The sequence below is a fragment of the Streptomyces sp. 7R007 genome (assembly GCF_054850255.1).
Window position 1 is genome coordinate 112,240 of record NZ_JBTWMV010000003.1, and the last position, 56,057, is coordinate 168,296.

Genomic DNA, 56,057 nt, shown 5'->3' on the forward strand with positions numbered 1-56,057 from the left:
GCGACTGGGCGAGGGCGAGCCGCTTCACCCGCCGGTTGACCTTCCCGAGATCGACCCCGACCACCCGGGCGGCCTGCTCCATGGGCGGGGTGTCGTCGGCGACGATGATCCCCAACTCCTCGTACGACGAGTCGAAGGTGGTCATCACCTCGGCCGTAGCGATAAGGGTCTTCGACGGCACGCAGTCGGTCAGCACCGACGCCCCGCCCAGACCGTCGCAGTCGACGACGGTCACCTCCGCGCCGAGCTGCGCGGCCACCAGGGCCGCTTCGTATCCGCCGGGTCCGCCACCGATGATCACGATCCGAGTCACGTACCCCATTGTCCCGCACTCTTCAAGGTGCTACTGCACGGGCCCGCCCCAGGAACCCGGCGAGCCCCTCCTCCCCCTGCCGTACCCTCTCCCCATGTCGCTCTACGCCGCGTACGCCGGCAACCTCGACGCGCGGCTGATGACCCGCCGCGCCCCGCACTCGCCCATGCGCGCCACGGGCTGGCTCAACGGCTGGCGGCTGACCTTCGGGGGCGAGCACATGGGCTGGGAGGGCGCACTGGCGACGATCGTCGAGGACCCCTTCTCCCAGGTCTTCGTCGCGCTGTACGACATCGCGCCGATGGACGAGGACTCGATGGACCGCTGGGAGGGCGTGGGCCTGGGCGTCTACCGCCGCCTGCGCGTCCGCGTCCACACACTGGAGGGCGAGGAGCCGGCCTGGGCGTACGTCCTCAACGGCTACGAGGGCGGCCTCCCCTCGGCCCGCTACCTGGGCGAACTGGCGGACGCGGCGGAATCGGCGGGCGCGCCGCACGACTACGTGATGGAACTGCGCAAGCGCCCCTGCTGACCGCCCCCCTCCCCCTTCGTTGGAAACGACAAGACAACGATCGCCAACCCGTCAAGCCCGCCATCTACGCGCGTAGGCCGGAACCGGCTACTCTCAACCGCGTGAACGCATCTCTTCTTCCGGACGACATCCAGGGCGACCCCCACGCCGCCGCCGACGCCGCCGCCACGCGCCTGCGCGAACTGACCGGCGCCGAGACCCACGACGTCGCCCTAGTGATGGGCTCCGGCTGGGCGCCGGCCGTGGACGCCCTCGGCACTCCCGACGCGGAGTTCCAGGTCACCGAGCTGCCCGGCTTCCCCCCGCCGGCGGTGGAGGGCCACGGCGGCAAGATCCGCTCATACGCCATCGGCGACAAGCGCGCCCTGGTCTTCCTCGGCCGCACGCACTACTACGAGGGCCGCGGCGTCGCCGCCGTCGCGCACGGCGTCCGCACCGCGGTGGCGGCCGGCAGCAAGACGGTCGTCCTGACCAACGGCTGCGGCGGCCTCCGCGAGGGCATGCGCCCCGGCCAGCCGGTCCTGATCAGCGACCACATCAACCTCACGGCGACCTCCCCCATCGTCGGCGCGAACTTCGTCGACCTGACCGACCTCTACTCCCCCCGCCTGCGCGCCCTGTGCAAGGAGATCGACCCGACCCTGGAGGAGGGCGTCTACGCCCAGTTCCCGGGCCCGCACTACGAGACGCCGGCCGAGATCCGCATGGCCCGCGTGATCGGCGCGGACCTGGTGGGCATGTCCACGGTCCTGGAAGCGATCGCCGCGCGCGAGGCGGGCGCGGAGGTCCTGGGCATCTCCCTGGTCACGAACCTCGCCGCGGGCATGACCGGCGAACCCCTGAACCACGAGGAGGTCCTCCAGGCGGGCCGCGACTCGGCGGCGAGGATGGGTTCCCTGCTGGCGCAGGTACTGGGCCGCCTGTAACAGTCAGTTCCCCGCGCCCCTGGAGGGTGCAGCCGCCGTCGGCGAGAAGGGGACGGGGTGGGGGGTGTCCGCCCGCAGCGGCCGGCGTCCATCGCCCTGCACATCTGAACCCACAGCCCCGCCGGACCGAGGACGGACACCCCCCACCCCGGCCCCGACCCCGAACAAACCACAGGCGCTACACGCACCCCCACCAGACCCGCACAGGCGCCGCAGGCATTACGCGCACCCCCACCCAACCCGCACCGGCGCCGCAGGCACCGCGCACCCCCACCAATCCCGCACAGGCGCCGCAGGCATACACGACCGACACGAGAGGCTGGACCGACCGTGCAAGACGATCTCATCGCAAGGGCCAGGACCTGGCTGTCCGAGGACCCCGACCCGGACACCCGCGACGAACTCGCCAAGCTCATCGACTCCGGCGACCTGACGGAACTGGCCGCCCGCTTCAGCGGCACCCTCCAGTTCGGCACCGCCGGCCTGCGCGGCGAACTGGGCGCCGGCCCCATGCGCATGAACCGCTCGGTCGTGATCCGCGCCGCCGCCGGCCTGGCCGCGTACCTGAAGAAGAACAACCACACCGGCCTGGTCGTCATCGGCTACGACGCCCGCCACAAGTCCGCCGACTTCGCCCGCGACACCGCCTCCGTCATGACCGGCGCCGGCCTCACCGCGGCGCTCCTCCCCCGCCCCCTCCCCACCCCCGTCCTCGCCTACGCGATAAGGCACCTGGGCGCGGTGGCCGGCGTAGAGGTCACCGCCAGCCACAACCCGCCCCGCGACAACGGCTACAAGGTCTACCTGGGCGACGGCTCCCAGATCGTCCCCCCGGCCGACACGGAGATCGCAGCCGAGATCGACGCGATCCGCAGCCTGCACGACGTCCCCCGCCCCGCCTCCGGCTGGGAGACCCTCGACGACAGCGTCCTTCAGGCCTACCTGGCCCGCACGGACGCCGTCCTGTCACCCACCTCCCCCCGCACCGCGCGGACCGTCTACACGGCGATGCACGGCGTCGGCAAGGACGTCCTCCTGGCCGCCTTCGCCCGCGCCGGCTTCCCGGAACCCGTCCTCGTGGCCGAGCAGGCCGATCCGGACCCGGACTTCCCCACCGTGGCGTTCCCCAACCCGGAGGAGCCCGGCGCGATGGACCTCGCCTTCGCCAAGGCCGCCGAAGCCGACCCGGACCTGATCATCGCCAACGACCCCGACGCCGACCGCTGCGCCGTGGCCGTCAAGGACACCACCGGCTGGCGCATGCTGCGCGGCGACGAGGTGGGCGCCCTCCTCGCCGCGCACCTGGTCGCCCGCGGAGCGCGCGGCGTCCTCGCGGAGTCGATCGTCTCCTCCTCGCTCCTCGGCCGCATCGCGCGGAAGGCGGGCCTGCCGTACGCCGAGACGCTCACCGGCTTCAAGTGGATCGCCCGCGTCGAGGGCCTGCGCTACGGCTACGAGGAGGCCCTCGGCTACTGCGTGGACCCGGACGGCGTACGCGACAAGGACGGCATCACGGCAGCCCTCCTGATCACGGAACTCGCCTCCACGCTCAAGGCGGAGAACCGCACGCTGCTCGACCTCCTGGACGACCTCGCCGTGGAGCACGGCCTGCACGCCACGGACCAGCTCTCGGTGCGCGTGGAGGACATCTCCCTGATCGCGGCGGCGATGCACCGCCTGCGCGAGACCCCGCCGACCCGCCTCGCCGGCCTGCCGATCACCAGGGCGGAGGACCTCACCCAGGGCACGGACACGCTGCCCCCCACGGACGGCCTGCGCTACACGCTGGACGGCGCGCGAGTGATCGTCCGCCCCAGCGGCACGGAACCGAAGCTGAAGTGCTACCTGGAGGTGGTCGTCCCCGTGGCGACGCACGCCGACCTCCCGGCGGCGCGCGCACGGGCGACCGAACTGCTGACGAGTCTGAAACAGGACTTCTCCACGGCGGCGGGCATCTGAACGATCCCTCCGCCCTCCGGGGTGCTCCACCTGCGGGGCACCCCATCGGGTGATTTCCCCGGACCCGTTGACGCGGGCTCCGCCCCCGCCCCGGCCCTCCAGGCAACGGTGGAACGCGACCGCACCACCGAGCCAGCCCAGGAGCCGCCGCCGTGTCCACGACCGCATCCCGGCCGACACCCCAAGCGACCACAGCCCCGCCCGGCTCACTCCGCACGCCCCCACCACCCCACTCACAGCCCCACCCTCACCACCACCCCCACCTGTCTCACCTCCTGCACCCGCTCCGCCACGCAGCCCCCGCCCTCCTCGCCTACCTCGCCGTACGCCTCACCGGCCTGCTGGCCCTCACCCTCTGGGCGCACCACAGACACCACGGCGTCTGGCCCATCCTGGCGATCCAGTGGGACGCGGACTGGTACCTGGGCATCGCGGACCACGGCTACGCCCACGCCCTCGGCACCGCGCACAACGCGAACAACCTGGCGTTCTTCCCGCTCTACCCGTACCTGGTCAAGGCGATCGCCGTGCTCACCCCGGGCAGCCGCGCGTCCACCGGCCTGGCGATCGCCGTCGTCGCCTCCCTGGCCGCCGCCTGGGGCGTCTTCGCCGTCGGCGACCGCCTGCACGGCCGCGGGACGGGCATCCTCCTGACCACCCTGTGGGCGGCGCTCCCGGTGGGCCTGGTCCAGTGGATGGGCTACACCGAGTCCCTGTTCACGGCGTTCGCGGCCTGGACCCTGTACGCCGTCCTCACCGACCGCGCCCTCCTCGCGGCGGCCCTCGCGTCCCTGGCCGGCCTGACCCGCCCCACGGGCATCGCGGTGGCCGCGGCGGTGACGGCGTGGGCCCTGCTCACCCTCGCCTCCCGCCGCGGCGCCTCGACCACCCCCCGCCTGCTCACCGCCGCCGCCCTGGCCCCCCTGGGCTGGTGCGGATACGTCGGCTGGGTGGGCCTGCGCGTGGGCCGCTGGGACGGCTACTTCGCCGTACAACGGCTGTGGCGCAACGAGTGGGACGGCGGCGCGGAGACCTGGCGCCGCGTGCACGAGACGCTGGCCCACGACCCGCGCCCCCACCTGTTCCTGGTCCTGGTGACGGTGACGCTGATCGTGTCGCCGGTCCTGTACGGCCTCTCCCTCGCCGACCGCCAGCCGCTCCCCCTGCTGGTGTTCACCGGCGTCCTGCTGGCCATCGTCCTGGGCAGCGGAGGCGTCTACTTCCCCCGCGCCCGCTTCCTCCTGCCGGGTTTCCCCCTGCTCCTCCCCCTCGCCCTGCACCTCACCCGGGCCTCCCGCCGCTACCGCCTGCTGTTCCTGACGGCAGCGGTCCTGACCTCGGCGTACTGCGGCGGCCAGATGACCTTGGTCTGGCCAAGCGCCCCCTGACCCGGCACACCCACACCCGCACCGCTCAACCCGCTCCCGCCTCCCGCACCCACACCCGCACCGCTCAACCCGCTACCGCCTCCCGCAGCCGCAGCCGCACCGCTAAACGCGCACCCGCACCCGGACCCGCACCCGCACCGCTAAACACGCAACCGCACCCGCCTACTGCCCGAGTGCGCGAGCGCCCGCGTGCCCGAGTGCCCGAGTGCGCGAGCGCCCGCGTGCCCGCCCCGCTCAGCCCGTAGCCAGCAAGATCGCCAGCAGCACCGCACCCGCCACCGCCGGAGCCGCGATCTCGTAGGCCCAGCGCACGGTGATCTCGCCCTGCGCCGACTCCTCCGGCTCCCGGGTCTCCAGCAGTTCGCGCAGTTCGTCCATGGCCTTGTCGGTCTCGGCTCGGGCGGGGCCCTCCGACACGGCACCGCCCGTCAGCCCGCCGGACCCGAAGGCGCCGCCCAGACCACCGCCGAAGCCGCCGAGGCCACCCAGGCCACCGGCGCGGCCGCCCCGGACGCGCCGCCCGCTCTCCTCGGCGGTCCTGTCCGCCGCCGCGCGCGCCTCCCGGCGGGCCGCCTTCTTGCGGGCGCGCAGGGAGACGGGGATGGCCCACAGCTGGTACTTGGTGCCGGTCTTGGCGACGACCTCGTTCGAGTAGCCGGAGCGCAGGGAGGCGACCTGCCCCCAGGGCAGCACGATCACGCGGAACGGGTTGCGGATGCGCAGGCGGTCCGGACCGGCGTGGACGGCGGGGCGCAGGGTGAAGGCGACGACCAGCGGCACGACGAGGATGAGGGTGGCCAGGGCGAGCCACGGCGTGCGGTCCTGGCCGCTGATGATCGCGTCGATGCCGAGCCAGGCGATGATGGCGAGCAGGAGGACGCCACCGGCGATGCCGGAGGGCGAGCGGTAGACGCGGTCCTTTTGCTCGGGTGGGGTCGTCATGGGGGTGATTCTGCCTCACCCGCCCCCCGGCGGCCGTTCCTCCGGGGTGTACAGCCGCTACGCGCGTAGATATGCTCGTCTGGTGACCATGCCCACCACTGCACCTCACGCACTTGCCGACGTCACCGCGTCCGACGGCACGCTGCGCCGTTTCCTCCACGGGCTGCCCGGGGTCGACGCGGTCGGTCTGGAGGCGCGCGCCGCCTCTCTCGGGACCCGTTCCATCAAGACGACCGCGAAGGCGTACGCCATCGACCTCGCCATCTCGATGGTCGACCTGACGACGCTGGAAGGCGCGGACACCCCGGGCAAGGTCCGGGCGCTCGGCGCCAAGGCGGTCCGCCCCGACCCGACGGACCGGACGACCCCGTCGACCGCGGCCGTCTGCGTCTACCCCGACATGGTGCCCGCGGCGAAGGCGGCCGTCGCCGGTTCCTCCGTGAAGGTCGCCTCGGTCGCCACCGCCTTCCCGGCCGGCCGCGCCCCGCTCGCCGTGAAGCTGGCGGACGTGCGCGAGGCCGTGGCCGCGGGCGCCGACGAAATCGACATGGTCATCGACCGCGGGGCGTTCCTCGCCGGCCACTACCTGAAGGTGTACGAGGAGATCGCCGCCGTGAAGGAGGCCTGCGGGGCGTCGGCCCGGCTCAAGGTCATCTTCGAGACCGGCGAGCTGTCGACGTACGACAACATCCGGCGGGCGAGCTGGCTCGGCATGCTCGCGGGCGCCGACTTCATCAAGACGTCCACGGGCAAGGTCGCGGTCAACGCCACGCCCGCCAACACCCTGCTGATGCTGGAGGCCGTGCGCGACTTCCGCGCGCAGACCGGCGTCCAGGTCGGGGTGAAGCCGGCCGGCGGCATCCGCACCTCCAAGGACGCGATCAAGTTCCTCGTGCTGGTCAACGAGACCGTCGGCGAGGACTGGCTGGACAACCACTGGTTCCGCTTCGGCGCCTCCTCGCTCCTGAACGACCTGCTGATGCAGCGTCAGAAGCTGGCCACCGGCCGCTACTCCGGTCCCGACTACGTGACGGTGGACTGATCACCATGGCATCGGCATTCGATTACGCACCCGCCCCCGAGTCCCGCGCGATCGTCGACATCGCGCCCTCCTACGGGCTGTTCGTCGACGGCGAGTTCACCGAGGCGGCCGACGGCAAGGTCTTCAAGACCGTCAGCCCCGCCACCGAGGAGGTCCTCTCCGAGGTCGCCCAGGCCGGCGAGGCGGACGTCGAGCGGGCCGTCGCGGCGGCCCGGAAGGCGTTCGAGAAGTGGTCGGCGCTGCCCGGCTCCGAGCGCGCCAAGTACCTGTTCCGCATCGCCCGCATCATCCAGGAGCGCTCGCGCGAACTGGCCGTCCTGGAGACCCTGGACAACGGCAAGCCGATCAAGGAGACCCGCGACGCCGACCTCCCCCTGGTCGCCGCGCACTTCTTCTACTACGCGGGCTGGGCGGACAAGCTGGAGCACGCCGGGTTCGGTCCCGCACCGAAGCCGCTGGGCGTGGCCGGCCAGGTCATCCCCTGGAACTTCCCGCTGCTGATGCTGGCGTGGAAGATCGCCCCCGCGCTCGCGACGGGCAACACGGTCGTGCTGAAGCCCGCCGAGACCACCCCCCTCTCCGCGCTCTTCTTCGCGGACATCTGCCGTCAGGCGGGTCTGCCCAAGGGCGTCGTCAACATCCTTCCCGGCTACGGCGACACGGGCGCCGCGCTGGTCGCGCACCCGGACGTGGACAAGGTCGCCTTCACCGGCTCCACGGCCGTCGGCAAGGAGATCGCGAGGACGGTCGCGGGCACCCGCAAGAAGCTCACCCTGGAACTGGGCGGCAAGGGCGCCAACATCGTCTTCGACGACGCCCCGATCGACCAGGCCGTCGAGGGAATCGTCAACGGCATCTTCTTCAACCAGGGCCAGGTGTGCTGCGCGGGCAGCCGCCTGCTGGTCCAGGAGTCGATCCACGACGAGTTGCTCCAGTCCCTGAAGCGCAGGCTCTCCACGCTCCGCCTCGGCGACCCCCTGGACAAGAACACGGACATCGGCGCGATCAACTCCGAGGAGCAGCTCGCCCGGATCACGAAGCTGGTCGAGCTGGGCGAGGCGGAGGGCGCGGAGCGCTGGTCGCCGGCCTGCGAACTGCCCACGTCCGGCTACTGGTTCGCGCCGACGCTCTTCACGCACGTCACGCAGGCGCACACCGTCGCCCGCGACGAGATCTTCGGCCCGGTCCTGTCGGTCCTGACCTTCCGCACGCCGGACGAGGCGGTGGCCAAGGCGAACAACACGCCGTACGGCCTGTCGGCGGGCATCTGGACGGAGAAGGGCTCGCGGATTCTCGCCGTGGCCAACAAGCTGCGCGCGGGCGTGGTGTGGTCCAACACGTTCAACAAGTTCGACCCGGCCTCGCCGTTCGGCGGTTACAAGGAGTCGGGCTTCGGCCGCGAGGGCGGCCGCCACGGCCTGGAGGCGTACCTCGATGTCTGACCGTTTGAGTGTCCTCAAGACCTACAAGCTGTACGTCGGCGGGAAGTTCCCGCGTTCCGAGAGCGGCCGGGTGTACGAGGTGAGCGACTCCAAGGGCAACTGGCTGGCGAACGCGCCCCTTTCGTCCCGCAAGGACGCCCGGGACGCGGTGGTCGCGGCCCGCAAGGCGTTCGGCGCGTGGTCCGGCGCGACGGCGTACAACCGCGGCCAGGTCCTCTACCGGGTGGCGGAGATGCTGGAGGGCCGCAGGGCGCAGTTCGTCCACGAGGTGGCGGACGCGGAGGGCCTGTCGAAGTCCCGGGCGGCCGAGCAGGTCGAGGCGACGATCGACCGCTGGGTCTGGTACGCGGGCTGGACGGACAAGATCGCCCAGGTGGTCGGGGGCGGGAACCCGGTCGCGGGCCCCTTCTTCAACCTCTCCTCGCCGGAGCCGACGGGGGTCGTGGCGGTCCTGGCCCCGCAGGAGTCGTCGTTCCTGGGCCTGGTGTCCGTCGTGGCCCCGGTGATCGCGACCGGCAACACGGCGGTGGTGGTGGCGAGCGAGAAGTCCCCGCTCCCCGCCCTCTCCCTCGCCGAGGTCCTGGCCACCTCGGACGTCCCCGGCGGTGTCGTCAACGTCCTCTCCGGCCGTACGGCGGAGATCGCGGCGCCGCTGGCGGCCCACCAGGACGTCAACGCGATCGACCTGGCGGGCGCGGACGAGACGCTGGCCAGGGAGCTGGAGATCGCGGCGGCGGACAACCTCAAGCGCGTCCTTCGTCCACAGCCTGTGGACAACTGGCTCGCCCCTCCGGGCACCGACCGCATGACGGCCTTCCTGGAGACGAAGACGGTCTGGCACCCGACGGGCTCCCTGGGCGCCTCGGGCTCGTCGTACTGAGCCCCGCAGAACGGAGCCGCGCCTCCCCTCCGTCCGGGGGAGGCGCGGCTTCCTGTTGCGCCGTTCAGTGGCCGAGCAGGCCCGTCGCCTGGCCCAGTACCGGGATGTTGGCGATCGACGGGGCCTGGGCGACCGGACCCGTCAGCATCTGGGAGTTGAGGGACTTGAAGTCGGCGAGCTGGGTGCCGACGCCGTTGTCGAGGGGGTCGACGCCGGTGCCGGCGAGGGGGTTGGGCTTGAGGCCGGAGACCGGACCGGTGACGTAGCCGACCGTGCCGGTGAGGGCCTGCAGACCGGCCTGGGGGTCGATCTTGCCCAGGTTGGTGGGCCGGGTGCGCATCACGTCCAGGACGGGCTCGGCGTCCGCGGAGGCCGTCGCGGCACCCGCGCCGAGCGCCACCCCCGCCGTCGCGAGGGCGACCAGGGCGCGTTGGGCGGTCGGGGTCGGGGAGGACGGGTGTCGTGCCATGGTTGGTGTCACCTTCTGGTGCGCAGGGTAATCGGGTCGACACGAAGGGTAGTTGAGGTGTGACGCGCGCTCCAAAGGTGACCCGCGGGGTCGTGAGGGCGTACGGAATGCGTCAAACTGGTGTCCCGTGAGCATCCATCTCCCCTCCTCCGCCCGCGTCGTGCTGCTCTGCGGCCCCTCGGGTTCGGGCAAGTCCCTCGTCGCGGCCCGCTCCGGGCTCCCCGTGCTGCGCCTCGACGACTTCTACAAGGAGGGCGACGACCCGACGCTGCCGCTGGTGGCGGGGAGCTCCGACATCGACTGGGACCACCCGGACTCCTGGGACACGCAGGCGGCCGTCGCCGCGATCACCGAGCTGTGCCGCACGGGCCGTACGCACGTCCCCGTCTACGACATCTCCCTGTCCGCCCGCACGGGCGAGGAGGCCGTCGACATCGGCCGGACCCCGGTGTTCATCGCGGAGGGCATCTTCGCGGCCGAGATAGTCGAGCGCTGCCGGGAACTGGGCGTCCTGGCCGACGCGCTGTGCCTGAACCGGGGCCCCGTGCGCACCTTCCGCCGCCGTTTCCTGCGCGACCTGAAGGAGGGCCGCAAGTCGGTGCCGTTCCTGCTGCGCCGCGGCTGGCGCCTGATGCGCCAGGAACGCACGATCATCGCCCGCCAGACCGCGCTGGGCGCCCACGCCTGCGACCGCGACGAGGCCCTGAGCCGCCTGACCGCGGCGGCGGTGGGCCGCCGGCCGGCCCGGCCGCGGACGGCGCCGTCACCGTCGTAGAACCGGAAGACGACATGAAAGCGGGACTGGACGGACCCCCCGGCCCTCCAGTCCCGCTCCCCCCGTTCCCCCGTGCTTTTCCTCCCCCAGCGGCCCCCCGTCGATCTCCCCCGTCGGCCCCCGTGGATCCCCCCAGACCCCCGTCGGCCCCCCGGTTACCGCTCCCCCGTGTCCCCCCGGCCCTCAGGCGACAAGCTCCCCGAAGGCGTCCTCCTCGTCACGGCCGAAGCTGAGGACCTCGTCCTCGCGCAGGCGGCGCAGGGAGCGCCAGATGCTCGACTTCACCGTGCCGACACTGATGTCGAGGATCTCCGCGATCTCCGGGTCGGTGCGGCCCTCGTAGTAGCGCAGGACCAGCATCGTGCGCTGGAGTTCGGGCAGCCGGGCGAGCGCCTGCCACAGGACGGCGCGCAGTTCGGTGCCGCGCATCGCGTCCGTGTCGCCGGGCGTCTCCGGCAGCTCCTCGGTCGGGTACTCGTTCAGCTTGCGGCGGCGCCACGCGCTGATGTGCAGGTTCGTCATGGTGCGGCGCAGGTAGCCCCCGACCGCGGCCTTGTCGCTGATCCGGTCCCACGCCCTGTATGTCGAGAACAGCGCGCTCTGCAGCAGGTCCTCGGCCTCGAAGCGGTCACCGGTCAGGTGGTAGGCGGTTGCGTACAGGGAGGCGCGGCGCTCCTGGACGTAGGCGGTGAACTCCGCCTCCGACAGCGACCGACGCTCCCCCGTGTCCTCCCTGTACGCGCTTCCCCCGTGCGTTTCCCCCGTGCAGGTGTCAACCACCGACATGTACATCGGGTGCTGACGCCCGGTGCCGCGAGCGCACCCCCGCCCGCTCACGGCACCGGACTTCTCGGAACCCCGGCCCCCGTTCACGTCGTGCAGGCGCGTGATCACTGCGCTATTGCTGGTGCTGTGCAGCGTGTTCATCTCGCGCCCCCCGTCGTGGACTTCCGGTGTTCGGCTTGCTCAGGCGGTGGATCTCTGCGGTGCTTCCTTGCCTGTGCCGAAAAGCTTGCCCTGGCACCTTCATGGCCGTGTCCGCCGACTGTCACAGACCTGTCACAGGGGTCGGTCCCAGGGAAGACACAGCGCGGTCACAGTCGGCGGCGGTACGGGCGGGTAGCCGTACAGGTGTCGAAACCGCCCCCGGCATGGGCCAGAATGGCCCCCGTGCCTTCCCTGTTGCTGATCGAGGACGACGACGCCATCCGTACGGCCCTGGAGCTGAGTCTCACGCGCCAGGGACACCGGGTTGCCACCGCTGCCACCGGTGAGGACGGTCTGAAGCTCCTGCGTGAGCAGCGGCCGGACCTGATCGTGCTGGACGTGATGCTGCCCGGCATCGACGGTTTCGAGGTGTGCCGGCGCATCCGGCGCACGGACCAGTTGCCGATCATTCTGCTGACCGCGCGCAGCGATGACATCGATGTGGTGGTCGGGCTGGAGTCGGGGGCCGACGACTATGTCGTCAAGCCCGTGCAGGGGCGGGTGCTCGACGCCCGGATCCGGGCCGTGCTGCGGCGCGGGGAGCGGGAGGCGAACGACTCGGCGACGTTCGGCTCGCTCGTCATCGACCGTTCGGCGATGACGGTGACGAAGAACGGCGAGGACCTGCAGCTGACGCCGACCGAGCTGCGGCTGCTGCTGGAGCTGAGCCGGCGGCCCGGACAGGCGCTGTCCCGGCAGCAGTTGCTGCGCCTGGTGTGGGAGCACGACTACCTCGGCGACTCGCGGCTGGTGGACGCCTGTGTGCAGCGGCTGCGCGCCAAGGTCGAGGACGTGCCGTCGTCCCCGACGCTGATCCGTACCGTGCGCGGCGTCGGTTACCGGCTGGACGCGCCTCAGTGACACCAGCGCAAGGGGGATTCCGCGGCTGGTTCGCGGCGCGTAAGGGAGTGTGGTCACGGCTGCGGTTCACCAGTCTGCGGCTGCGGCTCGTCGTCGTGTTCGGGCTGGTGGCGCTGACCGCCGCCGTGTCCGCGTCCGGCATCGCGTACTGGCTCAACCGCGAGGCCGTGCTCACCCGCGCGCAGGACGCGGTGCTGCGCGACTTCCAGCAGGAGATGCAGAACCGCGCGGGCGCCCTGCCCGAGCACCCCACCCAGGACGAACTCCAGCGCACCGCCGGGCAGATGGCCGGCAGCAGCCAGCGCTTCAGCGTGCTGCTGGTCGCCCAGGACTCCGCAGGCAAGACGGTGTACGGCAGTTCCGGCGCCCTCGACGGCTTCTCGCTCCAGGACGTGCCCGCCTCGCTGCGCGCCGCGGTGACCAAGCGGCAGACGGTCGACTCCGGCAACAAGTACCCGTACCACCTGTACTGGCAGCGGGTCGTCGAGCACGGCACGCCGTATCTGGTGGCCGGGACGAAGGTGATCGGCGGCGGGGCCACCGGGTACATGCTCAAGTCGCTGGAGCCGGAGGCCAAGGACCTCAACTCCCTCGCCTGGTCGCTCGGGATCGCCACCGGGCTGGCGCTGATCGGCTCCGCGCTGCTCGCGCAGGCCGCCGCGACGACCGTGCTCAAGCCCGTGCACCGGCTGGGAGTGGCGGCCCGGCGGCTCGGCGAGGGCAAGCTGGACACCCGGCTGCGGGTGTCCGGCACGGACGAACTGGCGGATCTGTCGCGGACGTTCAACAACGCGGCGGAGGCGCTGGAGAAACGGGTCGCCGACATGGCGGCCCGGGACGAGGCCTCCCGGCGCTTCGTGGCCGACATGAGCCACGAACTGCGCACGCCGCTGACGGCCATCACCGCCGTCACGGAGGTGCTGGAGGAGGAGCTGGAGGCCGAGTCGGGCTCCATGGACCCGATGATCGAGCCCGCCGTACGGCTCGTGGTGAGCGAGACGCGGCGGCTCAACGACCTGGTCGAGAACCTCATGGAGGTCACCCGCTTCGACGCGGGCACCGCCCGGCTGGTCCTGGACGACGTCGACATCGCCGACCAGATCACCGCCTGCATCGACGCCCGCGCCTGGCTGGACGCGGTGGAGCTGGACGCCGAGCGCGGCATCCACGCCCGGCTCGACCCGCGCCGCCTGGACGTCATCCTCGCCAACCTCATCGGCAACGCCCTCAAGCACGGCGGCTCCCCGGTGCGGGTGGCGGTGCGGGTGGCGGCCGACGAGATCGTCATCAGGGTGCGCGACCACGGGCCCGGCATCCCCGAGGACGTCCTGCCGCACGTCTTCGACCGGTTCTACAAGGCCAGCGCCTCCCGCCCGCGCTCCGAGGGCAGCGGCCTGGGCCTGTCGATCGCCCTGGAGAACGCCCACATCCACGGCGGCGAGATCACCGCCGCCAACTCGCCCGAGGGCGGCGCGGTGTTCACGCTGCGGCTGCCCCGGGACGCGTCGTCGCTGACGGAGGAGAGCGGCGAGGGCGGCGAGGCCAAGAAGGGGGACGGCTCATGACCGTGCGACGGCTGCTGGCGGTGCCCGTGCTGGCCGCAGTGCTGACCGGGTGCGGCATCCGGGCCACGCAGGTGCCGACGGACTTCGGCGCGGCGCCCTCGCGGGTGCAGTGCTCGCTGGCCGAGCCGGACGTGTCGACGCAGGCCACGCGCGGACTGCCGGTGCAGGTGTTCCTGCTGTGCGGTTCCTCGCTGGTCGCCGTGGACCGCACGGTACGGGTGCCGGACGGCACGGCGGACTCGCAGCGGCGGGTCCAGGTGGCACAGGGGCTGCTGGACGAGCTGGCGGCGGCGCCGTCGTCCGCCGAGAAGGACGCCGGGTACCAGACGGACGTCCGCGGCGGCATGACCGTGGGCGGCCCGCGCACCGGCGACCCGGACGACGCCCTGCGGCTGAGCACCCCGCCCGGCGACCTCACCGCCTCCGCCCTCGCCCAGATCGTGTGCACGTTCTCCGACTCGGCCGCCGCCGAGGGGGACGGTTCGGTCGTGCTGGGCGGCCCGGGCAGCGAGCCGCTGCGCCGCTACGAGTGCACGGACGAGGTCCGCGCCAGCCCGGGCACACAGCAGCCGCCTTCCGGTGGGGTGACGGGCGGCTGACGTCCGGCGAGTGAACCGCGACCGAAGAACGGGTGTGTCGCAGGCCTCACGAAGGTACGCGCGCGGGAGCCGGAACCGATCCTGCCGGAGGCCGCGTCTAGGGGGGCGTGCAGCGTCAAGGCTCCATCGGCGGCAGCGCCGCGATCCGCATCCGTGTGACAGGGAGTGTCCTCCTTGTCGCACACCTCGCGTTCGTCGCCTGGCTCACGCTGCGCCCACTGGACGTGCCCTGGGTGGCGCCCGCCAATCTGCGCCCCCTGGCCGGCCTCCGGGCCGACCTGGCCCTGGGCCCGGTGGAGGCGGCCCGCCGCATCGCCGAGGGACTGGCCCTGCTGGCACCCCTCGGCGTCCTGCTCCCGGCGGCCCACGGACGGCTCTGGGCCTCCCCGCTCGGCTCCCTGGTCCGTACGGTCGCCGCGGGTGCCCTGGTCTCGCTCGGCATCGTGCTGCTGCAGACCGGGGTGCCCGGGCGGGTCGCAGACGTCGACTCGCTGCTGCTCAACACGGTGGGCGTGACCGTCGCCCACCTGGCCGTCGTGCCCGCGCTGCGGGTCCGGCTCCGTCGCAGGTCCGAGCGGGACCACGGCGCGACCGTACGCCAGGAGGAGGCGGCTCAGGGTCGGACCCCGACGATTCCCAGGGTCGGGATGGCTCCATAGAGTGACGCTTTGCCCGCTTCGGGTACGTAGCGTTGAAGGCAGATGGGACGGTCACTCGGACCGCCTCGGCCGACGCTCACGAAGGAGCCGCACATGTCCGCCCTCGTCCGCCCCACCCACGGCCGCATGATCGGTGGAGTGTGCGCCGGTCTGGCCCAGCGCTTCGGCACCTCCGCGACGACGATGCGCGTGATCTTCCTGCTGTCCTGTCTGCTGCCGGGCCCGCAGTTCCTGCTCTACATAGCGCTGTGGATCCTGCTGCCCTCCGAGGACAAGGCCCGCACCGCCTGGTGACCCGCCCTTCCGGGACACGCCGGCGGGGCGCACCCCGTGTCCTTGGGTGCGCCCCGCCGGCGTGTGCGGGCGTGGGTCAGCCGAGCGGCAGGCCGTTGACGGGCAGGCCGTGCGTGGGCAGACCGGTCTGGCCGACGGGGAGGCCGCCGAGCAGCCCGGCGACGGGACCGGTCGGACCGTCGGCCAGCACCTGCGACGCGACCGGCTGCACGGTGGCCAGCCCGGATTCGAGGGCGTCCTTGCTGTGGGCCGCCGTCTCACCGGCGCCCGGCACCGCGTGGGAGAGGTTCTCCGCCGGGAGCGCCTTGGTGGCGTTGTTCAGCGCGCCGGTGGCGTTCGGGAGGCCCGAGGCCGCGGTCGCGGCACCCGCGCCCGCGGCGGCGATGGCGGCACCGAGGGCGGCGACACCGAGGGTCTTGGCAGCAGACTGCTTCATGAAATGCGTCCTCGAAATGGGATGACGGGGATGTGAGCGGTCCACGACCGTAAACACGCGATGGCGCCCGCCGCAAACATCGAAATGCGGACGGATGGTGAACACCCGCCCGCATTCCCTGCACCCCGGTATCCCCCGTTCAGCCGCCAGAACCCACGGAACCGCTGGTCGAGGCGGTCTGCTGGAACAGCCACTCGGATTTCAGCTCGGCATATCCGGGCTTGATGACGTCATTGATCATCGCCAATCGTTCATCGAAAGGAATGAACGCTGATTTCATCGCATTGACGGAGAACCACTGCATGTCGTCGAGCGAATAACCGAACGCGTCGACAAGGTGCTCGAATTCGCGGCTCATGCTGGTGCCGGACATCAGCCGGTTGTCGGTGTTCACGGTCGCCCGGAAGTGCAGGCGCCGCAGCAGCCCGATCGGGTGTTCGGCGTACGAGGACGCCGCCCCGGTCTGCAGGTTGGAGCTGGGACACAGCTCCAGCGGGACGCGCTTGTCGCGCACGTAGGAGGCGAGCCGCCCGAGCTTCACCGAGCCGTCGGCCTGCACCTGGATGTCGTCGATGATGCGCACCCCGTGCCCGAGCCGGTCGGCGCCGCACCACTGCAGGGCCTGCCAGATGGAGGGCAGCCCGAAGGCCTCGCCGGCGTGGATGGTGAAGTGGTTGTTCTCGCGCTTGAGGTACTCGAAGGCGTCGAGGTGCCGGGTGGGCGGGTAACCGGCCTCCGCGCCCGCGATGTCGAAGCCCACCACGCCCAGGTCCCGGTAGCGGTTGGCGAGTTCGGCGATCTCCAGGGCGCGGGCGGCGTGCCGCATCGCGGTCAGCAGGGCGCCGACGCGGATGCGGTGACCGTTCGCCCGGGCGAGCCGCTCCCCTTCCCGGAAGCCCTCGTTGACGGCCTCGACGACCTCTTCGAGGCGCAGTCCGCCTTCGAGGTGCTGCTCGGGGGCGTAGCGCACCTCGGCGTACACCACCCCGTCGGCGGCGAGGTCCTCGGCGCACTCGCGGGCGACCCGGACGAGCGCGTCGCGGGTCTGCATCACGCCGACGGTGTGGGAGAAGGTCTCCAGGTACCGCTCCAGGGACCCGGAGTCGGCGGCCTCCCGGAACCAGACGCCGAGCCGGTCGGGGTCGGTCTCCGGCAGGCGTGCGTAGCCCGTGTCCCGGGCGAGTTCGACGATCGTCCCCGGGCGCAGTCCGCCGTCGAGGTGGTCGTGCAGCAGAACCTTCGGCGCCCGGCGGATCTGGTCCGGCGTCGGGGTGTTCGCGGTGCTCTGGCTGGTCATGTCCGCACTCTAACTCCTACGCGCGTAGACGGCGCGGTGTACATCCCCGTCGATACGTAACGGTGACCGCAAGGACGGGTCGCGTACACCGGTCCTTCTGACACTGTTCTGTCATGGCACACCAAGCGACGCCGGTTCGACGGGCCCGGCTGGGAAAGGCACTCGGCCCGGAGCCGACGGCGGTGAGCGGCGCGGTGCTGCTGCTTCCCGGCGGTGACGAGGAGTCCGGCCGCAGACCCTCTCCCATGCTCGCGACCGCATCCGTACGGGCCCTGGGCCGCCGACTGGCCCGCGCGGGACGGGAGGAGGGGCTCGCCACGCACGTCGTCCACTACCGCTACCGCGGCTGGAACGGCAGCGAGGCCCACCTCGCCCACGACGCGTCCTGGGCCGTCGAGGAGGTCGTACGCCGCTACGGAGACGTCCCCGTCTGCCTCGTCGGCGTCGACATGGGCGCACGGGCCGCGCTGCGGGCCGCCGGTCACGAGGCCGTCAACTCCGTGCTGGCGCTCGCGCCTTGGCTGCCGGAGGACGACGTGGCGGCCTCGCCCGAACCGGTGAGGCAGCTCGCGGGGCGCCGGGTGCTGGTTGTGCACGGCACCAACGACGACGTCTGCGACCCCGAGTTGTCCTTCCGGCTGGCGGCCCGGGCGAAGAAGGCGAACCGGGAGGTGTGCCGGTTCGAAGTGCACTCGGACGGACACGGGTTGCACCAGTACCGCGGTGAAGTGCAGGCGCTGGCCGAGGACTTCGTGATGGGCTGCCTCTACGGGAAGGCGTTCTCGCGCCCGGTGCAGGACGCGTTCGCCGCGCCGCCGCCACTGGGGTTGCGGATGCCGCTCGCGGCGGGGTTCGGCAAGTCGCTGCGGCGGTAGGCCCGTAGGACCTCAGGGCAGCAGGTTGCCCCGCCTCGACAGCAGGAACTTCTTGAACGCGGCCACCGGGGGTGTGTCCGGGTGGCCGTCGAGCCAGGCCACGCCGATCTCGCGTACGGCTCTCGGGGCCGTGACCGTCAGTTCCGCAACGCCCGGGCGGGCGAAGGCCGGTGGGGGCAGCAGGGCCACTCCCAGGCCGGCGGCCACCAGGCCCCGCAGGGTCTCCGCCTCCTCCCCCTCGAAGGCGATGCGCGGCCTGAAGCCGGCCTCCTGGCACAGGTCGTCGGTGATGCGGCGCAGGCCGTAGCCGGGCTCCAGGGTCACGAAGGTCTCGTCCGCCGCCTCCGCCAGCCGGATGCGCCTGCGGCGGGCGAGGGGGTGGTCGGCGGGCACGACCAGGCGGAGCTTCTGCTCGTCGAGGCGGCGGGCGACGAGGTCCGGGGCGTCGGGGACCGGGGAGGTCAGGCACAGGTCCAGCTCGCCCGCCCGCAGCTTCTCCAGCATCGCCTCGCCGTAGTTCTGCACCAGGCTGAAGCGGACCCGGGGGTGGTCGGCGCGGAAGGCGTGGAGGAGGCCGGGGACCGTCTCGGCGCCCATGGTGTGCAGGAAGCCGAAGGCGACCTTGCCGGTGGCGGGGTCGGCGTCGGCGCGGACCTCGTCGGCGGCGCGTTCGATCTCGGCGAGGGCGCGCTCGACGGAGGCGAGGAAGGTGCGGCCGGCGGGGGTGAGGGAGACCGTGCGGCCGCGGCGGGCGAACAGGTCGACGCCGAGGTCCTGTTCCAGGCGGACCATGGCGCGGGAGAGGGTCGACTGAGGGACCTGCATCTCCTGGGCGGCACGGGTGACGTGCTCGGTGCGGGCGACGCCGGCGAAGTAGGCCAGGCGCGGCGCCAGCGACATCACCATGTCTTCTGTGTCACTGGACGGTGACAGGCGCGCCCGTGAGCTGTGCTGATGCTCCATGGGAACGATTATGGCGGTTTCATGCATTGGACGGATGAACGGGAGGGTCCGTAGGTTCGAGGCATGTCTCCCGCCAGTACCGGGGCGCCCGCGCAGGGCGCCGCAACGACCGTCCCCGTGTCCCCCGTGTCCCCCGTGTCCTCCGCGCCCTCGACGTCCTCCACCGACTCCCGCATGGCCCCGGGCGGCCCCGGTTACCGCCGGATGAGCTTCGCCCTCTTCCTCGCGGGCGTGGCGACCTTCGCGCTGCTGTACTCGACGCAGGCCCTGCTGCCGCTGATCTCCGGCGAGTTCGGGGTGGCGGCGAGCGAGGCGAGCTGGACGGTGGCGGCGGCGACGGGCGGACTGGCGCTGTTCGTGCTGCCGATGAGCGCGCTGTCGGAGCGGTTCGGACGCCGTACGGTGATGACGGCCTCGCTGGCGGTCGCGGTGAGCGTGGGCATGCTGGTCCCGTTCGCGCCGTCGCTGGGCGCGCTGGTGGCGCTGCGGGCGGTGCAGGGCGCGGCGCTGGCCGGGCTGCCGGCGTCCGCGACGGCGTACCTCGCCGAGGAGGTGCGGCCCAAGGCCCTGGTGACGGCGATCGGGCTGTTCGTGGCGGGCAACAGTGTCGGCGGGATGAGCGGCCGGGTCATCACCGGGTGGGTCGCGCAGGAGTGGGGCTGGCGGGTGGCCGTCGGGGTGATCGGCGTGATCGCGGTGGCGTGCGCGGTGGCCTTCCGGGCGCTGCTGCCCGCGCCGCGGCACTTCGTCGCGGGGTCGCTGCGGCCGCGGGTGCTGGCGCGGACGGTGCGGGAGCACCTCTCCTCGCCGCTGCTGCGGCGGCTGTACGCGATCGGCGCGCTGTTCATGACCGTCTTCGGCGGCGTGTACACGGTGATCGGCTACCGCCTGACGGAGGCGCCCTTCTCGCTCCCGCAGGGCATCATCGGCTCGATCTTCCTGGTCTACCTGGTCGGCACGGTCTCGGCGTCGACGGCGGGCCGGCTGGTGGGCCGCCTCGGCCGCCGGGGCGCCCTGTACGCGGCGGGCGCGACGACCGCGGCGGGCCTGCTGCTCTCCCTCGCCGGCTCCCTCGTCCTGGTCCTGCTGGGCCTGGTCCTCATCACCGCGGGCTTCTTCGCGGGCCACGCGGTGGCCTCGTCGGCGGTCAGCAAGACGGCGACGACAGGCCGGGCCCAGGCGTCGGCCCTCTACCAGTCGGCCTACTACATCGGCTCCAGCACCGGCAGCACGGTGGGCGCCACGGCCTTCCACACCGCCGGCTGGGCGGGCACGGTGGGCGTCGGCCTGCTGGCGGTCCTGGGCGTCGCCGCCATCACCCTGCTGGGAACCCGGGCGGCCCGGGCGACTTCCCGCAGCGGCGAACTCAGCCCGTCGGGAGGCTGAGGACGCGGCCCGTTCCCAGTCCGGCACGACCCCCCCCCGTTGACCTGCGCCTTTGTCTGCTCGGCACGCCATTGTCAGTGGGCTGCGGTAGCTTCCGAAGTGCTGGGCGCAAAGGCGCGCGACAGGAATGCCACAGGGGTGGGTGGACATGACCGACGGCACGGCGACGACGACAGACCTCGACGTCAGGCTGGAAAAGCACCGGACCGAACTGACCGGATACTGCTACCGCATGCTCGGTTCCTCCTTCGAGGCCGAGGACGCGGTGCAGGACACCCTGGTCCGCGCCTGGCGCAGCTACGACAGGTTCGAGGGCCGCTCCAGCCTCCGCTCCTGGCTCTACCGCATCGCGACCAACGTCTGCCTGGACATGCTGACGGCCGGCAACAAGCGCGCCCGCCCCATGGACCTCACCGAGTCCACCCCCCTGGCCCAGGCCGCCCTGGCCCCCCGGCCTGACAACACCTGGCTGGAGCCGATGCCGGACGCCCGCGTGCTGCCCACGACCGACGACCCGGCGGAGGCGGCGGTCGCGAAGGAGTCGGTGCGGCTGGCGTTCATGGCCGCCCTCCAGGACCTGCCGCCCAAGCAGCGCGCGGTGCTGATCCTGCGCGAGGTGCTGGCCTGGAAGGCGAGCGAGGTCGCCGAACTGCTCGACACCTCGGTCGCGTCGGTCAACAGCGCCCTGCAGCGCGCCCGCGCGACCCTCGCCGAGCGCGGCGACGACAGAAGCGCCCGGGCCGCCGTCTCCGACCCGCTGGACGAGGAGCAGCAGAAGCTGCTGGAGCGCTACGTCGCGGCCTTCGAGGGCTACGACATGACGGCGCTGACGGCCCTGCTGCACGAGGACGCGATCATGACGATGCCGCCGTTCGACCTGTGGCTGACCGGCCCGGCGGACATCACCGGCTTCATGACGACCCTGGGCGCCTCCTGCGCGGGCTCCCGCCTGCTGCCGGTCCAGGCCAACGGCCTGCCGGGCTTCGCGCACTACAAGCCGGACCCGGAGAAGGGCGGCTTCACGGCGTGGGCCGTGCAGGTGCTGGAGGTGTCAGAGGGCCGGATCACCGGGTTCCACTGCTTCCTCGACACCCAGCGCTGGTTCCCGCTCTTCGGCCTGCCCTCGCGTCTGGAGGACGTCGAAACGGAGCCCGACCAGGTCGAGGAGGGCGTGTAGGGCCGGGTCGGGGTCGCGCAGCCTGATCCGGCCGCCGGCCCGCCGCGCGGCGAGCTGGAGCCGGGCGAGCAGGTCGACGACCGCGAGCCCCGGCGGCCCGAGCCCGGCGGCGTCGACCACGACGGCCCCGGCGCCCGTGGACTCGAGGAGCGTGCGTACGTCCTCGCACAGCCCGGTCACCTCGTCGCGGGTGACGGGGCCGGGCAGCACGAGTACGGCGGGTGTCGTGGCGTCCACGAGCGGTAGACCCCCCGGAGGCGCGGAACTCATCGGGGCCCGCCGAGGATCACATTGACCTGCGACGCGTCCTGCCCAGAGGGTTGGATGTATGCCCCACGGATCAGCCCCGCCCTGGCTACCCGACGGCCTCCCGCACCCCGAGGAGCCGCCGTGCAGGGGGTGCTGACCGGTTTCGCGGTGATCGCGGTGGTGATCGGCGTCGCCCTGCTCTTCACCACCCTCGCCCGGGCCGACCTCTCGGTGGTCTTCTCCAGCCGGCTGCTGGTGACGGCGATGAGCACGGCAGCGCCGGCGGGCGTCATCCTGCTGTCGACGGTGCTGTCGGTGCCGGTGCTGGTGGTGGTCGCCGCGTTGCTGGGGTGACTCAGGTCTCGGGGAACTCGCTGGTGTCGATGACGAGGTCGAAGGGCGCGGGAATCGTGAGGAGTTCGCCGAACTTGGCGACGGCGAGCGGGCGGTGGACGTCTGCGTGCGGCTCTCCGTAGAGCGTCGCGGTGGGGCCCTCGGGTGCCCAGCGGTCGACCAGAAGGTAGAGCGGGATGCCCGCGGAGGCGTAGGCGGCCGGCTTGCTCACACGGTCGTGGCGGGCGTTCTTCCTGGAGGTGACCTCCACGACGTGAAGATCTCCCAGTCCTCGGGGATCACGGAGTACAGAGGCGCTGGATGCGGGCCGCGATCACGTTGTGACGGGGTGCGGGAGCAGGTGACACGGTGATGATCCCCTCGATGATCTCCACCTTCCCGCCCTCGGGCCAGTCCGTCTCCTCCCAGAACCGGACGAGGTCGTCCCAGCCCTGCCCGGGGTCGTGGCCCCCGGTGGGTGCGCTCATGGACGGTCTCCTTCGGGGTTGCGTCACCGATCCCAGCATGCCGAACGGGACCGGTGGGGGGTCCACCGATCCCGTTCACCCGAAAGGGAAACTCCCCTGGTCAGGCGATACGTTCCAGCACCACCGGGGACGCCGTGAACCCGGTGCCCGGGGCCGCGATGTCGTAGGAGCCCTCGACGGACTCCAGGGCGTACTCGAAGCGCTCCGGGGTGTCCGTGTGCAGGGTCAGCAGCGGCTGGCCCTCGGTCACCGTGTCGCCGGGCTTGGCGTGCATCTCGACGCCCGCGCCCGCCTGCACCGGGTCCTCCTTGCGGGCACGCCCCGCGCCGAGGCGCCAGGCGGCGACGCCGATGTCGTAGGCGTCGAGGCGGGTCAGGACGCCCGACGCCGGCGCCTTCACCACGTGCCGCTCACGGGCGACCGGCAGTGCCGCGTCCGGGTCGCCGCCCTGCGCCGCGATCATCCGGCGCCAGACGTCCATCGCGGAGCCGTCGGCCAGGGCCTTCGCCGGGTCGGCGTCCCGTACGCCCGCCGCGTCCAGCATCTCGCGGGCGAGCGCGACGGTCAGCTCGACCACGTCGGCGGGCCCGCCGCCCGCCAGGACCTCCACGGACTCGCGGACCTCCAGCGCGTTGCCCGCCGTGAGGCCGAGCGGGGTGGACATGTCGGTCAGCAGGGCGACCGTCTTCACGCCGTGGTCGGTGCCGAGGCCCACCATCGTCGAGGCCAGCTCCCGCGCGTCCTCGATCGTCTTCATGAAGGCACCCGAGCCCACCTTCACGTCCAGGACCAGGGAGCCCGTGCCCTCGGCGATCTTCTTGGACATGATGGAGGAGGCGATCAGCGGGATCGCCTCGACCGTCCCGGTGACGTCCCGCAGGGCGTAGAGCTTCTTGTCGGCCGGTGCCAGGCCGTCGCCCGCCGCGCAGATCACCGCGCCCGTCCCCTCCAGCACGGAGAGCATCTCCTCGTTGGACAGCAGGGCGCGCCAGCCGGGGATCGACTCCAGCTTGTCCAGGGTGCCGCCGGTGTGGCCGAGGCCGCGGCCCGAGAGCTGGGGGACGGCCGCACCGCAGGCCGCGACCAGGGGCGCCAGCGGGAGCGTGATCTTGTCGCCGACGCCGCCCGTGGAGTGCTTGTCGGCGGTCGGGCGGGACAGCGACGAGAAGTCCATGCGCTCGCCGGAGGCGATCATCGCGGCGGTCCAGCGGGCGATCTCGCGGCGGTTCATGCCGTTGAGGAGGATGGCCATGGCGAGCGCGGACATCTGCTCGTCGGCGACCTCCCCGCGGGTGTACGCGTCGATGACCCAGTCGATCTGCTCGTCGGTGAGTTCGCCGCGGTCCCGCTTGGTGCGGATGACGGAGATGGCATCCGCCAACAGGACAGTCATGACGTGCGGTCCTTCCGTGGTTCAGGAAGTGTGCGGCCCCTCTGCGCGACTCACGTCAGAGGGGCCGTACGGGAGTTACTTGGTGAGATGGTCCGGGCCGAAGGCCTGGGGCAGCATCTGCGCGAGGCGGAGGATGCCCGCCGGGGTCTCCAGGAGCAGGTCGGGGCCCCCGAACTCGTACAGCAGCTGGCGGCAGCGGCCGCACGGGACGAGGATCTCGCCCCGGCCGTCGACGCAGGTGAAGTGCGTCAGCCGGCCGCCGCCGGTCCGCTGCAACTCGGAGACCAGCCCGCACTCGGCGCACAGGCCGAGGCCGTAGCTGGCGTTCTCCACGTTGCAGCCGGAGACCGTGCGGCCGTCGTCGACCAGGGCGGCGACGCCGACCGGGTAGCCCGAGTAGGGGGCGTACGCGTGCGTCATGGCCTCGCGGGCCAGCTCGCGCAGCGCCTCCCAGTCGGCGTCGGCGGGCGTGGTCACTTGCCCTGGCCCTTCCGGTACGGCATGCCGTCCGCCTTCGGCATCCTGAGGGACTGCGCCGACAGCGACAGCACCAGCAGGGTGACGATGTACGGGGTCGCCGTCACGACCTGCTTGGGGACGTCGTCGGTGGTGGCGTACCAGACGAACATCAGGGCCGAGACCGCGAGCGTGATCACGGCCGGGACGACCTTCTTGCGCCAGGCCAGGTAGGCCGCGCCGAACACCAGCAGGATGGCCAGGAGCAGGATCAGCGCGTGCACGTTGGTGGTGCCGCCGCGCAGGTTGAGGCTGTCGGTGTAGCCGAACAGGCCCGCGCCGAGGGCGAGTCCGCCCGGCATCCAGTTGCCGAAGATCATCGCCGCGAGGCCGATGTAGCCGCGGCCGGCGGTCTGGCCGTCGAGGTAGACGTTGGAGGCCACGATGGACAGGAACGCGCCGCCGAGGCCGGCGAAACCGCCGCTGATGATCACGGCGAGGTACTTGTACTTGTAGACGTTGACGCCCAGCGACTCGGCCGCCACCGGGTTCTCGCCGCAGGAGCGCAGCCGCAGACCGAAGGCGGTGCGCCACAGGACGTACCAGGTGACCGGTACGAGGGCCACGGCGACGACCGTCAGCGGGGACAGGTCGGAGAAGAGGCCGCCGACCAGGCCGGCGATGTCCGAGATCAGGAACCAGTGCTTCTGGTTCAGGGTGTCCAGCCAGCTCGACAGGCCCGGGATGTCGAAGGTGCCCAGCGAGTCGATCGGCGGGGACTGCTTGGAGGAGCCCTGCGGGGCGTTCTCGAAGGTGAACTTCGACAGGTAGCGGGTGGCGCCCAGGGCGAGGATGTTGATGGCCACACCGGAGACGATGTGGTTGACGTTGAAGGTGACGGTGGCGATGGCGTGCAGCAGGGCGCCGAGCGCGCCGCCGACGATGCCGAAGACGACACCGGTCCACGGGCCCCACTGGTAGCCGGCCCAGGCGCCGAACCAGGTGCCGAGGATCATCATGCCTTCGAGGCCGATGTTGACCACGCCCGCGCGCTCGGACCACAGGCCGCCGAGGCCGGCCAGGCCGATCGGGACGGCGAGGCGCAGCGCGGTGGACATCTGGCCGGTGTCGGTGATGCCGTCCGCGCCGGTGATCAGGCGGACGACCGAGGTCAGGACCAGCACGCCCGCGATGACCAGCAGGAGCACCGGGAGCGTCATGCGGCGGCCGCCCTTGCCGGGCTGCTTGGCCTGCGGCTTGGCGAGGGTCTCGGTGGACATCAGGCCGCCACCTCCTTCTTCTGGGTGTTCTGGGCGGCGGCCGCGGCGAGCTCCGCGCCGACGCGCTTCTGCTGGCGGCGCAGGCCCCACTGGCGTACGGCCTCGTAGGAGATGACGACCGCGAAGACGATCAGGCCCTGCATGATCGTCGCGATCTCCTTCTCGTACGCCACCGGGGTGGCGTAGTCGAGGGCCGGGGAGGCCTTGTCGAGGAAGGCGATCAGGAGGGCGGCGACCGCGATGCCGAACGGGTTGTTGCGGCCGAGCAGGGCGATGGTGATGCCGGTGAAGCCGAGGCCGGTCGGGAAGGTCAGGCCGTAGGTGTGGGCGTCGCCGAGCAGCAGGGGCAGCCCGGACAGGCCCGCGACGCCACCGGAGATCAGCATGGCGGTCAGCACCATCTTCTTGGCGTCGACGCCGGAGGCCGCGGCGGCGGTCTCGGAGGCGCCGGTGGCGCGCAGGTCGAAGCCGAAGCGGGTGCGGTTGAGGACGACCCAGTAGGCGATGCCGAGGGCGACGGCGAGGAAGACCAGGCCGTAGATCTCGCCGACGTCGGCGCCGAGGTTGATGCCCGGCACCCAGCCGGACTTCTTCATCACGCCGGTGGTCATGTTGTTGCCGACCTGGACGCCCCACACGTTCGAGAGGGTCAGGTAGCCGATGACACTGGTGGCGATGGCGTTCAGCATGATCGTGGCGACGACCTCGCTGACCCCTCGGGTGACCTTCAGCACGCCCGCGATGCCGGCCCAGAAGGCGCCGGTGAGCACGCCGACCAGGAGCAGCAGGGGGATCTGCAGGAAGGACGGCAGGGCGATGTTGGCGCCGACGACGGCGGTGATCATCGCGGCGAGGCGGTACTGGCCGTCGACGCCGATGTTGAACAGGTTCATCCGGAAGCCGATGGCGACGGCCAGCGCGGCGATGTAGTACATCGACGCCTGGTTGATGATCAGCACCTGGACGTCGGAGTAGGAGGCCTGCTCCAGCATGAGCCGGTAGGGCTCGAAGGGGCTCTTGCCGGAGGCGATCAGCACGACCGAGGTCAGCAGGATCGCCGCGACGAGGGCGATGACCGGTCCGGCCACCGCGAGGAGCACGCGCTCCCTGTCGAACTTCTTCATCGGGCCTCGTCCTCCGGACCGGCGTTCGCTTCGTCTTCTGGGGCGGTCTCCACGTGTTCCAGGTGACCGGACGCGGCCCCCGTCATGGCGGAGCCGAGCTCCTCCGGGGTGATGGTGGCCGGGTCGGCGTCGGCGACCAGCCTGCCGTTGTAGATCACGCGGAGGGTGTCCGACAGGCCGATGAGCTCGTCCAGGTCGGCGGAGATCAGCAGCACGGCGAGGCCCTCGCGGCGGGCCTCGCGGATGCGGTCCCAGATCTGGGCCTGCGCGCCGACGTCCACACCGCGGGTGGGGTGGGCGGCGATCAGGAACTTGGGGTTGTGGCTCATCTCCCGGCCGACGATCAGCTTCTGCTGGTTGCCGCCGGAGAGGGAGGCGGCGGTGACGTCGATGCCGGGGGTGCGGACGTCGTACTCCTCGACGATCCGGCGGGTGTCGTCCTGGGCGCCCTTGGGGTCCAGCCAGAAGCCCTTGGCGTTGGGCCTCTCGGTGACGTGCCCGAGGATGCGGTTCTCCCACAGGGGCGCCTCCAGGAGCAGGCCCTGGCGGTGGCGGTCCTCGGGGATGTAGCCGACGCCGGCCTCGCGGCGCCTGCGGGTGGGCCAGGGGGTGATGTCCTCGCCGAGGAAGGCGATCGTGCCGGAGTCGGCGTTCTTGGTGCCGATCAGGGCGTCGATCAGTTCGGTCTGGCCGTTGCCCTCGACGCCCGCGATGCCCATGACCTCGCCGGCGTGGATGGTGAAGCCGACGTCGTCGAGGACCTTCTTGACCTCGCCGCCGGCCGCCGCGATGCCGCCGGTGACGCCGCCGGCCGCGGGCTCGCCCTCGGTGCCGAGGGAGGCGCCGCCGCTGGCGTAGACGGTGAGGTTGCGGACTTCGAGGACGGTCTGGTCGGTGACGGTGGACTCGGCGGTCTCCGGGGTGGGCAGTTCGCTGCCGACCATCATCTCGGCGAGCTGGCGCGAGGTGGTCTGGGAGGGGATCGCCGTGCCGACGGTGGTGCCGCGGCGGATGACGGTGATGTCGTCGGCGACGGAGAGTACTTCGCCGAGCTTGTGCGAGATGAAGATGACCGACAGGCCCTCGGACTTCAGTTCGCGCAGGTTGTCGAAGAGGGCGTCGACCTCCTGCGGGACGAGGACGGCGGTGGGCTCGTCGAGGATGAGGGTGTTGGCGCCGCGGAAGAGGACCTTGAGGATCTCCACGCGCTGGCGGTCGGCGACGCCGAGGTCCTCCACGAGGGCGTCGGGGCGCACGCCGAGGCCGTAGCGGTCGGAGATCTCGCGGATCTTCCTGCGGGCGCCGGCGCCGATGCCGTGCAGCTTCTCGCTGCCCAGCACCACGTTCTCCAGCACGGTCAGGTTGTCGGCCAGCATGAAGTGCTGGTGGACCATGCCGATGCCGCGGGCGATGGCGTCGGCCGGGGACGAGAAGCTGACCTGCTCGCCGTCGACCTCGATGGTGCCCTCGTCCGGCTTCTGCATGCCGTAGAGGATCTTCATCAGGGTGGACTTGCCGGCGCCGTTCTCGCCGACGAGGGCGTGGACGGTGCCCTTGCGGACGGTCAGGTGGATGTCGTGGTTGGCGACGACACCGGGAAACCGCTTGGTGATCCCCGCCAGCTCGACCGCGATCGTCGACTGAGCGGTGAGCGGAGGGCTGCTGGTCGCGTCGATGGCGCACTCTCCTCGGGGAAAGGGGCCACTCTACGCGCGTAGCGCCCCTGCTTTAAATAGTGCCCGGACCTGACCGGTTCTTTTCGCACAGCCGGTCCGTTCCGAGCATTCTGCCGCGCTCCGGGGCACGGGGAGGTCATCCTCCCCGTGCCCCGTTCCGTGGCCGTAACGCTGCCATTACAGCGCTCTGTTGGCCAAGGCCCCTTGTTCGGTCCGTGACCGAAGGGTCAGGAGGTCTTCACCTTGATGGTGCCGTTCTTGATGCCCTCCTCGGCCTTCTTCACCGCGTCCTGGATCGCGGTGTTGTTGGCGAAGGCGGGGTTGGAGTTCGACAGGCTCACGCCGCCGTTGGCGAGGGAGCCGCGGACCACGCCGGTCTCGGGCTTGCCGTCGTGCACGGACTTGGCGAGGTTGAACACCGCGCCCTCGACGTTCTTCATGGCCGAGGTGAGGATGTAGTTCTTGTACTTCGCCAGCGCGTCCTGCTTGTACTGGTCGGAGTCGACGCCGATCGCCCAGATCTTGTGGGTGGCGGCGGCCTTGATGACGCCCTGGCCGGACAGACCGGCGGCGGCGTAGACGACGTCGGCGCCCGCGTCGATCTGGCCGTTGGCCGCGTCCTCGCCCTTGTCGGGGCTGGAGAAGCCGCCCTCCTGGGCCGTCTGGGTCAGGTACTGCGACTCGACCTTGACGCCCTTCTTGGTGTCCGCGACGCCCTGCTTGTAGCCGGCCTCGAACTTGTGGATCAGCGGGACGTCCACGCCGCCGATGAAGCCGACGGTGTTGGTCTTGGTGGCCTTGGCGGCGGCGACACCGGCGAGGTAGGAGGCCTGCTCCTCGTGGAAGACGAGGTTGGCGACGTTCTTGGCGGTGAAGGAGTTGTCGTCGACGATGCCGAAGGTGATCTTCGGGTACTTGGCGGCGACCTCCTTGACCGCGGGCGCGTAGGCGAAACCGACGCCGATCACCGGGTTGTAGCCGGCCTTGGCCAGGTTCTCCAGGCGCTGCACCTTGTCCGCGTCCGACTCGTTGTCCTGCGGCTCGACCGCCGTGGACTTGTAGCCGAACTCCTTGTCGGCCTTCTCCAGGCCGGCCGTGGCGGCGTCGTTGAAGGACTGGTCGCCCTTGCCGCCGACGTCGTAGGCGAGGGCCAGGCCCTTGTCACCGCCGCCCGAGGAAGAGGAGCTGGAGGACTTTCCGCAAGCGGAAACGGTGACGGCAAGGGCCGCGGTTGCGACGCCTGCAACCGCGATTCGGGACACCCGGCGCATGGAACGAGACTCCTTTGTGCAAGCGCCCATCCAGGCGCTGGTTCCGCCGCAGCGTAACGCGCGTAGACCAGACGGAAAACCCCTTCTGTCCGGTCCGTTACCGAGCTGTGGCCACAGATGCGGCCCAGGTTACGGACAGCGGTACGCCCCTTGCGGGAGGCAAGGGGCGTACGGGCTCAATGGCCCCCTAAGGGCCTATTGCCGGGTCCCGTCGGGAGCCGGTCGGCGGATCACTTGGTGGCGACGGTGACCTTGCCGTCGATGATGTCCTGCTTGGCCTTCTCGACCGCGTCCACGACCTTGGTCATGGCCTTGTACTTCGGGTTGGAGTCCGCGAAGCCGACGCCGCCGGTCTTCAGCGTGCCCTCCACGACACCGCTCTCCGGCTTGCCCTCGTACACCGACTTCACCAGGTCGTACACCGCGCCGCCGACGTTCTTCAGCGCCGAGCCGAGGATGTAGTCCTTGTACTTGGCCAGCGCGTCCTGCTTGTACTGGTCGGAGTCGACGCCGATCGCCCACACCTTGGCCTCGGCGGCGGCCTGGATGACGCCCTGGCCGGAGAGGCCGGCCGCGTGGTAGATCACGTCGGCGCCCGCGTCGATCTGGCCGTTGGCGGCGTCCTTGCCCTTGTCGGGGCTGGAGAAGCCGCCCTCCTGGGCCGTCTGGGTCAGGTACTGCGACTCGATCTTGATCTTCGGGTTGACCGACTTGGCGCCCTGGTCGAAGCCGGCCTCGAAGGTGTGGATGAGCGGGATGTCGACGCCGCCGATGAACCCGATGTGGTTCTTCTTGGTCGCCGAGGCCGCGGCCACGCCCGCGAGGTAGGAGGACTGCTCGGCGGCGAAGACCATGTCGACCACGTTGGCGGCCTTGATGGTCGAGTCGTCGATCATGCCGAAGGTGACCTTCGGGTACTTCGCGGCGACCGCCTTGACGGCCGGCGCGTAGGAGTAGCCGACGCCGATAATCGGGTTGTAGCCCGCCTTGGCGAGGGTCTCCAGCCGCTGGATCTTGTCGGCGTCGGACTCGTTGTCGCTGGGCTCGACGTCCCGGCCGCCGATCTTGAACTCGTCCTCGGCCTTCTTGAAGCCCGCGTACGCGGCGTCGTTGAAGGACTGGTCGCCCTTGCCGCCGATGTCGTACGCGAGGCCTATGCCCTTGCCGGAGTACTTGCCGTCCTTGGACGTGCTCCCGGCGGAATCACTGCTGGACTTGCCGCACCCGGCGGCAGCGAGCGCGATGACCGCCACGGTCACCGCGGCTTGGGAGAACCTGGTCCTCCGAGAGAAATGACGCACAGCAAGCACCCTTTCGTCCCCACAGCACCTTCGTCGGCCCGCTTCCCCAATGTGCCGCCGCCGGTGGCGATTTCGGCGCACAGTAACGCGCGTAGAAGTGGAGGGGAACGGGGTTTCTCACGGCCGTTATCGAACCGTGCCGACACCGGGTTACGGCGGGGTGCCGCCGGTTACGCCCGGGTGACACAAGCGGACGAAGGGGCGCCAAACGGGGCGCCCCTTCGTCCGTGGGTCCCGGCTGTGCGGACGGTCAGGAGGCGGCGTCCAGCAGGGCCGCCGCCGTGAACAGCTCCACACCGACCGTGATCGCCGACTCGTCGGCGTCGAAGTCGCCCTGGTGCAGGTCGCGCACGGTCCGCTCGCCCGGGGTGCGCACGCCGAGGCGGGCCATCGCGCCGGGCACCCGCTCCAGGTACCAGGAGAAGTCCTCGCCGCCCAGGCTCTGCTCGGTGCCCTCCACGGAGTCCGGGCCGCGCCGGGTGACCATGGCGTCGCGCAGCAGGCCGGTGACGTCCGCGTCGTTGACGACCGGCGGGACCCCGCGGACGTAGTTGATCTCGGACTTGGCGCGGTGCAGGTTGGCGATCTCGTCGATGGCGGCGACGACGACGTCCGGCGCCTGGCGCCAGGTGTCGAGGTCCAGGCAGCGCACGGTGCCGGAGAGCTCGGCGTGCTGCGGGATGACGTTCGGGGCGTGGCCCGACTCGATCCGGCCCCAGGTGACGGCGAGGCCGCTGCGGCTGTCGACGCGGCGGGCGACCACCGCGGGCACGTCGGTGACGACGCGGGCGGCGGCGGTGACCAGGTCGGTGGTCAGGTGCGGGCGGGCGGTGTGGCCGCCGGGGCCGTCCAGGGCGACCTCCAGGCGGTCGCATGCGGAGGTGATGGCGCCCGTGCGCAGCCCGATCCGGCCGGCGTCCACCCGCGGGTCGCAGTGCACGGCGACGATGCGGCCCACGCCGTCCAGCGCCCCGCACTCGATGGCGTCGGCGGCGCCGCCGGGCAGCACCTCCTCGGCGGGCTGGAAGATCAGCCGCACCGGCCGCGGCAGCCGGCCCTGGCGGTCCAGGTCGGCCAGGACCAGGCCGGCGCCGAGGACGACGGTGGTGTGCACGTCGTGGCCGCAGGCGTGGGCGCGGTCCGGCACGGTCGACCGGTAGGCGCAGTCGCTCTTGGTGTCCGGGATGGGCAGCGCGTCGATGTCGGCGCGCAGGGCGAGCATGGGGCGGCCGCCGTCCCAGTCGCCGATGTCACACACGAGCCCGGTGCCGGTGGCGAGGACGCGCGGCTTCAGGCCGGCCTTCTCCAGGCGCGCCTTGATCGCCGCGGTGGTGCGGAACTCCTGGTTGCCGAGCTCCGGGTGCATGTGCAGGTCGCGCCGGAAGGCGACGAGCTCGGCACGCAGCGCCTCCGGCAGCGTGCCGGGGAGCACGGCTTCCCCGGGGAGGTCGACCTCGGACTCTGGTGACATCAGTTGCTTCACCCTCTTAAGCGTAGGACGCCGGGGTGGCCAACTGACCCGCGATCAACAAAAGTTCAGCCCGTCAGGGGAAGAAAATCTGGCCGCTCGACGCATGGGTGCGGTTCCGGATGGGTAGAACCCACCCTTTATCTACGGATACCACGTACGGCTTCCGCCCGGCGGTTCTGTTCACCTTTCGGAACCGGATCCCGGAATCATCACCGCCGCGCGACGGTTCCGCCACACACCGCACACGTCCGCGCGTCGCGGGCACCCTGCCCCTATGGACGCGTGCGGCTGCGGCGAGGAGCAGATCCCCTGGGACCTGACGCGATTCGGCTTTCTGGGCACGGCGGGCCTGGCCCTGGGCCTGCTGGTGGCGATGACCCTGGCGGGCTGGCTGCTGGTGGCGGCGGTGTCGCTGGTCCGGCGCCTGCGGCATCCGCCGGGGGTGGAGGAGGAGGGCGCGCCCGGCTCCCTCGGGGGGTTCACCTGGCGTACGGAGGATCCGCCCTGACATCCCGCGAACTCCTGGTGAACCCTCGGACGGGGGCCGCGGGCCGGGTCTAGGGTGCGGGTTCGTGACGACCGACACCCCGGATTTCATAGCGACCACCCGGACCTCGTACGACAGGATCGCCGACGCCTACGCCGAGGAGCACCCCGACAGCCTGGCCCACAGCCCCCTGGAGGCGGCCCTGCTGACCGCCTTCGCCGACCTCGTGAAGGCGACCGGCTCGCCGGCCCCGGTCGCCGACCTCGGCAGCGGCCCCGGCTACGTCACCGCCCGCCTCGACGCCCTCGGCCTGCCGGTGTTCGGCGTCGACCTCTCGCCGCGGATGGTGGAGCTGGCCCGCCGGGCCCATCCCGGGCTGCGGTTCCACGTGGGCACGATGACGTCCCTGGACCTGCCGGCGGAGGCGCTCTCCGGCCTCGTCGCCCTGTACTCGGTCATCCACGTCCCCGACGAGGACCTGCCGGCCGCCTTCGCGGAGTTCCACCGCGTCCTGGCCCCCGGCGGCCACGTCCTGATCGGCTTCCAGACCGGCGACGACGACCGCCTGCACCTGGCCGAGCGCTACGGCCGGGAGATCGACCTCGACTACTACCTGCGCACGCCCGACACGGTGGCCGACCACCTCACCAAGGCGGGCCTCCAGCTGACGGCCCGCGTCCTGCGCGAACCCCTGCCCCCGGAGACCCGCCAACGGGCGTTCCTGCTGGCCCGCAAGCCCGTCTGAGCGCTCGGCTGGCAGCGCGGCGTGCAACCCGCGGGGCCGTGTGAGCTGGTCGCGCGAGATCGCCGGCTTCCCGGCGCGCTCGTGCTGCCTGCCGCACCGCGGCGGCGACGCGCGGTCCGCCCCGGCCGGGCGCGGACCATGACCGAGGCCGAGTGGCTGCCGGCCCTCGGCGGACGCGGTGACGTCGCCCTCCCTCACGCGTCCCGGGTCGTGCCGACGCGGAGGACTCCCGCCGGCACGGCCGTCCAGCCCGGCCCCGCCTTGGGCGGCCGGACGGTGACACGCGGCTTCACGGCTCGCCCACCCAGGACGGCGAGCACGGCGGGTCGCTGCGTCGGACATCGCCTGAGACCGGCGCGGTGACGGTCGTTCTCCGCTTGTTCCCCGCGCCCCTTACGGGATGCGGCTCCACCCGAAGCCGGTCGGTCACACCGCGGTGACCGCCGACAGTCGGTGGACGTCGCGGGCCGTGTCCGTGACTCCGGAGAGGAAGCCCCGGGCGCGGGGGGAGGCGTGGTCGGTGAGCCATTCGGGGTCGATGTCGCAGACCGCGACGCGGACCTCGGTGCCGGCCAGGGCGAGGGGGAGGGTGTGGACGACCGTGGAGGGGAAGCTGAGGATGGTGCGGCCGACCGGGCCGCGGCGGGCGATGAGTTCGAGGGGGAGGTCGGGGCGGACGATCTCCAGGCCCGTCTCCACGGCCAGCAGGTGGAGTTTCTCCGTGCTCTCGCGGCGGTGGGTGAAGTACCGCGTGGCGCCGTGGGCCTTGGCGAGGGTGCGGACGGCCTCCAGGTAGCGGTCGGCGTCCACCACGCCGGTCTCCACCAGGGAGGTGCCCACCATGTCCGCGCCCTTGGTGATGCGGGGCGGGCCGAAGCGGGCGCGGGTCCAGGCGAAGGAGTTGGCCGAGACGGTGACGCCGTCCGGCTTCTCGTCCATCGGCATGGAGGTGAAGATCTCCACCCGGCGTGTGTCGCTGGGGGTCAGCCGGCGCCGGGCGGAGGAGGAGACCGGCGCGAAGAGCAGGTCCCGGGGGCCCGGGCGGCCGCCCTTGCGGTGCCAGCGCACCAGGCGCTCGCCCCGGGCGAGCTGGGCGACGAACTCCATCGTGGCCGTGCCGTCGTCGACGACGACCAGGTCACGGGCGCGGGTGATGGTCAGCAGGAGCTGGACGTAGCGGGAGAACGGGTCGCCCAGGACGATGCGGTCGGCGCGGCGCAGCAGGCCGGACAGACCGCCGATGGTCTGGAAGGGGGCCGAGGCGCCGCCCCGGGCCTCCTCCCAGCGGACCTCGTGGCCCTCCTCGCGGGCGAGTTCGGCCATGCGGCGCAGCTGGCCGCGGGTCATCGGATCGGTCGGGGACAGCACGACGAGGGTGAGCTCCGCGCCGGGCGCGTGGGCGTGCGCCCACTCCAGGACGTTCAGGAGCTGTACCGGGCTCTCGACGAACGCGAGAGTGGGGTTGCCGGCGGTTCCGGCGCGGCGGCTCATCGACGTAGGACCGTCCCCTTGTCAGTCGGGTGTCAGACGGTGACCGGCTCGCCCGCGGCGGCGGCGATCTCCGCCTCGGCGACGACGCCCGTGACGCGGCGCAGCTTCTTCATCGGGCCGAGCTCGGAGTCGTAGACCTTCTTGACGCCGTCGCCGAGGGACGCCTCGATCACGCGGATGTCGCGGACCAGGCGCTCCAGGCCCTGCGGCTCGACCGAGGCGGCCTGGTCCGAGCCCCACATGGCGCGGTCGAGGGTGATGTGGCGCTCGACGAAGACGGCGCCGAGGGCGACGGCGGCGAGCGTGGTCTGCAGGCCGGTCTCGTGGCCGGAGTAGCCGATCGGGACGTTCGGGTACTCCTTCTCCAGCGTGTTGATCACGCGGAGGTTGAGCTCCTCGGCCTTGGCCGGGTAGGTCGAGGTGGCGTGGCACATCAGGATGTTGTCGCTGCCCAGGACCTCGACCGCGTGGCGGATCTGCTTCGGCGTCGACATGCCGGTGGAGAGGATGACCGTGCGGCCCGTGGCGCGCAGGGCGCGCAGCAGCTCGTCGTCGGTGAGGGAGGCGGAGGCGACCTTGTGGGCGGGCAGGTCGAACTTCTCCAGGAAGGCGACGGCCTCGGTGTCCCACGGGGACGCGAACCAGTCGATGCCCTTCTCCTTGCAGTACTCGTCGATCTGGCGGTACTCGTCCTCGCCGAACTCCACCCGGTGGCGGTAGTCGATGTAGGTCATCCGGCCCCAGGGGGTGTCGCGCTCGATGTCCCACTGGTCGCGCGGGGTGCAGATCTCGGGGGTGCGCTTCTGGAACTTGACGGCGTCGCAGCCGGCTTCGGCGGCCACGTCGATCAGCTTGAAGGCGTTCTCCAGCTCGCCGTTGTGGTTGATGCCGATCTCGCCGCAGATGTAGACGGGCTTGCCGGGGCCGACCTCGCGGGAACCGAACTGACGCAGACGGGAGTTGGTGCTCATGGCAGGGAACTGTCCTTACTTGTCGAGGGAGTCGAGAGAGGGGCCGAGGATCCAGCTGGCGATCTCTCGGATCGCGCCGTCGCCACCGGGGACGGTGGTGACCGCACGGGCGGCGCCGCGTACCACGTCGTGGGCGCTCGCGACCGCCACGGGCCAGCCCACGAGGGCGAAGCACGGGAGGTCGTTGACGTCGTTGCCGACGTAGAGCACGCGCTCGGGCGCGATGCCCTGCTCCTCGCACCACTGCTTCAGTGCGAGGTCCTTCCGGTCGATGCCGTGCAGGACCGGGACCTTGAGCTTCCGGGCCCGGGCGGCGACGACCGGGTTCTGCTCCGTGGAGAGGATGAGCATCTTCAGGCCGCTCCTGCGCAGGGCGGCGATGCCGAGCCCGTCCCCGCGGTGCACGGAGACGAACTCCTTTCCATCGGCGTCGATCAGCACCCGGTCGTCGGTCTGGGTGCCGTCGAAGTCCAGTACGACCGCGTCGATGTCGTCGGCGGTCGGCAGCGAACCGGGGCGGTCCGCGTCGAACAGGGGCGCCAGGGCGCGGGCCCGGGCGAGGTCGTGCGGGTCGTCGATCTCCAGCACGCGGGCGGCGTCGGTGCGCACCAGCTCGGTGCGGCCGAAGAAGCGGTGCTGGTGCTTGCGGAAGCCGGCCGCGTGCATCGCGTAGGCGGCGCCGGTCTCCAGCAGGTCCTGGGGGCGGTCCTGGCGGCGCGGGCGGTAGGACTTGTCGTGGTTGACGCCGTAGCCGCCGCCGGTGGCCGCGTCGGCCTCCGCGACGGTGCCGGCGGCGACCTCGTCCTCGGCGTCGCGCCAGATGAACCCGTGGAACGGGGCGACGGTCACCGCGGTGTCCGCGCCGTTCTCCACGACCGCGCCGGCCACCCCGTCGATGTCCTCGCGGACGATGAACGGGCTGGTGCACTGCACGAGCAGCACCACGTCGACGGCCGCCCCGTGCAGCGCCTCGTGCGCGTCCATGGCGTGCAGGACGGCCGCCTCCGAGGTCGCCGTGTCCCCGGCGATGGCGGCGGGCCGCAGCACGACCTCGGCGCCGGCCTCGCGGGCGGTGGCGGCGATGGCCTGGTCGTCGGTGGAGACCACGACGTCCGTCACCAGACGGGACGCGAGGCACTCGCGCACCGCCCGTGCCACCAGCGGCACGCCGCCGACGGGGGCGAGGTTCTTCGCGGGCACGCCCTTGGAGCCGCCGCGGGCGGGGATCACGGCGAGCACGCGGCGCACGGTGGCCCCGGCGTCGGCCGGCGAGTCGGACATGGGGAGCACTCCTTGGGCGGGGTCGGCTGAGGTCTGATGGGCGGCGGAGCCGCCCTTCGGGGGCGCGGGGCTGTGGTGATCAGCGGCTCCGCCGCGGGGCGCGACCGGCCGAGACGGCGCCGCACCCGCACGACGACCGGAGCTGACGCTCACAACTCCCCCATCCGCCGGATGACGGGCGCCACCCGCTGCACCCCGTGCCGGTAGGCACCCCGCGCCGCGCGGCGCACGATCTGCCGGACCGGGCCGGGTTCCTTGTCATGGGCGGGAGCCCCGGGCAGCGGACTGCCGTCGGGTCCCAGGTGGTGGCGGGCGAGGATGCCGGGCAGGTAGCCGGGTGCGGTCGCGGGCGTGTAGTAGGGGACGAGAGGCGCCAAGGCGCCCGGCTGTGCGAGGAGTTTGGCGATGCGTTCCCGCGCCGCGTCGAAGGCGCCCGCGTACGTGCCGTCCACGGCGACGCCCTGGCGGGCCACCCACTCCTCGTCCGGCACCGGCCGGTGCCCGGCGTCGAGCTGGTCCCAGGAGGCCAGGCACCCGGAGCCGACGAAGTGGTGGTTGCCGAGCGTCTCGCGCACGCCCAGGTCGGTCAGGATGACGGTCGGGATACGACGGTGCAGGGATTCCAGCGCGGCCGTCGAACTGATGGTGACCAGCAGGTCGGTGCGGTCGAGGACCTCGCCCATGTTCCCGTACACCAGGCGGAAGTTGGCCGGCGCGTCAAGCCGCTGGACCAGCTTCTGGTAGGGCAGCTCCTCGATGTGCGTGGTGTGTTCGCCCGGCTTGGAGCGCAGCTTCAGCAGCACCTCGCGCTCGGGGTGCAGCCGTGCGTGCCGGATCAGCCGGTCGAGCAGGTAGACGCGGTCCTTGCGGGTGTCCGGGACGGACGGCTGGACGGCGAACACGACGGTGTACGGGTCGTGTTCACCCTCGTAGGCCGCGCCGCCGAGGAACGGCAGCGCCACCTCCGTCACCGACGAGGCGTCGGCGCCCACCCCTTCGTAGACCGCCCGGAAACGCTCGGCGTCCTGACGGGAGTTGGCCAGGACGAGGTCCGCGCCGTGCCGCAGCAGCAGACCGTCGGCGAGCTTCTCGTAGACGACGCCGACATAGCCGGTGACGACGACGGGACGCCGCTCGCGGCCCTCCCACACGCGCTTGAGGCCGTGCAGCATGGCCTGCACGCCGCCACCGACGAGCGCGAGCACGACGACGTCGTACGACTCCTCGGCCATGGCGCGCAGGAACTCGACCGCCGTGACCTCCGTGAGCGAGTCGGCGGTGACCCCGACCTCGGCCAGCTGGCGCGCGGTCGGGGTGGCCCGGCCGCGCAGCAGGAAACCGCTCAGCCGGAGGCCGACTTGCGCGCCCTCGCGCGGTGCGGCTTCCATGGACGCGCCCGGGGCGATCCGAGCCGCGGTCAACGCACCCCATTTCCAGCGGGTGTCGGAGTCCGCGAGTACCGCGATTCGCGTGGGCTTCGTTGAACTTGGTGGCACGTCCGAGACGCTAGGAAGCGATTCCGAGGCTTGGCCCAACCACACCTGTCCAAAAAGTTAACAACAGCCCGCCGAGAGCCGAACTGGCTCGCCAAATCCCCGGAAGCACATGGGATGCACCGTTCCGACACATGGAGTTCACCCCCCGTACGGTCACCGGAAAGCCTCGCCGCCGGGCCGCCTCCTAGGCTCTCGCCCGTGCCAAAGCTCTCCGTGATCGTGCCGTTCTACAACGTCCAGCAGTACGCCCCCGACACCCTCAGAAGCCTGCGTCTGAACGCCCGCCCGGATTTCGAGTTCGTGCTGGTGGACGACCATTCCAAGGACGAAACCCCGGCCATTCTCGAACGGGCGGCCGAGGAGCTCTCCGAGGTCGCGCAGGTGCGTCACATCCGTCATGAGCGGAACGGGGGGCTCGCCACCGCGCGCAACACCGGCCTGGACGCGGCGCGGGGCGAGTACCTGACGTTCCTGGACGGCGACGACTGGCTGGCGCCCGGCTACCTCGCCCGACTGGTGGGGGCGATCGAGGACTTGGGCTGCGACTTCGTCCGCACCGACCATGTGCAGGCCAGCGCCCGCGCCCGGACCGTGCACCGGGTGCCGCACGGGCGCCGCTGGGAGGTGCTCGACCCGCGCGCGGCGATCCTGCCCGCCGACCGCACGACGTCCGTGGACTACGCCTACGCCTGGGCCGGCGCCTACAGCCGCCGGCTGCTGGACAAGGGGCTGCTGCACTTCACCGACGGGCTGCGCACCGCCGAGGACCGGCCGTGGATCTGGAAGCTGCACCGTGAGGCGCAGTCCTTCGCCGTGGTGAGCCTGCTCGGCGTGTTCTACCGGCGCGGGGTGGCCGGCTCGCTGACCCAGATCGGCGACGCCCGCCAGCTCGACTTCATCCGCGCCTTCGACCAGGTGATCGAGGAGACGGCGACCGACCCGGACGCCGGCCGGCTGCTGCCCAAGGCCGTCCGCACGTACTGCGCGATCATCGCCCACCACCTGTCCGACGAGTCCAAGTGGGAGCCGTCGGTCGCCAGGCAGCTGCGCACGATGAGCGCGGCCGCCATACAGCGCATGCCGCAGGACGCGCTGGGTGACGTGCTGGAGACCATGGACATGCACCGCTCCTCCAAGCTGCGGCGGCTGCGGCGCCGGATCACCACTGCGAAGGCGGCCGCCTGATGCCCCGTACCACCCGCATCTACTGCGTCTCGACGCTGTACGGCGCCGCCACCCTGGCCGCCGCGCTGGACTCCGAGTGCTTCACCGACGCCGACCGCGAGCTGCTGCTGGTGTTCAACAACTCGGCGAACCCGGAGACCACGCCGGCCGTCGACGAGATGCCCGGGTTCGAGCCGCTGCGCGGCCACTTCGACGGCGTGCTGTCGTGGAACGAGGCCATCAGCCCCTTCCACCCGGGTGCCTGGGTGCCGCGCCCGGACGACGTCCCGCTCTTCGAGCGCTATCTGCGGCTGCTGTGGGACCTGGGCGACGACCGGGTGGAGCTGGTCATGGAGTCGATCCAGGTCGCGCCCGCGCTGACCGTGGCCCAGCTGTTCACCGACGCGCCCATCGATGTGTACGCCGACGGTCTGATGAGCTACGGCCCCACCCGCAACAAGCTCGACCCGCTGATCGGCACGCGCGTGCGCCGGCTGCTGCACCTGGACCTGGTGCCGGGGCTGACGCCGATGCTGCTGACGGAGTTCGAGGTGCCGGCGCAACTGGTGCCGACGGCCGCGTTCCTGAAGACGATGGGCGAACTGACCGCCACGGTCGCCGACCTGCCGGCGCTGCCGGAGAACGCGGCACTGCTGCTCGGCCAGTACCTGTCGGCGCTCGGCATCCTCTCCCCCGCGGAGGAGGAGGACCTGCACGTGCGGATGATGCGCGGGGCGGTCGAGCGCGGCCACCGCGCGATCGTCTTCAAGCCGCACCCCACCGCACCGGCCCGCTACAGCCGCGCCCTGGAGACCGAGGCCGGGAAGCTGGGCGTCGACCTCACCGTCCTCGACGTCCCCGTCCTCGCCGAGGCGCTGTTCGAGAAGTCGCCGCCCGCGCTGGTCGTCGGCTGCTTCTCCACCGCCCTGTTCACGGCCTCCGCGTTCTACGGCCTGCCGGTGGCCCGGCTGGGCACCGAGCCGCTGCTGGAGCGTCTGACGCCCTACCAGAACAGCAACCGGGTCCCGGCGGTCCTCGCCGACGCGCTGCTGCCGGATCTGGAGGGCAGGAAGGGCGAGGAGGTCGTCGCGACGGAGACGCTCAACGGCCTGGTGACCGCGGTGAGCTTCACCATGCAGCCGCAGATGCACCCCGGCCGGCGCGAGGACGCCGAACGCTACCTCGCGCGGCACTTCGGTCCGCGCACCCAGCGCTACTTCAAGCGCAAGCGGCTCACCTCGCTGGGTCTGCCGGGCGGCATCCCGGAGCGACTGGCCTTCCTGCCCAAGAGCGCCACCGCGCGCCGGGTGGTGCGCAGGGCGCGGGCGCTGAAGAAGGCCGTGAGGAAGTAAGAGGGTTCCCACGGCCGCCGGGTTGCCCGGGTTTGAGCAAACGCCGAGTAAATCGGAGACCAAGCCCGTTGAAATGCAGGATGAGGACTACATCACTCCTGTGATTCAACGGTGAAGCGGCTTCCGGGTCCCTAGGATCTCGATCCCAAGGATCCCGGAAGCCGCACTTCTTTCTCCGTCTTCTCCGTCTCCGTGAGGCACTCAATGACGAACCTCGGCCGGCTCTACCCCCTGCTCGACGACGTCCGGCTGCCGGACGACCTGCCCTACACCCAGTGCAGCACCTGGGAGCTGCAGTTCCTGTACCTCGTGGGGCGCCACCACCTCACCGGGCGGGAGAGGATCGTCGAACTGGGCTCGGGCGGCGGCGGATCGACGTACGCGCTCGCCATGGGCCTGAAGGAGAACCCGGAGTTCGACGAGAGGACCGGGCGGCTGCACGCCTACGACTTCTTCCGCGTCGGCAAGGGCACCTTCGCCTCGGAGAAGTTCTTCGCCTCCGGGCACAAGCCCGCGGACGACGACTCCTTCCTCGACGACTTCCGCGGCCGGCTCGCACCCTTCCTGCCGTTCCTGGAGATCCACGCCGGCGACCTGTGGCAGACCTCCGACCCGGACGACAAGAGCCCCGTCGAGTTCCTGCACATCGACATAGCCAAGACCGCCCGGGTGTTCCGGTGCGTGGCCGAACGCTTCCTGACCCGGATGCAGCCCGGCACGGTCGTCCTGCACCAGGACTTCGCCGGCCCCCGGCTGCCGTGGCTGCACCACAGCACGGGCGCCCTGCTGCCGTACATCGAGATCGCGGGCCCGCCGATCCGCTCCACGCTCGCCTTCGAGGTGACGAAGCCGATTCCGGAGGACGTCCTCACCCGCATCGCCGAGGACGCCTACACCGTCGACGAGAAGCTGGAGCTGATCTCCGCCGTCCAGCAGCGCGTCGACCGCGACCACACCGACGGCATCCCCTTCAGGTCCGTGCTGGAGCTGGCCAAGGCGTACGTCGCCCACTACGCCGGCGAGCACCGGCGGGCGTGGTCCATCGCCAGGCCGCTGCGCCGCGACGCCTACCTCGGCCGCACCCGCGCCGACCACTTCGAGCAGCTGCGCAGGGCCTACGAGGCGGACGCGCCGCGGATCTCGCCGGTGACACGGCTGAAGAAGCTGCTGGTTGGCAAGAGGTAAGAGCGCTTTCACAGCCGGTAAGAGAAAAAAGTGCCAAGAGAAACGCGGAGGACCACCTTCCGACGCGGTCCGTTGGGCTGCGGTTAACAGAAGCTCCATAGCTTCGCGCAGCATGACCCAACAGGACATACGTCCGCCCGCCCACGCCCCGGCTCCCCTGGCCCTCGCGTCGGTGGAGCCGGAACCGACCGGGCGGGCGCTGATCTCGTACGTCCTCCCCGTCTACAACGAACAGGACGGCATCACCGCCTTCCACACCGAACTGACCGCGGCCCTGGACGCGCGGCCCGAGTTCGACGTCGAGCTGGTCTACGTCAACGACGGCTCCACGGACGGGTCGCTGGCCCTGCTGAAGGAGCTCGCGGCCGGCGATCCCCGGGTCCGGGTCGTGGACTTCGCCCGCAACTTCGGGCACCAGATCGCCATCACCGCGGGCCTGGACGTGGCCCGCGGTGACGCGGTGATCGTGATGGACACCGACCTCCAGGACCCGCCGAAGGTCAGCCTGGAGCTGGTGGACGCCTGGCGGGAGGGCGCCGAGATCGTGCACGCGCGCCGGCGCACCCGGCAGGACACCGCGTTCAAGAAGGCCACGGCGCACCTGTACTACCGCCTCCTGCGCTCCTCCACCGAGGTCGACATCCCCCTGGACACCGGGGACTTCCGGCTGCTGGACCGCAAGGTCGCCGACGAGCTGCGCCGCTACCGGGAGCGCAGCCGGTTCGTGCGCGGGATCGTCGCCTCGATGGGCTACCGGCAGACCGAGGTGGCCTTCGACCGGGACGAGCGGTTCGCGGGGGAGACGAAGTACCCGCTGCGCAAGATGGCCCGGCTCGCCATCGACGGCATGACCAGCTTCTCCACCGCCCCCCTGAAGATGATCACCCGGCTGGGCTTCGCGGTCCTCACCCTGTCGCTGGTGGGCATCCTCTACGCGCTCGCCATGAAGTTCTTCCGGCCCGAGATCACCGTCTCCGGCTGGACGATGCTGATGTGCGTCGTGCTGTTCCTGGGCGGCACGCAGATGCTGTCGCTGGGGGTCATCGGCGCCTACATAGGGCGCATCTACAGCGAGGCGCAGGGGCGTCCGCTGTACCTGGTGCGCGAGGTGATCGGCGGGGACGATGACGGCCGTTGAGACCACCGCCGAGACCAGCGCGCCGCCGCGGACCCTGCGCCAGCTCGTCCGCTACACCCTGATCGGCGGCAGCGGCGTCGCGATCGACATGGTCGTCTTCCTGCTGCTGCACAACGTCGCCGGGATGGACGAGCAGGTCGCCAACTGGATCAGCACCACCCTGGGCATCGCCAACAACTTCGTGCTGAACGCCCTGTTCACCTTCGAGCGGCGGGACCGGATCGTCGTCCGCTTCCTGCGCTTCTACGCCGTCGGGCTGACCGGCATCGGCCTGACGGACCTGCTCTTCCTCGCCTTCACCGACGGACTCGGGATCGACGCCAACCTCGTCAAGGCGGGTTCACTGCCGCTGGTCCTGGCGCTCCAGTTCGTGCTCAACAGAAAGTGGAGCTTCGCATGAACCTCGGCATCATCGGCGCGGGCGCGACCGGGCTGACCGCCGCCTGGGACGCCGTACGCGCCGGACACCAGGTCACCGTCCTGGAGGCCGCCGACGAACTCGGCGGCCTCGCCGCCTCGTTGGAGGTGGGCGGCGTCCCGCTGGAGCGCTACTACCACCACATCTTCCGCAGCGACCGGGACATGATCGCCCTCGTCGAGGAGCTCGGTCTCGGCGAGGCGCTGCGCTTCCACAAGCCGACCACCGGCATCTACCGCGGCGGGCGGCTCATCGACTTCACCACCCCGCTGCAGATGCTGCGCTTCCCGGAGTTCTCCCCGCTGGACGCCGTGCGCTTCGCCGGTTCCTCGGCGCTGCTGAAGGCGGTCGGCAACGGCGAGCGGTTCAACGACCGCACGGCGCTGGCCTGGCTGCGGCGCTGGGCCGGCACGAAGGCGACGGCGGCGGTCTGGGAGCCGCTGCTGCGCGGCAAGTTCGGCGACCGCGCCGAGCAGGTGTCGATGGCGTGGCTGTGGGCCCGCATCCACTGCCGGACCTTCGAACTGGGCTATGTGGACGGCGGGTTCGAGCGGGTCTACGCGGCGCTGCGCGACGGCGTCGAGGAGCGCGGCGGCAAGGTGGAGTTCGGCAAGGCGGTGGAGTCGATACGGCAGGACGGTGAGCTCGCCTCGGTGCGCTGCGCGGACGGCTCGTCGTACACGTTCGACCACCTGATCGTCACCACCCCGCAGCCCGCCTTCGCGAAGGCGGCGGGTCTGCCGTCCGACGACGTGGTGTGGCGCAACCAGTACCTGGGCGCCACCTGCTTCGTCCTCGAACTCGACCGCAGCGTGATCCCGTACTACTGGCTCAACATCAACGAGCCCGGCTTCCCCTTCCTCGCGGTCGTGGAGCACACCAGGATGATCGACCCGTCCGTCTACGGCGGCCGGCACATCCTCTACGTCGGCAACTACGTCGAGCGCGAGGACTGGCGCTTCACGACCGACCCGGGCGAGCTGCTGTCGCGCTTCGTGCCGTATCTGCGGCGGATCAACCCGGACTTCGACGCCTCCTGGATCAAGGAGTGGCACTTCTCGAAGGCCGGGTTCGCGCAGCCGGTGGTCACCCCGGAGTACCGGGCGCTGATCCCCGGCCACGAGACGCCGCTGAGCCGGGTCACGCTGGCGACCATGGCGCAGATCTACCCGCAGGACCGGGGCCAGAGCTACTCGGTGGCCCTGGCCCGCAAGGTCACCCGCTCGCTCGGCCTGACTTCCTGACGCACAGCACGGTCCTGGCACCGGAGGTCGCGGGCGGGCAGTCGTAGACCGCCCTGATCCGCCGCCACAGCTCCGGGTCGACCTTCCCGGGCCGGAACCAGGGCCGCTCCAGCACCGCGTACGGGGCCGGGTCGTGGTCGACGCAGTCGGCGTTCTCCTTGAACGACGTCAGGTCGGCCACGTCCGGCAGGTAGCGGGTGCGCTGGAGGAACGTGGCGATGGGGTAGCGGCACCGGGCCGGGTGGTCGACGTAGTACGTCATGTCGCCGAAGGCGAGGTAGAGCACCGGCGCGTTCGCCGGCAGCTGTGCCCGGATGCGGTCGGCCTCCTGCCGCGTCAGCCGCAGCCCCTCCAGGTACTGGGCGCTGGTCTCGGTGACCTTGCCGTACTGCACCAGGTGCGGGGAGCCCGGCCAGATGGCGGCGGCCAGCAGGACCACGCCCGCCACGGCGACGGGAACCGCGGACCGGCGCCCGGGCTCCGTGCGGGCGAGGGCGACGTCCGCGGCGGCCGCGAGCAGCGCGACCAGGCCCGCCGTCCACACCTCCCAGGGCCGTTGCAGGCCCCTGGGCAGCTGGGCGTAGAGCACGGGCAGGACGCCGTAGAGCAGCGAGACGGCGCCGAAGCACCACGGCGGCGACCTGCGCGCGCCGCCCACCGCGAGCCCCCAGACGGCGGCGGCGAGGACGGGCATCTGGGCGGCGTGGTAGAGGAACCAGTTGCCCTGCACGACCACGACGGCCTGGGCGGCGACGAAGGCGGTCAGCGCGACCAGGAGCAGTTCGGCCCGGCGCAGCCGCCCCGGCACCCGGGCCAGGACGAGCAGCAGCGCGCCCGGCAGCAGGAGCAGCACGGGGGTGGCGACGGCGCGGTCGGCCAGGAAGTCGACGGTGCGGTCGAGGATGACGTGCGGGTGGACGCCGGTGCGGCTGAGCGCCGACTGGTTGATCTGCGGCATGTCCTTCAGCCACTGCCGCTCGTGCGAGCCGGCGGCGAAGGTGAGCAGCAGCAGGGCCGCCGACGCCGCCCCCGCGACGACGGCGACCCGGACGGCACGGCCCCGGTCGGCGACGTACACGAGCAGGATGCCGATGGCGGCGGTGGCGGCGGTGGAGTACTTCATCATCACCGCGAGCCCGAACGGGAGCGCGGCCAGCAGGGCCGCCCGCCAGGGCCGTTCGGGGCGGAGCGCGGCGGCGACGCCGAACACGGCGAAGACGACGGCGCTCCACTCGGGCTGGAGGAAGTCGTTGCGCGGGGCGAGGGTGAGGGCGAGGCCGGTGGCGCCCGCGGTGAGGGCCGCCTCGCGCGGGGTGACGTGGCGCAGCAGGGCGGCGTGGAGGGCGTAGGCGGCGGCCGAGGCGAGCAGGGCGCCGCAGGCTCCGATGAGGGCCTCGCGGGTGAGGGTGCCGCCGGCGAAGGAGGTGATCCGGTCGAGGATCGCGATGAACCACCGGTAGCACAGCGGCCGGTGGGTGAAGACCTCCGACGGCGAGTAGCCGGCCGCGCGGCCGGTGCGCAGGGCGGCGAGGACGTAGTGCAGGTCCCCGGTCAGCCGCCGGGTGGCCACGGTGTACACCACGGCCACCGCGGACGGCAGGGCGACCGCCGCCCACCACAGGGGTGAGCGGCGGCCGGTGGTGCGCGGCCGGACGTCGACGTCGCCGGCCAGGGTGGTCGCCATGCTCAGCCGCCCAGGATGACCCGCAGGTCGGCGGCGTTGGCCTCGGTGACCTTCCACAGCTCCTGCTGGCGGCCGTGCACGTCGGCCACGGTCTTGGCGTGGTCGGCGAGCAGGTCCCGGGAGCGCTCGACGAGCCGCGCCGCGAGGTGGCGGTCGTGGACGGAGACGCCCCACTCGGGGCGCTCGATGTCACGCAGGAAGTACGCCATCTTCGGGTGCGAGATCAGGCTGATGATGGGCGTGCCGCAGCCGAACGGGATCATGCCCGCGTGGCCGCGCATGCCGATGACCAGCTTGGTGCGGGCGTAGAGGTCCAGGATCTCCTTGTTCTCGAAGTCGTACATCGGGATGACGGGCATCGAGATGCCGTGCTCCCGGCGCAGGTCGAAGGCGATCTTCTCGTCGTCGAGCGAGTGCGCCACGCACTGGACTTCCGCCAGCTGCCCCAGGTCCCGTACCGCCTGGGCCATCTGGGCCAGGAAGTAGCCGTAGTCGTGGCCGAAGCGCAGGCCCGCGCGGTCGTAGGCGGCGTTGATCAGGATGGTGTCGTCCCGCTTGACCGGGTCCTGCCAGTCCGGCACGAGCTGGCGGGTGACCGTCGTCGGGCAGGGCTGGAAGCGGATCTTGTCGTGCAGGTGGGCCGGGAGCATGGCCCGCACCTTCTCGATCGAGCCGTGGTTGCGCAGGCCGAAGAAGGCGGACTGCTCGACCAGCAGCCGCAGCGACTCGCGGAAGCGGCTCGCCCGGTAGGACTGGCCGTCGAAGGCGTTGAAGCCGACGGCGTAGACGGCGATCGGCACGTCGATGCGGCGCATCGTCTCGTCCGGGACGTTCCACTGCCAGGCGCTGTTGCCGTTGGGCATGGTGTCCGGGATGAACAGGCCGCCGCCGCCGATGACCAGGCCGCGGCGGGCGTTGACCCGCTCCAGGGCGGCCTCGTCGAAGAGGCGGTGGGCGTGGACGGAGTGCCAGCGGCGGGAGGAGGTGTCCGGGCCGAAGGCCGAGCGGACCGACTCCGGCAGCAGCTTGTCGCCGGCGTTGCCCTGCCGGTCCATGTAGAACGCGACGTGCGCCAGCTGGTCCTCGGGGGCGCCGAGTTCCTGGGCCGGCACGGAGGAGGCGCGCTGCACCCACAGGCGGCTGGAGCGGTGCGTGGGGTCGACGGCGAGGCCGGCCGTGGCGTACTTCAGCGCCTGGGCGTTGTCGCCGTGCACCCAGGCCATCTGGGCGAGGCGGGCGTAGGCGGTCGCGGCCCGGTTGGGGGCGGCGGTGGCCATCAGCAGCTGCGCCTTGGCCTCCTCGTAGCGGGAGACGCTCATCAGGGCGTGGCCGAGCACCTCGTGCGGCCAGGCCTCGTCGAGCGGGATGCGCACGCTGGAGAGGATGTCGACGGCGTCCTGGTAGTCGCCGTTCGCGATGTGCGCGGCGGCGACCTTGCGGGCCACCTCCACGTCGCCGGTGCGGGCGACGTGCGGGGTGCCGTAGTGGACGAGCAGGTCGTGGTGGAGGCCGCCGGAGGACTCCATGTAGGCCGCGTGGAACTCGGCGTCGGTCAGCTCGAACTCGCGCCACTTCTCCTCGGCCTGGCTGTAGCCGGCCTCGCCGCCCTGCCACGGCTTGTGGCGGCCGGTGAAGTGCAGGATCGCGGTGTCCTCGGGGACCGGCAGGTCGCCGGACAGCCGCCGCTTGACGAAGTTGTAGCGCGGGTCGAGGCGCACGAAGTCGCCGTCCAGGACGGCGTTGAGGATGCCCTGGTCGTGCTTGTCGAGCTCGTAGTCGCCGGAGCGGCCGCACGCGTCGAGCCGGGCGCAGAACTCGTCGCTGAGGTACTCGCGCTGGATGACCAGCAGGCCGGAGTTGAGCTTGTGCTGCCCGTAGAAGAACTGCGGGACGGCCGCGAGCCCCTCGCGCAGCTGGAGCAGTTCGCTCAGGTCGCCCAGGACCACCATGTCGGTGTCGAGGGTGATGATCGTGTCGTACTCGCGGATCCGGAAGACGTCCAGGATGAAGTACGCCTTGCGCACCAGGTAGTTGTCCTGGTCGCCCTTCTTGTACGAGTCGTAGTGGTCGGCGTCGACCCGCTTGAAGACGACCCGCGGGTGCAGGTCGCGGATCCGGGCGAGGGAGCCGGGGCGCAGGTCGTCGTAGAGGACGACGAAGTCCTCGCACACGCCCGGGTTGGACAGGGCGAGGCTGCGCAGCAGGACGAGGAAGCCGGGCAGGTAGTTCTCGTCGACGAAGGACGCGAAGGCGATTCGGCGCTTGCCGGTGAGCGCGGACGCGTCGGTCGCCGGGGCCCGCGTCGCGGACAGGGTGGTCGTGGTCATCGCAGGGATATCCTCATGTCGGTCACGCTCTGGGCCCGCTGCATGACCCAATCCTTCTCGCTGGTGTATTCGTGCACGGACGTGATGGCCAGTTTCATCGCCTCCTGCACGCGGTAGGCGCCGGACTCGTAGAAGTCGAAGCCGATCAGGTCGAGCTTCGGGCTCACGTCGAGGAAGTCCAGCAGCCACAGCATGTTGAAGCCGGTGGTGGGGATGCCCGACCAGGTCTCGGTGGAGACCTTGCCGATGTTGCGCATGGGCCAGCGCAGCGACTCGTCACCGAGGTAGGTCTGCGCGCCGGGCACCAGCCGGTTGCGCAGGGAGTACTTCCAGTCGCCGGAGATGCCGCCGAAGACCAGGCGGGTGGTGACCTGCTTCTCCCAGTTGAAGCCGTGCTTGTGGATGGTGGCGTGGATGTCCGTCCGGCTGCCGGTGTGCCTCGGGTCGATCCTGTACGAGTTGAAGCGCACCACCAGGTCGTACGAGTCGATCTCGGCGCCCATGGAACTGGCGCCCACCCGGCCGGAGTTGGCGATCAGGCAGATCGACTTGCCGGCGATCTGGTTGCGGAACTCGCCCAGGCTGATCCACTGCACGCCGCCGATGGTCGGGTCGGCGACCGGACCGCGCATCCGGGCGCGGCGCTGCTCGGCGTAGAGGGCGAGGGCCTCGGTGAGGGCGGGCAGGTCGACGCCGGGGACGGCGGTGCGCAGGTCCAGGTACTGGCTGAGCAGGTCCTGCCGGTCGCCCACGGGGGCGTCCTCGGCGGCCAGCGAGAGCAGCGCTCCCACCAGGCGGGGCTCGGCCTCGGTCCAGTCGCCGACGGCGTGCGCGGCCAGGCCCTCGGCCCACACGTCGGTGGCGGGGCGCCGGGTGAACTCCTCGGCGCGCGGGTTCTGCCGCCGCAGCAGGGCGAGCAGCTCGCGCTCCTTGTCGCCGGCCAGGCGCAGGCCCGCGATGCGGTTCCTGACGCCGAAGCCGTCGTCGTTGGTGAGTTCCAGGTACTTCTCGTACGCCTCGAGCGCCTCGGTCTCGTCGCCCAGGGCCTCCAGGAGGCGGGCGCGCAGCCGCCAGCCGGCGCGGGAGTTCTTGCGCTGGGCCAGGACGGTGTCGCTGATGACCAGGGCGAGGTTGAGCTCGTCGTCGTAACCGGCCTCCAGGGCCTTGTTGGCGACGGCGAGGAGGGCGTCCAGCAGCTCGTTGCCGATGCCGGAGGCGGGGGTCGCGGCGCCCTTGACGGCGCGCTTGAGCAGCGCGGTGGGGCCGCCGGCCGAGGCGGGCGCGGGGGCGGCCACCGAGGTGGTGCCCCACACGACGAGCAGCTTGCGCAGCTGTTCGGCGAGTTCGACGCGGCGGCGGTCGATGCTGCCGACGAGTTTGCCGCTGTGCACGGCACAGGCGCGCAAGCAGTCGTCCAGCTCCCCTCCACGTGCGCGTGCCCGTCTGTTCTGGACCCTCGTCATGGCACTCCTGGGTATGTGCAAAGTAACTGCTGTGAAACTGCGTCGTTCGCCGGCTTTACCGCGGCGTGGGGGGATGCTGGGAAAAATTAGGAAGCGAAAACGACGTCCAGGTGAACCGATGGGAACCGAAGAGAGAATCGTTGGCTGGTCAATCAAGGCTTCACCACGATTCGGACTATTGGCACCGACGCATCCATAGACCCCCTTCGCGCCGTCTCGGGGCCCTGGACAGGCTGCGTCTCGCCGCGGCATCAGTTCCCCACGCTGCACTCGCCTTTCGCCTACGGACGTCTCGGTATTCAGGTCTCGCCGTGCGACGCACTAGTGAATCTGACGGTGCTTCAGCAGCCGCTGGGCGTGGACCGGGTGCTCGGGGTGTGCTGGACGCTGTGGGCGGAGGTGCGCTTCTACGCGCTGTTCGCGCTGCCGACGGTGGCGCCCGGGGCGAGCCGCCGGCGGGTGCTGCTGTTCTGCGGCGGCTGGACGGTTGCGATCGCGCGGGGTCCGCGCGACCCGCTGCCGGACGCCGTGCCGATGCCCGAGTACGCGCCGTTCTTCGTCGGCGGGGTCGGGCTGTACCTCGTCCACCGCGACCGGCGGGACGCGCACGGGTGGGGCGTGGTCGCCATGAGCCGGCTGATCGGGCAGCACCACGCGGTCGCCGGGCTGTGGCGGGCGCCGGGCGCCGACGCCTTCTCCTACCGGTCGGCGTTCGGGATCGTGCCGGTGGTGACGCTGGGCTTCGGGGCGGTCGGGGCGCCGACGCCGGCGCCGGCCTGGCTGATCCACCGGTATGCGGAGGTGCCGTTCGGGCCACGGCCGAGGCGGGCGCCGGCGTCACCCTGAGCGGCCCTCAGGCCGAGCGGCCGTATCTGGCCTCGATGCCCGCCACGACCAGCGCCAGCCCCTCCTCGAACTGCCGGTCGTAGTCCTCGAAGATCTCCGCGCCGGCGGCGGCCGACAGCGGGAAGTCGGCCAGCAGCCGCGCGCGTTCGCCGACGTCGTAGCCCTCGCGGCGCTCGCCGGGCAGGGGCCGTACGCCCTGTTCCTCGGTGACGAAGCCGATGGTGTACGCGTACAGGGTCGAGGTCGCCCTGACCGCCTGGGCGAGGGTGAAGCCGGCGGCCGTGAACAGGCGCAGGTTGTCCTCCATCTGGTGGGCGTGGTCGGTGCCGGTGAAGCGTGAGCCGCTGTAGACCTTGGCGCCGTCGCGGTAGCCGAGCAGGGCGGCGCGCAGTCCGCGGCCGAACTTCAGCAGCCGGTCCTGCCAGGTGTCGTCCGGGTCGAGGGCGGTCCCGGCGACCATGCGGCGGTACATCTGCGTGGCCATCTCGTCCAGCAGGGCCTGCTTGTCCTTGAAGTGCCAGTACAGGGCCGGTGCCTTGACGTCCAGCTCCCTGGCGATGGCGCGCAGGGTCAGGCCCTCCAGGCCGACCTCGTTCAGCAGCTTCAGGGCGGTGTCGGCGACCCGTTCCCGGTCCAGGGGCTCGCGCTTTCCCGTCCCCGCGGTCCGCCCCGTCTGCGCGCTCTTTCCCGTACTCACGCTCTTTTCCGTGCTCACGCTGCACAGCTTGACACCTTAACGGCGTTAAGGGCACTCTCGGAGCGAGGGAACTTAACGACGTTAAGGGGAGTGGATCATGGACGCGGACGTGGTGGTCGTGGGCGCCGGCCCGACCGGACTGGCGCTCGGCATCGACCTCGCCCGGCGCGGGGTGGACGCGGTGGTGGTGGAGCGGGGCGAGCGGCTGGCCCGGGGCTCGCGCGGCAAGGGGATCCAGCCGCGCACCCAGGAGGTCTTCGACGACCTCGGGGTGATCGACGCGCTGTGGGCGGCCGGCGGGGAGTACCCGGTCGGAATGATCTGGCAGGACGGGCAGCAGGTCGGCGAGCACCAGATGATGGACCCGGACGAGGACGCCGACGAGGACTCGCCGTATCTGCTGCCGCTGATGGTGCCGCAGTGGCGCACGCAGGAGATCCTGTACGCGCGTCTGCGGGAGCTGGGCGGAGAGGTGGCCTTCGGCCGGGAACTCGTCGGCCTCGACCAGGACGCGGACGGCGTCACCGCGCACTTCGCGAGCGGCTCGCCCGTGCGCGCCCGGTACGCGGTGGCCGCGGACGGCGGGCGCTCGGCGGTGCGGCAGGCGCTCGGGGTGGGGATGACCGGCGAGACGGTCGACCCGAACCCGGTCCTGGTGGCGGACGTGCGGATCGGCGGCCTGGGCCGCGAGTACTGGCACATCTTCCCGCCGCACGGTCAGGGCGGGGGCTTCCTCGCGATCTGCCCGCTCGCCGGGACGGACGAGTTCCAGCTGGTGGCGCAGTTCCCGGAGGGCACGGACGTGGACGTCAGCCTGGCGGGTGTGCGCCGGGTGGTCGGGGAGCGCACGCACCTCGACCCCGCCGCCGTGACGGACCTGTCCTGGTCCTCCGGCTTCCGTCCCCGCGCCGCCCTAGCCGACCGCTTCCGCGCCGGGCGGGTCTTCCTCGCCGGGGACGCGGCGCACGTCCACTCCCCCGCCGGCGGACAGGGCCTGAACACCAGCGTCCAGGACGCCTACAACCTGGGCTGGAAGCTGGGGGCGGTGCTGCGGGGCGGGGCGCAGGAGTCGCTGCTGGACACCTACGAGGAGGAACGGCGGCCGGTCGCGGACCAGGTGCTCGGCCTGTCGACGGCCATCCACCGCGACGAGGCCCGGCGCGGGAAGGCGACGCGGCAGCTGGGGCTGGGCTACCCGGAGTCGTCGCTCACGGCCGAGACCCGGGCGGAGGCGACGGGCCTGCGGGCCGGCGACCGCGCGCCGGACGCGAAGGCGGGGGACGTCCGCCTCTTCGACGCGTTCCGCGGCCCGCACTGGACGCTGCTCGGCGCGCGCGCCGACATCCCGGGCGTGCGGTCGCTGCCGGCCGTCCCCGACTCCTACGGCCCCGGCGTCTTCCTGGTCCGCCCCGACGGCTACGTCGGCTGGGCGGGTGACTCGGCGGCGGGACTCGACGCGTACGTCACCCGCCTCGGCCTGCGCTGAGCCAGGGGCCCGGCAGCCCCGCGGCCTACGCGCTCGCCAGCGACAGCTTCACCGCGAACCCGAGGAACAGCGCCCCCGCCGCCGAGGTCGCCGTCGCCGCCAGCCGCTTGCGGCGCCGGAAGGCCTCGGCGAGCTTGGTGCCGCCGAATATCAGCGCGCTGAGGTAGAGGAAGCTGGCGAGCTGGGCGAAGGCGCCGAGCACGACGAAGGACAGCGCGGGACAGGCGTATCCGGGGTCGACGAACTGCACGAAGAAGGCGACGAAGAACAGGATCGCCTTGGGGTTGAAGAGGCTGACGACGAGCGCCCGCCGGTAGGGCCGCTCGTCGGCGGCGACGGGCTCGTCGGCCCGCGCCTCCCGCTCCCGCCGCGACCGCCACATCCCCCACGCGGCCCGCATCATGCCGACCGCGAGGTACGTCAAGTACCCGGCCCCCGCGTACTTCACGATCCCGAACAGCACGGCGTTGGCCCGCAGCAGCGAGGCCACCCCGGCCGCCGACAGGGTCATCAGCACGGCGTCCCCGCACCACACCCCGGCCGCGGCGGTGTACCCGGCCCGCACACCCCTGCGGGCGGCGACGGACAGCACGTACAGCGAGTTGGGCCCGGGCAGCAGGATGATCAGGACGAGCCCTGCCAGATAGGTGGGGAGATCGACGACACCGAACATGTCGGGGAGTGTCGCACGCGCCTACGACATCTCAGAAGGCGTCGCTGGGCACGTAGGTCCCCCAGACCTCCCGCAGCGCGTTGCACACCTCGCCCACCGTCGCGCGGGCCTTGAGGGCGTCCTTCATCGGGTACAGGACGTTGTCCTCGCCCTCCGCCGCCTTCTTCAGGGCCGCCAGGGCGGAGTCGACCGCCTGCTGGTCGCGTTCCGCGCGCAGCCTCGCGAGGCGTTCCGCCTGCTGGGCCTCGATGGCCGGGTCGACGCGCAGGGGCTCGTACGGCTCCTCCTCGTCGAGCTGGAAGCGGTTGACGCCGACCACGACCCGGTCGCCGGCGTCCGTCTCCTGGGCGATGCGGTAGGCGTTGCGCTCGATCTCGTTCTTCTGGAAGCCGTGCTCGATGGCGGAGACCGCGCCCCCGAGGTCCTCGACCTTCTGCATCAGCTCCAAAGAGGCCGCCTCCACCTCGTCCGTCATCTTCTCGATGACGTAGGAGCCGGCGAAGGGGTCGACCGTCGCCGTCACGTCCGTCTCGTAGGCCAGCACCTGCTGGGTGCGCAGCGCCAGCCGGGCCGACTTGTCGGTCGGCAGCGCGATCGCCTCGTCGAAGGAGTTGGTGTGCAGGGACTGGGTGCCGCCGAGGACCGCCGCGAGGCCCTGCACGGCGACCCGCACCAGGTTGACCTCCGGCTGCTGGGCCGTGAGCTGGACACCCGCCGTCTGCGTGTGGAAGCGCAGCATCATCGACTTGGGGTTCTTCGCCCCGAACTCCTCGCGCATGACCCGCGCCCAGATGCGCCGCGCCGCGCGGAACTTGGCGACCTCCTCGAGGATCGTCGTACGGGCCACGAAGAAGAAGGACAGGCGCGGGGCGAAGTCGTCGACGTCCATGCCGGCCGCGACCGCCGTGCGCACGTACTCGATGCCGTCGGCCAGCGTGAACGCGATCTCCTGCGCGGGCGAGGCGCCCGCCTCCGCCATGTGGTAGCCGGAGATCGAGATGGTGTTCCACTTCGGGATCTCGGCCCTGCAGTACTTGAAGATGTCGGCGATCAGGCGCAGGGAGGGCTTGGGCGGGAAGATGTACGTGCCGCGGGCGATG

General features: G+C 71.6%; 50 protein-coding genes and 4 pseudogenes (2 of these 54 only partly in view). 27 read left to right on the forward strand and 27 right to left on the reverse strand.

The window, feature by feature from the left end; translation table 11 throughout:
* Positions 1-322, reverse strand: the 5' portion of a protein-coding gene (locus ACYF6T_RS05560) for an NAD(P)H-quinone dehydrogenase (RefSeq protein WP_461693880.1). 1,127 nt of this gene lie to the left of the window's left edge; 322 of the gene's 1,449 nt are visible here — the first part of the coding sequence; the start codon lies at positions 320-322; the stop codon falls past the left edge of the window.
* 85 nt (positions 323-407) lie between these two features.
* Here ACYF6T_RS05560 and ACYF6T_RS05565 point away from each other — a divergent pair, with 85 nt between their 5' ends.
* The 4 genes from ACYF6T_RS05565 (at position 408) to ACYF6T_RS05580 (ending at position 5,118) form a co-directional block, all read left to right on the forward strand.
* Complete coding sequence (locus ACYF6T_RS05565; protein ID WP_461693882.1) at positions 408-845, forward strand: gamma-glutamylcyclotransferase; 438 nt, start codon at positions 408-410, stop codon at positions 843-845.
* Between the two features lie 101 nt (positions 846-946).
* Positions 947-1,771, forward strand: a complete 825-nt coding sequence (locus ACYF6T_RS05570; protein ID WP_461693883.1) for a purine-nucleoside phosphorylase — start codon at positions 947-949, stop codon at positions 1,769-1,771.
* Positions 1,772-2,101: 330 nt separating this feature from the next.
* Positions 2,102-3,730 carry a phospho-sugar mutase gene (locus ACYF6T_RS05575; RefSeq protein WP_461693884.1) on the forward strand — a complete coding sequence of 543 codons (1,629 nt, stop codon included), beginning with the start codon at positions 2,102-2,104 and terminating at the stop codon, positions 3,728-3,730.
* A 152-nt stretch (positions 3,731-3,882) separates the two neighbouring features.
* On the forward strand, positions 3,883-5,118 hold the full coding sequence (locus ACYF6T_RS05580; protein ID WP_461693885.1) for a hypothetical protein: 1,236 nt from the start codon (positions 3,883-3,885) through the stop codon (positions 5,116-5,118).
* Between the two features lie 234 nt (positions 5,119-5,352).
* Here the strand turns inward: ACYF6T_RS05580 and ACYF6T_RS05585 are convergent, their stop codons facing one another.
* The gene (locus ACYF6T_RS05585) at positions 5,353-6,060 is read right to left on the reverse strand and encodes a PH domain-containing protein (protein WP_461693886.1); all 708 of its coding nucleotides are present in this window, start codon (positions 6,058-6,060) and stop codon (positions 5,353-5,355) included.
* An 88-nt stretch (positions 6,061-6,148) separates the two neighbouring features.
* Between ACYF6T_RS05585 and deoC the strand changes: the two genes are divergently transcribed.
* From deoC to ACYF6T_RS05600, 3 genes are read left to right on the forward strand one after another with little or no spacing between them, the layout of a single operon-like run.
* Positions 6,149-7,102, forward strand: a complete 954-nt coding sequence (deoC, locus tag ACYF6T_RS05590) for a deoxyribose-phosphate aldolase (protein ID WP_461693888.1) — start codon at positions 6,149-6,151, stop codon at positions 7,100-7,102.
* Between the two features lie 5 nt (positions 7,103-7,107).
* The gene (locus ACYF6T_RS05595; RefSeq protein ID WP_461693890.1) at positions 7,108-8,544 is read left to right on the forward strand and encodes an aldehyde dehydrogenase family protein; all 1,437 of its coding nucleotides are present in this window, start codon (positions 7,108-7,110) and stop codon (positions 8,542-8,544) included.
* On the forward strand, positions 8,537-9,424 hold the full coding sequence (locus ACYF6T_RS05600) for an aldehyde dehydrogenase family protein (RefSeq protein ID WP_461693891.1): 888 nt from the start codon (positions 8,537-8,539) through the stop codon (positions 9,422-9,424). The genes ACYF6T_RS05595 and ACYF6T_RS05600 overlap by 8 nt, the downstream gene beginning before the upstream one ends.
* Before the next feature lie 64 nt (positions 9,425-9,488).
* Here ACYF6T_RS05600 and ACYF6T_RS05605 read toward each other — a convergent pair whose 3' ends face one another.
* Positions 9,489-9,893 carry a hypothetical protein gene (locus ACYF6T_RS05605; protein WP_461693892.1) on the reverse strand — a complete coding sequence of 135 codons (405 nt, stop codon included), beginning with the start codon at positions 9,891-9,893 and terminating at the stop codon, positions 9,489-9,491.
* A gap of 127 nt (positions 9,894-10,020) precedes the next feature.
* Here ACYF6T_RS05605 and ACYF6T_RS05610 point away from each other — a divergent pair, with 127 nt between their 5' ends.
* Positions 10,021-10,668 (forward strand): uridine kinase family protein, encoded by a 648-nt coding sequence (locus tag ACYF6T_RS05610; RefSeq protein WP_461693893.1) that lies wholly within the window; start codon positions 10,021-10,023, stop codon positions 10,666-10,668.
* A 183-nt stretch (positions 10,669-10,851) separates the two neighbouring features.
* On the opposite strand, the gene ACYF6T_RS05615 is transcribed toward ACYF6T_RS05610, so the two are convergent.
* Positions 10,852-11,595 carry a SigE family RNA polymerase sigma factor gene (locus tag ACYF6T_RS05615; protein WP_461693895.1) on the reverse strand — a complete coding sequence of 248 codons (744 nt, stop codon included), beginning with the start codon at positions 11,593-11,595 and terminating at the stop codon, positions 10,852-10,854.
* A 243-nt stretch (positions 11,596-11,838) separates the two neighbouring features.
* On the opposite strand from ACYF6T_RS05615, the gene afsQ1 reads away from it, so the two are divergent.
* The 5 genes from afsQ1 to ACYF6T_RS05640 all read left to right on the forward strand — a co-directional run bounded on the left by afsQ1 (position 11,839) and on the right by ACYF6T_RS05640 (position 15,633).
* Entirely contained in the window at positions 11,839-12,516 is a 678-nt protein-coding gene (afsQ1, locus tag ACYF6T_RS05620; protein ID WP_461693896.1) for a two-component system response regulator AfsQ1, read from the forward strand.
* Positions 12,513-14,081 carry an ATP-binding protein gene (locus ACYF6T_RS05625; protein WP_461693898.1) on the forward strand — a complete coding sequence of 523 codons (1,569 nt, stop codon included), beginning with the start codon at positions 12,513-12,515 and terminating at the stop codon, positions 14,079-14,081. Before afsQ1 ends, ACYF6T_RS05625 begins: the two co-directional genes overlap by 4 nt.
* On the forward strand, positions 14,078-14,680 hold the full coding sequence (locus ACYF6T_RS05630; RefSeq protein ID WP_461693900.1) for a hypothetical protein: 603 nt from the start codon (positions 14,078-14,080) through the stop codon (positions 14,678-14,680). Before ACYF6T_RS05625 ends, ACYF6T_RS05630 begins: the two co-directional genes overlap by 4 nt.
* 107 nt (positions 14,681-14,787) lie before the next feature.
* Positions 14,788-15,339, forward strand: a complete 552-nt coding sequence (locus ACYF6T_RS05635; RefSeq protein ID WP_461693902.1) for a VanZ family protein — start codon at positions 14,788-14,790, stop codon at positions 15,337-15,339.
* A gap of 93 nt (positions 15,340-15,432) precedes the next feature.
* Entirely contained in the window at positions 15,433-15,633 is a 201-nt protein-coding gene (locus ACYF6T_RS05640; RefSeq protein ID WP_461693904.1) for a PspC domain-containing protein, read from the forward strand.
* 76 nt (positions 15,634-15,709) lie between these two features.
* Here the strand turns inward: ACYF6T_RS05640 and ACYF6T_RS05645 are convergent, their stop codons facing one another.
* Positions 15,710-16,069, reverse strand: a complete 360-nt coding sequence (locus tag ACYF6T_RS05645) for an ATP-binding protein (protein ID WP_461693905.1) — start codon at positions 16,067-16,069, stop codon at positions 15,710-15,712.
* Between the two features lie 139 nt (positions 16,070-16,208).
* On the reverse strand, positions 16,209-17,366 hold the full coding sequence (locus tag ACYF6T_RS05650; RefSeq protein WP_461693906.1) for an adenosine deaminase: 1,158 nt from the start codon (positions 17,364-17,366) through the stop codon (positions 16,209-16,211).
* 113 nt (positions 17,367-17,479) lie between these two features.
* Here ACYF6T_RS05650 and ACYF6T_RS05655 point away from each other — a divergent pair, with 113 nt between their 5' ends.
* The gene (locus tag ACYF6T_RS05655; RefSeq protein ID WP_461693907.1) at positions 17,480-18,241 is read left to right on the forward strand and encodes an alpha/beta hydrolase; all 762 of its coding nucleotides are present in this window, start codon (positions 17,480-17,482) and stop codon (positions 18,239-18,241) included.
* A gap of 12 nt (positions 18,242-18,253) precedes the next feature.
* Here ACYF6T_RS05655 and ACYF6T_RS05660 read toward each other — a convergent pair whose 3' ends face one another.
* Positions 18,254-19,204 carry a LysR family transcriptional regulator gene (locus ACYF6T_RS05660; RefSeq protein WP_461693909.1) on the reverse strand — a complete coding sequence of 317 codons (951 nt, stop codon included), beginning with the start codon at positions 19,202-19,204 and terminating at the stop codon, positions 18,254-18,256.
* 63 nt (positions 19,205-19,267) lie between these two features.
* On the opposite strand from ACYF6T_RS05660, the gene ACYF6T_RS05665 reads away from it, so the two are divergent.
* Together ACYF6T_RS05665 and ACYF6T_RS05670 are read left to right on the forward strand one after the other, a co-directional pair.
* Complete coding sequence (locus tag ACYF6T_RS05665) at positions 19,268-20,590, forward strand: MFS transporter (protein WP_461693911.1); 1,323 nt, start codon at positions 19,268-19,270, stop codon at positions 20,588-20,590.
* A 148-nt stretch (positions 20,591-20,738) separates the two neighbouring features.
* Positions 20,739-21,767: a sigma-70 family RNA polymerase sigma factor gene (locus tag ACYF6T_RS05670; protein WP_461693912.1), complete on the forward strand. Its 1,029-nt coding sequence runs from the start codon at positions 20,739-20,741 to the stop codon at positions 21,765-21,767.
* A gap of 30 nt (positions 21,768-21,797) precedes the next feature.
* Here the strand turns inward: ACYF6T_RS05670 and ACYF6T_RS05675 are convergent.
* Positions 21,798-22,037: pseudogene (locus tag ACYF6T_RS05675) on the reverse strand (STAS domain-containing protein); the annotation flags it as partial.
* Positions 22,038-22,157: 120 nt separating this feature from the next.
* On the opposite strand from ACYF6T_RS05675, the pseudogene ACYF6T_RS05680 reads away from it, so the two are divergent.
* Positions 22,158-22,313 (forward strand): annotated as a pseudogene (locus tag ACYF6T_RS05680) (AEC family transporter); the annotation flags it as partial.
* Positions 22,314-22,371: 58 nt separating this feature from the next.
* On the opposite strand, the pseudogene ACYF6T_RS05685 reads toward ACYF6T_RS05680, so the two are convergent.
* From ACYF6T_RS05685 to ACYF6T_RS05725, 9 genes and pseudogenes are all read right to left on the reverse strand, one after another.
* Positions 22,372-22,837 (reverse strand): annotated as a pseudogene (locus ACYF6T_RS05685) (Uma2 family endonuclease).
* Positions 22,838-22,937: 100 nt separating this feature from the next.
* Positions 22,938-24,221, reverse strand: coding sequence for a thymidine phosphorylase (locus ACYF6T_RS05690; protein WP_461694187.1), 1,284 nt, complete (start codon positions 24,219-24,221; stop codon positions 22,938-22,940).
* Between the two features lie 84 nt (positions 24,222-24,305).
* Positions 24,306-24,707 (reverse strand): cytidine deaminase, encoded by a 402-nt coding sequence (locus ACYF6T_RS05695; RefSeq protein WP_461693914.1) that lies wholly within the window; start codon positions 24,705-24,707, stop codon positions 24,306-24,308.
* Positions 24,704-25,966, reverse strand: coding sequence for an ABC transporter permease (locus ACYF6T_RS05700; protein WP_461693915.1), 1,263 nt, complete (start codon positions 25,964-25,966; stop codon positions 24,704-24,706). The genes ACYF6T_RS05695 and ACYF6T_RS05700 overlap by 4 nt, the downstream gene beginning before the upstream one ends.
* Entirely contained in the window at positions 25,966-27,090 is a 1,125-nt protein-coding gene (locus tag ACYF6T_RS05705; RefSeq protein WP_461693916.1) for an ABC transporter permease, read from the reverse strand. Before ACYF6T_RS05705 ends, ACYF6T_RS05700 begins: the two co-directional genes overlap by 1 nt.
* The gene (locus tag ACYF6T_RS05710; protein ID WP_461694189.1) at positions 27,087-28,766 is read right to left on the reverse strand and encodes an ABC transporter ATP-binding protein; all 1,680 of its coding nucleotides are present in this window, start codon (positions 28,764-28,766) and stop codon (positions 27,087-27,089) included. Before ACYF6T_RS05710 ends, ACYF6T_RS05705 begins: the two co-directional genes overlap by 4 nt.
* Positions 28,767-28,993: 227 nt before the next feature.
* The gene (locus tag ACYF6T_RS05715) at positions 28,994-30,037 is read right to left on the reverse strand and encodes a BMP family lipoprotein (RefSeq protein ID WP_461693918.1); all 1,044 of its coding nucleotides are present in this window, start codon (positions 30,035-30,037) and stop codon (positions 28,994-28,996) included.
* A 230-nt stretch (positions 30,038-30,267) separates the two neighbouring features.
* Positions 30,268-31,296: a BMP family lipoprotein gene (locus ACYF6T_RS05720; protein WP_461693920.1), complete on the reverse strand. Its 1,029-nt coding sequence runs from the start codon at positions 31,294-31,296 to the stop codon at positions 30,268-30,270.
* Between the two features lie 292 nt (positions 31,297-31,588).
* Positions 31,589-32,809, reverse strand: coding sequence for a M20 family metallopeptidase (locus ACYF6T_RS05725; protein WP_461693922.1), 1,221 nt, complete (start codon positions 32,807-32,809; stop codon positions 31,589-31,591).
* 274 nt (positions 32,810-33,083) lie between these two features.
* Here ACYF6T_RS05725 and ACYF6T_RS05730 point away from each other — a divergent pair, with 274 nt between their 5' ends.
* Both ACYF6T_RS05730 and ACYF6T_RS05735 read left to right on the forward strand, forming a co-directional pair.
* Positions 33,084-33,317: a hypothetical protein gene (locus ACYF6T_RS05730; RefSeq protein WP_461693924.1), complete on the forward strand. Its 234-nt coding sequence runs from the start codon at positions 33,084-33,086 to the stop codon at positions 33,315-33,317.
* 64 nt (positions 33,318-33,381) lie between these two features.
* Positions 33,382-34,041 (forward strand): class I SAM-dependent DNA methyltransferase, encoded by a 660-nt coding sequence (locus ACYF6T_RS05735; protein WP_461693926.1) that lies wholly within the window; start codon positions 33,382-33,384, stop codon positions 34,039-34,041.
* Between the two features lie 426 nt (positions 34,042-34,467).
* Here ACYF6T_RS05735 and ACYF6T_RS05740 read toward each other — a convergent pair whose 3' ends face one another.
* From ACYF6T_RS05740 to ACYF6T_RS05755, 4 genes are all read right to left on the reverse strand, one after another.
* Complete coding sequence (locus ACYF6T_RS05740) at positions 34,468-35,532, reverse strand: hypothetical protein (protein ID WP_461693927.1); 1,065 nt, start codon at positions 35,530-35,532, stop codon at positions 34,468-34,470.
* 32 nt (positions 35,533-35,564) lie between these two features.
* A complete protein-coding gene (locus ACYF6T_RS05745) occupies positions 35,565-36,503 on the reverse strand; it encodes an N-acetylneuraminate synthase family protein (RefSeq protein ID WP_461693929.1) in 939 nt (312 codons plus the stop codon).
* 15 nt (positions 36,504-36,518) lie between these two features.
* Positions 36,519-37,784, reverse strand: a complete 1,266-nt coding sequence (locus ACYF6T_RS05750) for a cytidylyltransferase domain-containing protein (RefSeq protein ID WP_461693931.1) — start codon at positions 37,782-37,784, stop codon at positions 36,519-36,521.
* Between the two features lie 149 nt (positions 37,785-37,933).
* Entirely contained in the window at positions 37,934-39,280 is a 1,347-nt protein-coding gene (locus ACYF6T_RS05755) for a DUF6716 putative glycosyltransferase (protein ID WP_461693932.1), read from the reverse strand.
* A gap of 198 nt (positions 39,281-39,478) precedes the next feature.
* On the opposite strand from ACYF6T_RS05755, the gene ACYF6T_RS05760 reads away from it, so the two are divergent.
* The 6 genes from ACYF6T_RS05760 to ACYF6T_RS05785 all read left to right on the forward strand — a co-directional run bounded on the left by ACYF6T_RS05760 (position 39,479) and on the right by ACYF6T_RS05785 (position 45,781).
* A complete protein-coding gene (locus ACYF6T_RS05760; protein WP_461693934.1) occupies positions 39,479-40,465 on the forward strand; it encodes a glycosyltransferase family 2 protein in 987 nt (328 codons plus the stop codon).
* On the forward strand, positions 40,465-41,796 hold the full coding sequence (locus ACYF6T_RS05765) for an alpha-2,8-polysialyltransferase family protein (protein ID WP_461693935.1): 1,332 nt from the start codon (positions 40,465-40,467) through the stop codon (positions 41,794-41,796). Before ACYF6T_RS05760 ends, ACYF6T_RS05765 begins: the two co-directional genes overlap by 1 nt.
* Before the next feature lie 204 nt (positions 41,797-42,000).
* The gene (locus ACYF6T_RS05770) at positions 42,001-42,981 is read left to right on the forward strand and encodes a class I SAM-dependent methyltransferase (protein WP_461693936.1); all 981 of its coding nucleotides are present in this window, start codon (positions 42,001-42,003) and stop codon (positions 42,979-42,981) included.
* Between the two features lie 112 nt (positions 42,982-43,093).
* Positions 43,094-44,119, forward strand: coding sequence for a glycosyltransferase family 2 protein (locus ACYF6T_RS05775; protein WP_461693937.1), 1,026 nt, complete (start codon positions 43,094-43,096; stop codon positions 44,117-44,119).
* Entirely contained in the window at positions 44,106-44,519 is a 414-nt protein-coding gene (locus ACYF6T_RS05780) for a GtrA family protein (protein ID WP_461693938.1), read from the forward strand. The genes ACYF6T_RS05775 and ACYF6T_RS05780 overlap by 14 nt, the downstream gene beginning before the upstream one ends.
* Positions 44,516-45,781: an NAD(P)/FAD-dependent oxidoreductase gene (locus ACYF6T_RS05785; RefSeq protein ID WP_461693939.1), complete on the forward strand. Its 1,266-nt coding sequence runs from the start codon at positions 44,516-44,518 to the stop codon at positions 45,779-45,781. Before ACYF6T_RS05780 ends, ACYF6T_RS05785 begins: the two co-directional genes overlap by 4 nt.
* Here the strand turns inward: ACYF6T_RS05785 and ACYF6T_RS05790 are convergent.
* The 3 genes from ACYF6T_RS05790 to ACYF6T_RS05800 are packed head-to-tail and all read right to left on the reverse strand — an operon-like array spanning position 45,753 to position 51,255.
* A complete protein-coding gene (locus ACYF6T_RS05790) occupies positions 45,753-47,465 on the reverse strand; it encodes a hypothetical protein (protein WP_461693940.1) in 1,713 nt (570 codons plus the stop codon). The genes ACYF6T_RS05785 and ACYF6T_RS05790 overlap by 29 nt on opposite strands.
* Before the next feature lie 2 nt (positions 47,466-47,467).
* Complete coding sequence (locus tag ACYF6T_RS05795; RefSeq protein WP_461693942.1) at positions 47,468-49,792, reverse strand: glycosyltransferase; 2,325 nt, start codon at positions 49,790-49,792, stop codon at positions 47,468-47,470.
* Complete coding sequence (locus ACYF6T_RS05800; RefSeq protein WP_461693943.1) at positions 49,789-51,255, reverse strand: glycosyltransferase family 29 protein; 1,467 nt, start codon at positions 51,253-51,255, stop codon at positions 49,789-49,791. The genes ACYF6T_RS05795 and ACYF6T_RS05800 overlap by 4 nt, the downstream gene beginning before the upstream one ends.
* Positions 51,256-51,495: 240 nt before the next feature.
* Here ACYF6T_RS05800 and ACYF6T_RS05805 point away from each other — a divergent pair.
* Positions 51,496-52,101: pseudogene (locus tag ACYF6T_RS05805) on the forward strand (hypothetical protein); the annotation flags it as partial.
* A gap of 7 nt (positions 52,102-52,108) precedes the next feature.
* On the opposite strand, the gene ACYF6T_RS05810 reads toward ACYF6T_RS05805, so the two are convergent.
* Positions 52,109-52,798 carry a TetR/AcrR family transcriptional regulator C-terminal domain-containing protein gene (locus tag ACYF6T_RS05810; protein WP_461693944.1) on the reverse strand — a complete coding sequence of 230 codons (690 nt, stop codon included), beginning with the start codon at positions 52,796-52,798 and terminating at the stop codon, positions 52,109-52,111.
* Positions 52,799-52,895: 97 nt separating this feature from the next.
* On the opposite strand from ACYF6T_RS05810, the gene ACYF6T_RS05815 reads away from it, so the two are divergent.
* The gene (locus tag ACYF6T_RS05815; RefSeq protein WP_461693945.1) at positions 52,896-54,284 is read left to right on the forward strand and encodes an FAD-dependent monooxygenase; all 1,389 of its coding nucleotides are present in this window, start codon (positions 52,896-52,898) and stop codon (positions 54,282-54,284) included.
* A gap of 25 nt (positions 54,285-54,309) precedes the next feature.
* On the opposite strand, the gene leuE is transcribed toward ACYF6T_RS05815, so the two are convergent.
* Both leuE and ACYF6T_RS05825 read right to left on the reverse strand, forming a co-directional pair.
* Entirely contained in the window at positions 54,310-54,957 is a 648-nt protein-coding gene (gene leuE / locus ACYF6T_RS05820; protein WP_461693946.1) for a leucine efflux protein LeuE, read from the reverse strand.
* Positions 54,958-54,988: 31 nt separating this feature from the next.
* Positions 54,989-56,057 carry the 3' portion of an acyl-CoA mutase large subunit family protein gene (locus ACYF6T_RS05825; RefSeq protein ID WP_461693948.1) on the reverse strand. Its footprint extends 512 nt past the window's final position, so the window shows 1,069 of its 1,581 coding nt (coding positions 513-1,581); the start codon falls outside the window, past its right edge; the stop codon is at positions 54,989-54,991.

Excerpts from the sequence above, each read along its gene's own strand:
- ACYF6T_RS05640 (WP_461693904.1), top strand. The coding sequence starts at position 15,433 with ATGTCCGCCCTCGTCCGCCCCACCCACGGCCGCATGATCGGTGGAGTG.
- ACYF6T_RS05780 (WP_461693938.1), top strand. The coding sequence starts at position 44,106 with ATGACGGCCGTTGAGACCACCGCCGAGACCAGCGCGCCGCCGCGGACC.
- ACYF6T_RS05595 (WP_461693890.1), top strand. The coding sequence starts at position 7,108 with ATGGCATCGGCATTCGATTACGCACCCGCCCCCGAGTCCCGCGCGATC.
- ACYF6T_RS05725 (WP_461693922.1), bottom strand. The coding sequence starts at position 32,809 with ATGTCACCAGAGTCCGAGGTCGACCTCCCCGGGGAAGCCGTGCTCCCC.
- ACYF6T_RS05585 (WP_461693886.1), bottom strand. The coding sequence starts at position 6,060 with ATGACGACCCCACCCGAGCAAAAGGACCGCGTCTACCGCTCGCCCTCC.
- ACYF6T_RS05800 (WP_461693943.1), bottom strand. The coding sequence starts at position 51,255 with ATGACGAGGGTCCAGAACAGACGGGCACGCGCACGTGGAGGGGAGCTG.
- ACYF6T_RS05790 (WP_461693940.1), bottom strand. The coding sequence starts at position 47,465 with ATGGCGACCACCCTGGCCGGCGACGTCGACGTCCGGCCGCGCACCACC.
- ACYF6T_RS05715 (WP_461693918.1), bottom strand. The coding sequence starts at position 30,037 with ATGCGCCGGGTGTCCCGAATCGCGGTTGCAGGCGTCGCAACCGCGGCC.
- ACYF6T_RS05645 (WP_461693905.1), bottom strand. The coding sequence starts at position 16,069 with ATGAAGCAGTCTGCTGCCAAGACCCTCGGTGTCGCCGCCCTCGGTGCC.
- ACYF6T_RS05700 (WP_461693915.1), bottom strand. The coding sequence starts at position 25,966 with ATGTCCACCGAGACCCTCGCCAAGCCGCAGGCCAAGCAGCCCGGCAAG.
- ACYF6T_RS05630 (WP_461693900.1), top strand. The coding sequence starts at position 14,078 with ATGACCGTGCGACGGCTGCTGGCGGTGCCCGTGCTGGCCGCAGTGCTG.
- ACYF6T_RS05765 (WP_461693935.1), top strand. The coding sequence starts at position 40,465 with ATGCCCCGTACCACCCGCATCTACTGCGTCTCGACGCTGTACGGCGCC.
- ACYF6T_RS05565 (WP_461693882.1), top strand. The coding sequence starts at position 408 with ATGTCGCTCTACGCCGCGTACGCCGGCAACCTCGACGCGCGGCTGATG.
- ACYF6T_RS05650 (WP_461693906.1), bottom strand. The coding sequence starts at position 17,366 with ATGACCAGCCAGAGCACCGCGAACACCCCGACGCCGGACCAGATCCGC.
- ACYF6T_RS05605 (WP_461693892.1), bottom strand. The coding sequence starts at position 9,893 with ATGGCACGACACCCGTCCTCCCCGACCCCGACCGCCCAACGCGCCCTG.
- ACYF6T_RS05750 (WP_461693931.1), bottom strand. The coding sequence starts at position 37,784 with ATGTCCGACTCGCCGGCCGACGCCGGGGCCACCGTGCGCCGCGTGCTC.
- ACYF6T_RS05615 (WP_461693895.1), bottom strand. The coding sequence starts at position 11,595 with ATGAACACGCTGCACAGCACCAGCAATAGCGCAGTGATCACGCGCCTG.
- ACYF6T_RS05660 (WP_461693909.1), bottom strand. The coding sequence starts at position 19,204 with ATGGAGCATCAGCACAGCTCACGGGCGCGCCTGTCACCGTCCAGTGAC.
- ACYF6T_RS05745 (WP_461693929.1), bottom strand. The coding sequence starts at position 36,503 with ATGAGCACCAACTCCCGTCTGCGTCAGTTCGGTTCCCGCGAGGTCGGC.
- ACYF6T_RS05670 (WP_461693912.1), top strand. The coding sequence starts at position 20,739 with ATGACCGACGGCACGGCGACGACGACAGACCTCGACGTCAGGCTGGAA.
- ACYF6T_RS05600 (WP_461693891.1), top strand. The coding sequence starts at position 8,537 with ATGTCTGACCGTTTGAGTGTCCTCAAGACCTACAAGCTGTACGTCGGC.
- ACYF6T_RS05665 (WP_461693911.1), top strand. The coding sequence starts at position 19,268 with ATGTCTCCCGCCAGTACCGGGGCGCCCGCGCAGGGCGCCGCAACGACC.
- ACYF6T_RS05655 (WP_461693907.1), top strand. The coding sequence starts at position 17,480 with ATGGCACACCAAGCGACGCCGGTTCGACGGGCCCGGCTGGGAAAGGCA.
- ACYF6T_RS05785 (WP_461693939.1), top strand. The coding sequence starts at position 44,516 with ATGAACCTCGGCATCATCGGCGCGGGCGCGACCGGGCTGACCGCCGCC.
- deoC (WP_461693888.1), top strand. The coding sequence starts at position 6,149 with ATGCCCACCACTGCACCTCACGCACTTGCCGACGTCACCGCGTCCGAC.
- ACYF6T_RS05795 (WP_461693942.1), bottom strand. The coding sequence starts at position 49,792 with ATGACCACGACCACCCTGTCCGCGACGCGGGCCCCGGCGACCGACGCG.
- ACYF6T_RS05740 (WP_461693927.1), bottom strand. The coding sequence starts at position 35,532 with ATGAGCCGCCGCGCCGGAACCGCCGGCAACCCCACTCTCGCGTTCGTC.
- leuE (WP_461693946.1), bottom strand. The coding sequence starts at position 54,957 with ATGTTCGGTGTCGTCGATCTCCCCACCTATCTGGCAGGGCTCGTCCTG.
- ACYF6T_RS05705 (WP_461693916.1), bottom strand. The coding sequence starts at position 27,090 with ATGAAGAAGTTCGACAGGGAGCGCGTGCTCCTCGCGGTGGCCGGACCG.
- ACYF6T_RS05775 (WP_461693937.1), top strand. The coding sequence starts at position 43,094 with ATGACCCAACAGGACATACGTCCGCCCGCCCACGCCCCGGCTCCCCTG.
- ACYF6T_RS05730 (WP_461693924.1), top strand. The coding sequence starts at position 33,084 with ATGGACGCGTGCGGCTGCGGCGAGGAGCAGATCCCCTGGGACCTGACG.
- ACYF6T_RS05815 (WP_461693945.1), top strand. The coding sequence starts at position 52,896 with ATGGACGCGGACGTGGTGGTCGTGGGCGCCGGCCCGACCGGACTGGCG.
- ACYF6T_RS05770 (WP_461693936.1), top strand. The coding sequence starts at position 42,001 with ATGACGAACCTCGGCCGGCTCTACCCCCTGCTCGACGACGTCCGGCTG.